At 37.3% G+C, this 57,671-nt stretch carries 64 protein-coding genes and 2 pseudogenes (1 of these 66 running past the window's edge); 52 read left to right on the top strand and 14 right to left on the bottom strand.

The window, feature by feature from the left end; all coding sequences use genetic code 11:
- From H0184_RS13880 to H0184_RS13860, 5 genes are all read left to right on the top strand, one after another.
- Window positions 1-1,329: the 3' portion of a spore germination protein gene (locus tag H0184_RS13880; RefSeq protein WP_221826211.1), read on the top strand. The gene continues 216 nt to the left of window position 1, outside the view; 1,329 of the gene's 1,545 nt are visible here — the last part of the coding sequence; its start codon lies beyond the left edge, outside the window; its stop codon occupies window positions 1,327-1,329.
- A 3-nt stretch (window positions 1,330-1,332) separates the two neighbouring features.
- Entirely contained in the window at window positions 1,333-2,442 is a 1,110-nt protein-coding gene (locus H0184_RS13875) for a GerAB/ArcD/ProY family transporter (protein WP_221826209.1), read from the top strand.
- Window positions 2,417-3,667, top strand: a complete 1,251-nt coding sequence (locus H0184_RS13870) for a Ger(x)C family spore germination protein (protein WP_221826208.1) — start codon at window positions 2,417-2,419, stop codon at window positions 3,665-3,667. The genes H0184_RS13875 and H0184_RS13870 overlap by 26 nt, the downstream gene beginning before the upstream one ends.
- On the top strand, window positions 3,668-3,826 hold the full coding sequence (locus H0184_RS13865) for a hypothetical protein (protein WP_221826206.1): 159 nt from the start codon (window positions 3,668-3,670) through the stop codon (window positions 3,824-3,826).
- An 82-nt stretch (window positions 3,827-3,908) separates the two neighbouring features.
- On the top strand, window positions 3,909-4,085 hold the full coding sequence (locus H0184_RS13860; protein WP_221826204.1) for a DUF2187 family protein: 177 nt from the start codon (window positions 3,909-3,911) through the stop codon (window positions 4,083-4,085).
- A 74-nt stretch (window positions 4,086-4,159) separates the two neighbouring features.
- On the opposite strand, the gene H0184_RS13855 is transcribed toward H0184_RS13860, so the two are convergent.
- On the bottom strand, window positions 4,160-4,348 hold the full coding sequence (locus tag H0184_RS13855; RefSeq protein WP_221826203.1) for a hypothetical protein: 189 nt from the start codon (window positions 4,346-4,348) through the stop codon (window positions 4,160-4,162).
- A 156-nt stretch (window positions 4,349-4,504) separates the two neighbouring features.
- Here H0184_RS13855 and H0184_RS13850 point away from each other — a divergent pair, with 156 nt between their 5' ends.
- From H0184_RS13850 to H0184_RS13840, 3 genes are all read left to right on the top strand, one after another.
- Window positions 4,505-4,660 carry a hypothetical protein gene (locus H0184_RS13850; RefSeq protein ID WP_221826201.1) on the top strand — a complete coding sequence of 52 codons (156 nt, stop codon included), beginning with the start codon at window positions 4,505-4,507 and terminating at the stop codon, window positions 4,658-4,660.
- Window positions 4,661-4,804: 144 nt separating this feature from the next.
- Window positions 4,805-6,355 carry an argininosuccinate lyase gene (gene argH, locus H0184_RS13845; protein ID WP_221826200.1) on the top strand — a complete coding sequence of 517 codons (1,551 nt, stop codon included), beginning with the start codon at window positions 4,805-4,807 and terminating at the stop codon, window positions 6,353-6,355.
- Window positions 6,356-6,554: 199 nt separating this feature from the next.
- Window positions 6,555-7,670, top strand: coding sequence for a cysteine desulfurase family protein (locus tag H0184_RS13840; RefSeq protein WP_221826199.1), 1,116 nt, complete (start codon window positions 6,555-6,557; stop codon window positions 7,668-7,670).
- Window positions 7,671-7,714: 44 nt separating this feature from the next.
- Here the strand turns inward: H0184_RS13840 and H0184_RS13835 are convergent, their stop codons facing one another.
- Window positions 7,715-8,155 carry a hypothetical protein gene (locus H0184_RS13835; protein WP_221826197.1) on the bottom strand — a complete coding sequence of 147 codons (441 nt, stop codon included), beginning with the start codon at window positions 8,153-8,155 and terminating at the stop codon, window positions 7,715-7,717.
- A 169-nt stretch (window positions 8,156-8,324) separates the two neighbouring features.
- On the opposite strand from H0184_RS13835, the gene H0184_RS13830 reads away from it, so the two are divergent.
- The 4 genes from H0184_RS13830 (at window position 8,325) to H0184_RS13815 (ending at window position 11,360) form a co-directional block, all read left to right on the top strand.
- Window positions 8,325-8,693 carry a hypothetical protein gene (locus H0184_RS13830; protein WP_221826195.1) on the top strand — a complete coding sequence of 123 codons (369 nt, stop codon included), beginning with the start codon at window positions 8,325-8,327 and terminating at the stop codon, window positions 8,691-8,693.
- Window positions 8,694-8,816: 123 nt separating this feature from the next.
- Window positions 8,817-9,878, top strand: coding sequence for an LLM class flavin-dependent oxidoreductase (locus H0184_RS13825; RefSeq protein WP_221826194.1), 1,062 nt, complete (start codon window positions 8,817-8,819; stop codon window positions 9,876-9,878).
- 378 nt (window positions 9,879-10,256) lie between these two features.
- Entirely contained in the window at window positions 10,257-10,814 is a 558-nt protein-coding gene (locus H0184_RS13820; protein WP_221826193.1) for a cysteine hydrolase family protein, read from the top strand.
- A 183-nt stretch (window positions 10,815-10,997) separates the two neighbouring features.
- Window positions 10,998-11,360: a group I truncated hemoglobin gene (locus tag H0184_RS13815; RefSeq protein WP_221826192.1), complete on the top strand. Its 363-nt coding sequence runs from the start codon at window positions 10,998-11,000 to the stop codon at window positions 11,358-11,360.
- A gap of 112 nt (window positions 11,361-11,472) precedes the next feature.
- Here H0184_RS13815 and H0184_RS13810 read toward each other — a convergent pair whose 3' ends face one another.
- Together H0184_RS13810 and H0184_RS13805 are read right to left on the bottom strand one after the other, a co-directional pair.
- On the bottom strand, window positions 11,473-11,898 hold the full coding sequence (locus H0184_RS13810; RefSeq protein ID WP_221826191.1) for an SRPBCC family protein: 426 nt from the start codon (window positions 11,896-11,898) through the stop codon (window positions 11,473-11,475).
- Between the two features lie 145 nt (window positions 11,899-12,043).
- Complete coding sequence (locus H0184_RS13805; RefSeq protein WP_221826190.1) at window positions 12,044-12,460, bottom strand: DUF1284 domain-containing protein; 417 nt, start codon at window positions 12,458-12,460, stop codon at window positions 12,044-12,046.
- A gap of 240 nt (window positions 12,461-12,700) precedes the next feature.
- Between H0184_RS13805 and guaD the strand changes: the two genes are divergently transcribed.
- The 4 genes from guaD to H0184_RS13785 all read left to right on the top strand — a co-directional run bounded on the left by guaD (window position 12,701) and on the right by H0184_RS13785 (window position 16,798).
- Window positions 12,701-14,059, top strand: a complete 1,359-nt coding sequence (guaD, locus tag H0184_RS13800) for a guanine deaminase (protein WP_221826189.1) — start codon at window positions 12,701-12,703, stop codon at window positions 14,057-14,059.
- A gap of 347 nt (window positions 14,060-14,406) precedes the next feature.
- Window positions 14,407-15,657, top strand: a complete 1,251-nt coding sequence (locus H0184_RS13795; protein WP_221826187.1) for an ATP-binding protein — start codon at window positions 14,407-14,409, stop codon at window positions 15,655-15,657.
- A 235-nt stretch (window positions 15,658-15,892) separates the two neighbouring features.
- On the top strand, window positions 15,893-16,582 hold the full coding sequence (locus H0184_RS13790) for a DUF421 domain-containing protein (protein ID WP_221826181.1): 690 nt from the start codon (window positions 15,893-15,895) through the stop codon (window positions 16,580-16,582).
- Between the two features lie 57 nt (window positions 16,583-16,639).
- Entirely contained in the window at window positions 16,640-16,798 is a 159-nt protein-coding gene (locus tag H0184_RS13785; protein ID WP_221826180.1) for a hypothetical protein, read from the top strand.
- 466 nt (window positions 16,799-17,264) lie between these two features.
- On the opposite strand, the gene H0184_RS13780 is transcribed toward H0184_RS13785, so the two are convergent.
- Entirely contained in the window at window positions 17,265-18,686 is a 1,422-nt protein-coding gene (locus H0184_RS13780; protein ID WP_221826174.1) for a Na+/H+ antiporter NhaC family protein, read from the bottom strand.
- A 217-nt stretch (window positions 18,687-18,903) separates the two neighbouring features.
- On the opposite strand from H0184_RS13780, the gene H0184_RS13775 reads away from it, so the two are divergent.
- The 3 genes from H0184_RS13775 to H0184_RS13765 all read left to right on the top strand — a co-directional run bounded on the left by H0184_RS13775 (window position 18,904) and on the right by H0184_RS13765 (window position 20,663).
- Complete coding sequence (locus H0184_RS13775; protein WP_221826172.1) at window positions 18,904-19,254, top strand: hypothetical protein; 351 nt, start codon at window positions 18,904-18,906, stop codon at window positions 19,252-19,254.
- Between the two features lie 140 nt (window positions 19,255-19,394).
- Window positions 19,395-19,832 carry a MarR family winged helix-turn-helix transcriptional regulator gene (locus H0184_RS13770; protein WP_221826171.1) on the top strand — a complete coding sequence of 146 codons (438 nt, stop codon included), beginning with the start codon at window positions 19,395-19,397 and terminating at the stop codon, window positions 19,830-19,832.
- 72 nt (window positions 19,833-19,904) lie between these two features.
- Window positions 19,905-20,663, top strand: coding sequence for a TerC family protein (locus H0184_RS13765; RefSeq protein WP_221826169.1), 759 nt, complete (start codon window positions 19,905-19,907; stop codon window positions 20,661-20,663).
- Window positions 20,664-20,751: 88 nt separating this feature from the next.
- Here the strand turns inward: H0184_RS13765 and H0184_RS13760 are convergent, their stop codons facing one another.
- Window positions 20,752-22,149 (bottom strand): vWA domain-containing protein, encoded by a 1,398-nt coding sequence (locus tag H0184_RS13760; protein WP_313771765.1) that lies wholly within the window; start codon window positions 22,147-22,149, stop codon window positions 20,752-20,754.
- 224 nt (window positions 22,150-22,373) lie between these two features.
- Here H0184_RS13760 and rarD point away from each other — a divergent pair, with 224 nt between their 5' ends.
- The 4 genes and pseudogenes from rarD to H0184_RS13740 all read left to right on the top strand — a co-directional run bounded on the left by rarD (window position 22,374) and on the right by H0184_RS13740 (window position 26,540).
- On the top strand, window positions 22,374-23,306 hold the full coding sequence (gene rarD, locus H0184_RS13755; RefSeq protein WP_221826166.1) for an EamA family transporter RarD: 933 nt from the start codon (window positions 22,374-22,376) through the stop codon (window positions 23,304-23,306).
- Window positions 23,307-23,535: 229 nt separating this feature from the next.
- Window positions 23,536-24,516 carry an alpha/beta hydrolase family protein gene (locus H0184_RS13750; RefSeq protein ID WP_221826164.1) on the top strand — a complete coding sequence of 327 codons (981 nt, stop codon included), beginning with the start codon at window positions 23,536-23,538 and terminating at the stop codon, window positions 24,514-24,516.
- Window positions 24,517-24,652: 136 nt separating this feature from the next.
- Entirely contained in the window at window positions 24,653-25,516 is an 864-nt protein-coding gene (locus H0184_RS13745) for an HAD family hydrolase (protein WP_221826162.1), read from the top strand.
- A 32-nt stretch (window positions 25,517-25,548) separates the two neighbouring features.
- A pseudogene (locus H0184_RS13740) lies at window positions 25,549-26,540 on the top strand (LLM class flavin-dependent oxidoreductase).
- 60 nt (window positions 26,541-26,600) lie between these two features.
- Here H0184_RS13740 and H0184_RS13735 read toward each other — a convergent pair.
- From H0184_RS13735 to H0184_RS13725, 3 genes are all read right to left on the bottom strand, one after another.
- Window positions 26,601-26,783 (bottom strand): hypothetical protein, encoded by a 183-nt coding sequence (locus H0184_RS13735; protein ID WP_221826160.1) that lies wholly within the window; start codon window positions 26,781-26,783, stop codon window positions 26,601-26,603.
- 99 nt (window positions 26,784-26,882) lie between these two features.
- Complete coding sequence (locus tag H0184_RS13730; RefSeq protein ID WP_221826158.1) at window positions 26,883-27,206, bottom strand: BC1872 family protein; 324 nt, start codon at window positions 27,204-27,206, stop codon at window positions 26,883-26,885.
- Window positions 27,207-27,462: 256 nt separating this feature from the next.
- On the bottom strand, window positions 27,463-28,191 hold the full coding sequence (locus H0184_RS13725) for a hypothetical protein (protein ID WP_221826153.1): 729 nt from the start codon (window positions 28,189-28,191) through the stop codon (window positions 27,463-27,465).
- A 110-nt stretch (window positions 28,192-28,301) separates the two neighbouring features.
- On the opposite strand from H0184_RS13725, the gene H0184_RS13720 reads away from it, so the two are divergent.
- The 7 genes from H0184_RS13720 (at window position 28,302) to H0184_RS13690 (ending at window position 35,242) form a co-directional block, all read left to right on the top strand.
- On the top strand, window positions 28,302-29,054 hold the full coding sequence (locus tag H0184_RS13720; RefSeq protein ID WP_221826152.1) for a gluconate 2-dehydrogenase subunit 3 family protein: 753 nt from the start codon (window positions 28,302-28,304) through the stop codon (window positions 29,052-29,054).
- 53 nt (window positions 29,055-29,107) lie between these two features.
- Window positions 29,108-30,823: a GMC family oxidoreductase gene (locus H0184_RS13715; protein ID WP_221826151.1), complete on the top strand. Its 1,716-nt coding sequence runs from the start codon at window positions 29,108-29,110 to the stop codon at window positions 30,821-30,823.
- A gap of 22 nt (window positions 30,824-30,845) precedes the next feature.
- Window positions 30,846-31,040, top strand: coding sequence for a twin-arginine translocase TatA/TatE family subunit (gene tatA / locus H0184_RS13710; RefSeq protein WP_221826150.1), 195 nt, complete (start codon window positions 30,846-30,848; stop codon window positions 31,038-31,040).
- Window positions 31,041-31,327: 287 nt separating this feature from the next.
- The gene (locus H0184_RS13705; RefSeq protein ID WP_221826149.1) at window positions 31,328-32,230 is read left to right on the top strand and encodes an alpha/beta hydrolase; all 903 of its coding nucleotides are present in this window, start codon (window positions 31,328-31,330) and stop codon (window positions 32,228-32,230) included.
- A 215-nt stretch (window positions 32,231-32,445) separates the two neighbouring features.
- Window positions 32,446-32,928: a hypothetical protein gene (locus H0184_RS13700; protein WP_221826147.1), complete on the top strand. Its 483-nt coding sequence runs from the start codon at window positions 32,446-32,448 to the stop codon at window positions 32,926-32,928.
- 20 nt (window positions 32,929-32,948) lie between these two features.
- Complete coding sequence (locus H0184_RS13695; protein WP_221826145.1) at window positions 32,949-34,010, top strand: alpha/beta fold hydrolase; 1,062 nt, start codon at window positions 32,949-32,951, stop codon at window positions 34,008-34,010.
- 275 nt (window positions 34,011-34,285) lie between these two features.
- Complete coding sequence (locus H0184_RS13690) at window positions 34,286-35,242, top strand: aldolase catalytic domain-containing protein (RefSeq protein WP_221826143.1); 957 nt, start codon at window positions 34,286-34,288, stop codon at window positions 35,240-35,242.
- A 123-nt stretch (window positions 35,243-35,365) separates the two neighbouring features.
- Here the strand turns inward: H0184_RS13690 and H0184_RS13685 are convergent, their stop codons facing one another.
- Window positions 35,366-36,049, bottom strand: a complete 684-nt coding sequence (locus H0184_RS13685; RefSeq protein ID WP_221826142.1) for a Dph6-related ATP pyrophosphatase — start codon at window positions 36,047-36,049, stop codon at window positions 35,366-35,368.
- A 148-nt stretch (window positions 36,050-36,197) separates the two neighbouring features.
- Here H0184_RS13685 and H0184_RS13680 point away from each other — a divergent pair.
- The 8 genes and pseudogenes from H0184_RS13680 (at window position 36,198) to H0184_RS13645 (ending at window position 41,677) form a co-directional block, all read left to right on the top strand.
- Window positions 36,198-37,462 (top strand): annotated as a pseudogene (locus tag H0184_RS13680) (mechanosensitive ion channel family protein).
- A gap of 32 nt (window positions 37,463-37,494) precedes the next feature.
- Entirely contained in the window at window positions 37,495-37,992 is a 498-nt protein-coding gene (locus H0184_RS13675; RefSeq protein WP_221826140.1) for an arsinothricin resistance N-acetyltransferase ArsN1 family A, read from the top strand.
- Between the two features lie 249 nt (window positions 37,993-38,241).
- Complete coding sequence (locus tag H0184_RS13670; RefSeq protein ID WP_221826138.1) at window positions 38,242-38,595, top strand: ArsR/SmtB family transcription factor; 354 nt, start codon at window positions 38,242-38,244, stop codon at window positions 38,593-38,595.
- 15 nt (window positions 38,596-38,610) lie between these two features.
- Window positions 38,611-39,906, top strand: a complete 1,296-nt coding sequence (locus tag H0184_RS13665; RefSeq protein ID WP_221826136.1) for an arsenic transporter — start codon at window positions 38,611-38,613, stop codon at window positions 39,904-39,906.
- A 33-nt stretch (window positions 39,907-39,939) separates the two neighbouring features.
- Complete coding sequence (gene arsC, locus H0184_RS13660) at window positions 39,940-40,359, top strand: arsenate reductase (thioredoxin) (RefSeq protein WP_221826135.1); 420 nt, start codon at window positions 39,940-39,942, stop codon at window positions 40,357-40,359.
- 197 nt (window positions 40,360-40,556) lie between these two features.
- Window positions 40,557-40,880, top strand: a complete 324-nt coding sequence (locus H0184_RS13655; protein ID WP_313771764.1) for an ArsR/SmtB family transcription factor — start codon at window positions 40,557-40,559, stop codon at window positions 40,878-40,880.
- 76 nt (window positions 40,881-40,956) lie between these two features.
- The gene (locus H0184_RS13650; protein ID WP_221826133.1) at window positions 40,957-41,133 is read left to right on the top strand and encodes a hypothetical protein; all 177 of its coding nucleotides are present in this window, start codon (window positions 40,957-40,959) and stop codon (window positions 41,131-41,133) included.
- A 94-nt stretch (window positions 41,134-41,227) separates the two neighbouring features.
- A complete protein-coding gene (locus H0184_RS13645; RefSeq protein WP_221826130.1) occupies window positions 41,228-41,677 on the top strand; it encodes an ArsI/CadI family heavy metal resistance metalloenzyme in 450 nt (149 codons plus the stop codon).
- Window positions 41,678-41,704: 27 nt separating this feature from the next.
- Here H0184_RS13645 and lspA read toward each other — a convergent pair whose 3' ends face one another.
- Window positions 41,705-42,199 carry a signal peptidase II gene (gene lspA, locus H0184_RS13640; RefSeq protein ID WP_313771763.1) on the bottom strand — a complete coding sequence of 165 codons (495 nt, stop codon included), beginning with the start codon at window positions 42,197-42,199 and terminating at the stop codon, window positions 41,705-41,707.
- Window positions 42,200-42,314: 115 nt separating this feature from the next.
- On the opposite strand from lspA, the gene H0184_RS13635 reads away from it, so the two are divergent.
- From H0184_RS13635 to H0184_RS13600, 8 genes are all read left to right on the top strand, one after another.
- Complete coding sequence (locus H0184_RS13635; RefSeq protein ID WP_221826126.1) at window positions 42,315-42,635, top strand: PadR family transcriptional regulator; 321 nt, start codon at window positions 42,315-42,317, stop codon at window positions 42,633-42,635.
- Window positions 42,628-43,827, top strand: a complete 1,200-nt coding sequence (locus tag H0184_RS13630) for a DUF2812 domain-containing protein (protein ID WP_221826124.1) — start codon at window positions 42,628-42,630, stop codon at window positions 43,825-43,827. Before H0184_RS13635 ends, H0184_RS13630 begins: the two co-directional genes overlap by 8 nt.
- Before the next feature lie 349 nt (window positions 43,828-44,176).
- Window positions 44,177-44,989, top strand: a complete 813-nt coding sequence (locus H0184_RS13625) for an ABC transporter ATP-binding protein (protein ID WP_221826122.1) — start codon at window positions 44,177-44,179, stop codon at window positions 44,987-44,989.
- 39 nt (window positions 44,990-45,028) lie between these two features.
- Window positions 45,029-45,838 carry an ABC transporter permease gene (locus H0184_RS13620; protein WP_221826120.1) on the top strand — a complete coding sequence of 270 codons (810 nt, stop codon included), beginning with the start codon at window positions 45,029-45,031 and terminating at the stop codon, window positions 45,836-45,838.
- Between the two features lie 33 nt (window positions 45,839-45,871).
- The gene (locus tag H0184_RS13615) at window positions 45,872-46,888 is read left to right on the top strand and encodes an ABC transporter substrate-binding protein (RefSeq protein WP_221826118.1); all 1,017 of its coding nucleotides are present in this window, start codon (window positions 45,872-45,874) and stop codon (window positions 46,886-46,888) included.
- A gap of 55 nt (window positions 46,889-46,943) precedes the next feature.
- Window positions 46,944-48,290: an LLM class flavin-dependent oxidoreductase gene (locus H0184_RS13610; protein WP_221826113.1), complete on the top strand. Its 1,347-nt coding sequence runs from the start codon at window positions 46,944-46,946 to the stop codon at window positions 48,288-48,290.
- 15 nt (window positions 48,291-48,305) lie between these two features.
- The gene (gene ssuE, locus H0184_RS13605; RefSeq protein WP_221826111.1) at window positions 48,306-48,830 is read left to right on the top strand and encodes an NADPH-dependent FMN reductase; all 525 of its coding nucleotides are present in this window, start codon (window positions 48,306-48,308) and stop codon (window positions 48,828-48,830) included.
- 220 nt (window positions 48,831-49,050) lie between these two features.
- The gene (locus H0184_RS13600; protein WP_221826109.1) at window positions 49,051-49,848 is read left to right on the top strand and encodes a CPBP family intramembrane glutamic endopeptidase; all 798 of its coding nucleotides are present in this window, start codon (window positions 49,051-49,053) and stop codon (window positions 49,846-49,848) included.
- A gap of 177 nt (window positions 49,849-50,025) precedes the next feature.
- On the opposite strand, the gene H0184_RS13595 is transcribed toward H0184_RS13600, so the two are convergent.
- Window positions 50,026-51,669: a hypothetical protein gene (locus tag H0184_RS13595; protein ID WP_221826107.1), complete on the bottom strand. Its 1,644-nt coding sequence runs from the start codon at window positions 51,667-51,669 to the stop codon at window positions 50,026-50,028.
- A 2-nt stretch (window positions 51,670-51,671) separates the two neighbouring features.
- Window positions 51,672-52,451, bottom strand: a complete 780-nt coding sequence (locus tag H0184_RS13590; RefSeq protein ID WP_221826105.1) for an ABC transporter ATP-binding protein — start codon at window positions 52,449-52,451, stop codon at window positions 51,672-51,674.
- A 209-nt stretch (window positions 52,452-52,660) separates the two neighbouring features.
- Here H0184_RS13590 and H0184_RS13585 point away from each other — a divergent pair, with 209 nt between their 5' ends.
- The 6 genes from H0184_RS13585 to H0184_RS13560 all read left to right on the top strand — a co-directional run bounded on the left by H0184_RS13585 (window position 52,661) and on the right by H0184_RS13560 (window position 56,341).
- Window positions 52,661-53,089 carry a hypothetical protein gene (locus H0184_RS13585; protein ID WP_221826103.1) on the top strand — a complete coding sequence of 143 codons (429 nt, stop codon included), beginning with the start codon at window positions 52,661-52,663 and terminating at the stop codon, window positions 53,087-53,089.
- Window positions 53,090-53,135: 46 nt separating this feature from the next.
- Window positions 53,136-53,522, top strand: a complete 387-nt coding sequence (locus H0184_RS13580) for a hypothetical protein (RefSeq protein WP_221826101.1) — start codon at window positions 53,136-53,138, stop codon at window positions 53,520-53,522.
- Between the two features lie 103 nt (window positions 53,523-53,625).
- Window positions 53,626-54,531: a ribokinase gene (rbsK, locus tag H0184_RS13575; RefSeq protein ID WP_221826098.1), complete on the top strand. Its 906-nt coding sequence runs from the start codon at window positions 53,626-53,628 to the stop codon at window positions 54,529-54,531.
- 15 nt (window positions 54,532-54,546) lie between these two features.
- Entirely contained in the window at window positions 54,547-55,458 is a 912-nt protein-coding gene (locus tag H0184_RS13570) for a nucleoside hydrolase (RefSeq protein ID WP_221826097.1), read from the top strand.
- Window positions 55,459-55,605: 147 nt separating this feature from the next.
- On the top strand, window positions 55,606-55,905 hold the full coding sequence (locus H0184_RS13565; protein ID WP_221826096.1) for a hypothetical protein: 300 nt from the start codon (window positions 55,606-55,608) through the stop codon (window positions 55,903-55,905).
- A 103-nt stretch (window positions 55,906-56,008) separates the two neighbouring features.
- Window positions 56,009-56,341, top strand: a complete 333-nt coding sequence (locus tag H0184_RS13560; protein WP_221826094.1) for a hypothetical protein — start codon at window positions 56,009-56,011, stop codon at window positions 56,339-56,341.
- Window positions 56,342-56,478: 137 nt separating this feature from the next.
- On the opposite strand, the gene H0184_RS13555 is transcribed toward H0184_RS13560, so the two are convergent.
- Window positions 56,479-57,267 (bottom strand): HAD family hydrolase, encoded by a 789-nt coding sequence (locus H0184_RS13555; protein ID WP_221826092.1) that lies wholly within the window; start codon window positions 57,265-57,267, stop codon window positions 56,479-56,481.
- Window positions 57,268-57,671: the final 404 nt, after the last annotated feature.

Genomic DNA, 57,671 nt, shown 5'->3' with positions numbered 1-57,671 from the left:
TTCATCATTTACTTGAGTTCCATGGTTGGGTTACAAATCATTATGGACAGCATAATGGAGCCATTACTTGATAACGAGCATCCGGCTAAGAATATTCCAGATATTGTTTCCTATCCCATTGCCAGCACCAAGAAAAATATTGGTGAGATTACCGAGTTCATTACTGGTGGGAATACTGCTTTATTTGTGGATGGCGATGATCAATGTTATTTATTTGAAACAACCCAGATAAGCGGACGGTCGATTGAAAAATCAGACAATGAGGTAATCGTTAAAGGGGCAAAAGAAGCCTTTAATGAAAGAGTAATCGACAATATTGCCTTAATCCGTAAAAAAATTAAAAATGAAAATCTGCTTGTTGAAACCCAGACTATTTCAAAACGGTCCAGAAACAATGTATTTCTTGTTTATCAAAAGGACCTTGTTAATGAAGAACTGCTAAAAACCATAAAGGATAAGTTAAGTTCACTTGATGTTGATAGTCTTATTGATTTAAGTATTTTAGAGCAGCATTTAGAAGAGCGGCCAAGGTCATTATTTCCAACCTTACTTTATACTGAACGTCCTGACCGTGCGTCTGCTTACATCGAAGAAGGACATATTGTTTTATTGATGGAAAATTCACCAGCTAGTTTAATTCTGCCAGCAACCTTTTGGGCATTGTTTCATTCACCCGAAGATCACTACTTGAGGACACCATATGGTAATTTCATTCGATTCCTACGGTTCTTAGCACTATTTGTTGCTGTTTTCACTTCTTCTATCTATATAGCGATTACAAATTTCCATGTGGGGATGATTCCTCCAGATTTATTAATGGCGATTGCAGGGACAAGGGAAAGGGTACCTTTTCCGTCCATTATTGAAGTTCTCATGATGGAAATTGCCTTTGAACTTATACGGGAAGCTGGTTTACGTGTTCCATCTCCGATTGGTCCAACCATTGGGATTGTTGGGGCGTTAATACTAGGTCAAGCAGCCGTGCAGGCGAACATCATTAGTCCGATTGTGATTATTGTTATTGCTTTAAGCGGATTAAGTTCATTTATTATTAGCGATATAAGTATGAATTTCGCTATTCGAATTACTCGATTTTTATTTATTTTTTCAGCTGGTTTTATGGGGATTTATGGAGTTACAGCTTTATTTATCGGCGGACTTTATTATGTAGTTTCCTTGAAATCGTTTGGTACGCCTTATTTTGCACCGATGACACCACATTCCTTCTCTTCAAAGGATTTACTCATTAGACATGTTCCAATGGTAGAAAGGTTTAGACCAGGATATCTTAAGCCAAAGGATATGGTTAAACAAAGAAAGGAATCATAATTTATGAAACAGCAGCCTGGAAAACTTGGAATACGTGAATTTGTTGCGATCGCTGTTTTAATGGTTGGGGCAAAAGCTACGGAAGATACACCGGCCATCCTATTTAGTAAGGTGCAAAATGCAGCGTGGATGATTCCGATTCTATCGGCAGTATTCTTCTTTATCCCTTTATATTTATTAATAAAGACGATGTCTTTGTATCAAGGTAAAGATTTATTTTCCGTTATTAAAAAATTACTTGGTAAATATATTGGTTTCATTGTTTGTCTTGTTATTTTTGTCATCAGTTCGTTTGCTGTTTCGTTTGACACCAGAACCTATACCAACATCATCCGAGCGTTTTATTTTACGACGACACCCAATCTGATTATCTATACGATGTTAATGTTAACTTGTGCATATGGAGCTAAAAAGGGGCTTCAACACGTCGGTTCTGTTTCCTATCTCATTGTTTTCTATTCGTTGGTCTCTTTGTATATTGCGTTAGGGATCAGTACCCAAAAAAGCAATATCCATGCTATGTTCCCTTTATGGGGTCCAGGATATGCTGAACTAATCAAGCATAGTTCAATGAAGCTCACTATTTTTGCTGAATTTTTTATATTAACGATGCTCATTCCATATGTCAAGTCAAACAAAGTCTTTAGAAAAGGGACTTGGATTGCCTATGTGTATATCTGTATCCAAATTAGTGCAGCAACGCTCCTTTTTATTTGTATGTTTGATGAGTCCCTTGGGGGTATTGCCTATCCATTTCATATAGCCATTCGCTTTATTTCCCTTGGTGAATATATACCGAATGTCGAAATTATATTTTTCATCATTTGGATTATTACCGCATTCATTCGTTTTAGTGCTTTCTTATATATTAATGCACTAATGTTCGGTAGACTTTTTAAAATTAAGGACTTTGAATACTTAATTCCATCCTTAACAACGATTTATCTGATGATAGGAATCATTCCAGAATCACCCATGGATGTCACACTAATGCTTAAACCACTGATACAAAATATGGCTGGTCCTTTGTTTGCCTTCATTTCAATTATTCTGTGGTTAGTTGCGCTGGTAAAAGGAGAGTTTAAACATGCCAAAAACAAAAACAGTATGTAGAATAGTGTTGTTTTTCGTAGTGGTTATGTTCTTAACCGGGTGTTGGGACCGAGGAGAACTGGAAGATAAATCGTATGTAATTGGACTGGGGTTAGACCTTTCGAAGCAGGAAGGGAAAATTAAGGTAACCATGTTACTGGCAAATCCCGAGGTAGGAAGTCTACAGGGCGGCGGTGGTTCAACAGAAAAGGCCCGAGAAATCATTTCATTCGATGCTAATGACTTCATTGCCGCCAAAGCGACTGCAAACTCAGTTATATCACGCAGTATCAGTTATGAATTGTTAAGAATTTTTGTAGTATCCGAAGAATTTGCAAGAGACCCCAATTTTACAACAACATTTTTCGAAGTGTTAAAAGATAAAGAAATACGTTTAAATAGCTATCTAGCCATCTCTAAAGAAAAGGCGGCAGAATACTTCCTGAAAAATAAACCTAGAATGGAAACAAGACCGCACAAATACTTTCAATTTATGGTTGATCACGGGATTGAAAATGGGCTCATCCCTGATTCAACTCTGTTCCGATATTTTCAATCTGCCGAAAGAGAGACAGACCTCTTTTTAGCGATGTACACCACAGCTAAAAGATTAGACAATCCTAGAATTCAAAGGGAAGATGAATACATGGCAGGGGAATTGAATGCAACTGGTGAACTAGATGATACCCAATTTATTGGGTCTGCCGTTTTCAAGAAAGGTATCATGATTAGTAAACTGACGGGTCAAGAAACACGCACAGTTAATATTCTAGATGATACGACGAATATAAAAGATATATTGGTCAATTTACCTGACCCTTTTGCTGATGACGATAAGAAACAAATTGCTGCTAGAATTATGAAAACAAAAGGAAATAAGATAAAAATGAAGTTAAAAGGTGTAAGACCGCAAATATATATTACGATCCCCCTACAGCTGGAGATTATGTCAAATCCCTCAAAGGCTAATTATGCATTAGAGAAAAATCGACAAAAATTAAGAAAACATATCGCGGACCATATTGAAAAAATGAATGAAGACTTACTTAAAAAATCACAAACAAAACTAAAAGGCGTCCCATATCCATTACCTTTATATGCTAAGAAATATTTTTCTACCATACAGGAATATAAAAAATTTAATTGGGCAAAATCGTACCTGCGAGCAGACATCCATGTAAAGGCTGAGATTGAAATTGTTGATTATGGGAAGGAAACAAATAGACCTATAAAGGTGGGGCACTAGTTGCAACTAATAATTATCCTTGCATTACTCGCTATTTCAGCTTATACTTTAGGCTTTGGTGTCAGTTTATGGAAGGAGAAACAGAAAGTGGGCGCATTGGCGGTATTTTTCTTAACTCTAGTCATTGTTGTTCTTCCCTTTTTTTCTGTTCTTAAATAACTGCTTGGCATAGGGTAATACATAGATGTAAATCAAGTATTTAATGCCTTATTATTGGAAAAAATATAGACGAGGTGATAGAATGGCTAATGCAAAAGTTGGCGATAAGATTTCCTTTAAACGAGAGGGAAATTCATTAGAAGGCGTGGTTACCGGAGTAAGGGAGAATTCCGTAATGGTTCAATACGGTGTTTCAAAAGAAAAAGATGAACCCTTAATTACAATTGTAAACCATAAAAATTACAAAATTACAAAATAAGATAGCAGTATACATGTTTCTTGCTATAATAATGAAAAAATCCCTTATCGAAGGGATTTTTTTCATATTATCCGCTAATCGTGATTGCGTTGACCTTTTCCATTGCCAGTTAAATTGTTTGCAGCATTTTTAGCAGCATCAACTGCATTCATAGCAACATTCTCAGTGGTCTCTAGTGCACTATGGAGAGTATGAAAGGCAGCACCCGCTGTTTCTTTGATACCCTCTGCAACACCTTTATTATTTTGCTTTTGATTAGACATAATTTTTCACCTCCTAAACAGAAATAGGTTATGTAGTAAACACAGGACTATACAAGGCGGGTGCTGGAAATACCCATGGAAAAATATTTCTATATAGCTCATCTGTACTTAAGGGAATAGTAAGGATGAAAATAGAATGTTTTTGGAGGTGTTTATATGGAAGAAATGAAGAAAATGGAAAAGCTGCTTCGAGATTATGGTTATCCTGAAAAAGCAATTCCCCGGTTAATGAGAGAAATTAGTTCAATGAATTATGAAAAAGTGAAAAAGCTAATCCTGCCATATAACGATATGACTGCTGGAAGATCCTAAGAAAAAATATAATATTATTATGTAAACTGTTGTAAGCTTCATCCATAATATTTTTTGGATGAAGTGCATTCATAAATTTTTAATTTCCTTTTGGATTAGAATTGAGTACATATAAAGTAAAAGATCATAAGGGAGAAGAGGTTCATGAATGCCTTAAATGAAGATGGAAAAGAGAAAGTTAAGCAGCAAAGAGATCGTATTTTTCAGAAAGAAGGTCTTGTTTTTCCAGGCAGGACCTATCGCGAAGTGGTTTTGGAGCCAGCATACAATGAAGCCAAACATCACTTGCTAAGTTCAATGATGATGATAAATAAGGCGCATTTAATTATGCTGACAGAGCAGGGTTTGGTTTCTGATGATGATGCGAAAAATATTGCAAGGGCAATTATGAACCTAGATTTACAATCAATCACCACCTCCTGCTATTCTGGCCAAGTAGAGGATTTGTTTTTCCAAATAGAGAGTGATTTGCTTAAGAGTGCTGGTGAAATTGCAGGCAATCTCCATATTGGCAGAAGCCGGAATGATATGTGTATTACGATGTTTCGAATGGCGCTTAGAGAAAAACTCCAAACCGCTCTCTCTTCTTTGCTTTATTTAAAAGAGCAATTATTAGGATTTGCTTCTTCCCACACCAACACACTTATGATTGGATACACGCACACGCAGCAGGCACAACCAACCACTTTGGGACATTATCTATTGGCTGTAGTGGATTCATTAAACCGCGATTTCAAACGATTGATGCATGCGTACCAGAATTGTAACCAAAGTCCGATGGGGGCAGCAGCTTTTACGACCTCTGGATTTAATATTAATCGTGAGAGAATGGGTGAATTGCTTGGTTTTAGTAAGATAGTAGAAAATTCGTATGATGCCATAGCCGGAGCAGATTACATCGCTGAGGTCATGACAGCCACGCAAATTAGTGCGCTCTCTATTGGCCGTTTTGTTCAGGATTTATTGCTTTGGAGTACGCAAGAATATGGGGTACTGAAGGTAGCAGATCCATACGTCCAAATAAGTTCGATTATGCCGCAAAAACGCAACCCCGTATCTCTCGAGCATTTACGCTCTTTGTTATCTACATGTGTTGGCAATACCCAAACCGTTTTGACCATGATTCACAACACTCCATTTGGTGATATCGTGGATACCGAGGATGATATGCAGCCTTATGGCTGGAAAAGCTTAGAATTACTAGATAAATTGTGTCGATTACTCGCTTGTGTCATTGGAACAGCAGAAGTAGATGCAGTCATGCTTCGTAAACGAACAGAAGCAAGTTTTGCAACCATTACGGAGCTTGCCGATACATTAGTGAGAACAGATGGAGTTTCATTTCGGACTGCGCACCATATTGTCAGTAAAGTTGTTAAAGATGCTTTAGCCCAAGGTATAGCTGTAAATGAAGTGACCTTGGCGCACATCAATAACGCAGCGGATGGAATCATCGATAAACCTCTACAGCTTGATGAAGAGATGCTTCGTCAAGCGCTTGATCCTGATTATTTTATTAAAATTCGTTGTTTGCCTGGCGGGCCGGAAGAGAATGAAGTAAAAAGAATGATTAGGGAAAGGGAGAAACAACAAGAGCAGCAGCTAAAGTGGCTTCATTCAGCTAAAGATAGTGTTGAAAAGGCATATCAAAATTTAGAAACTATTCTTGAAGATAGGTACAAAAGTGAGGATTAAAGTAAAATAAGCTAGTTTCATTTGAAACTAGCTTATTTAGATTCAGCAACTTTATATGCTGCAAATTAATGGTCAATAACGGGACAACCTTATTAGGTAAGTACCTGTGGTTGGATTTTTTGTAAGTACGTTCAGCTACGTAATTAAGGTAAATTTGTTATTATTAACCTAGAGAAATAGAATAGGAGATGAAGGTTGGATGAGTAAGCTTTACTTTGATTACAATGCCAGTACACCGCTTGCTGCTGAGGTAGTTGATGCCATGCACCCATTGTTAAAGGATTACTATGGAAATCCTTCTGCAGTGCACTGGGCTGGAAAACCTGTAAAAGAGCTATTACATAGTGCTAGAAAACAAGTTTCAGACCTAATAGGCTGTTCTCCAGGTGAGGTTATCTTTACTTCGGGTGGAAGCGAAGCGAACAATTTTGCACTTAAAGGCTATTATTTTAAAAATCATCATAAAGGGAACCACATCATTACGTCGAAAATAGAGCACCCTGCCATATTAAATCCCTGCAGGTTTCTTGAAAAAATGGGAGCAAGGGTTACGTATGTTGGAGTTGATCGATATGGAAGAGTATCACCTGAAGAAATCGAGAAATCAATTACCAAAGATACGATTCTGATATCCATTATGCATTCCAATAATGAAACAGGGACCTTACAGCCGATAGTGGAAATTGGTGAGATAGCACAAAGGTATGGGATTGCTTTTCATACAGACGCTTCACAATCAGTGGGTAAGGTTGCGGTTGATGTGAATGCTTTAAAGGTGGATATGCTAACAATTGCCGGACATAAATTGTATGCTCCTAAAGGCATTGGAGCCTTATTCTTACGAAATAATGTGGAGATTGAACCGCTAATTCATGGTGCTGGACATGAAAATGGACTACGTGCAGGTACGGAAAATACATTATTAGGTGTTGGATTAGGGAAGGCTTGTGAAATCGCTAGTCTACAAATTAGCAGTTCTAAGCAAAAGGAATTAACGAATTATTTTTGGAGGCAATTAAAGTCCGAGTTTGGTGAAAGGGTTGTCTTAAATGGACATCCAGAAGAAAGGTTGCCAAATACCTTGAATGTGAGTTTTGTTAGCAGGATTGGTCAAGACTTACTAGATAAAATACCGGGTCTAGCCGCCTCGACGGGTTCTGCCTGTCACGCTGGAAGCATTGAATTATCACCTGTCCTAAAGGAAATGAATGTACCTGAAGAAATTGGAATGGGTGCGATTCGATTTAGTATAGGCAGGTATACTACGAAGGAGGAAATAGATACTGTTATTGAAGGGTTTAAAGAAATTTATTAACAATGTGGTTTTTCAAAAAATAAAAGGGCAGGAATTCCTGTCCTTTATTTGTTGAGAATATTCCTTTCTAACGTCTTTGCATAATCTTTTTCTAAGGTTCCAAAGTTTTCATTTTCATTTGTACTAATAATGGTAGCTGTATTATCACTTTTATTGAACCATATTTGGTATTCAACTAATCTTTCAGGCATATTCACATCATACTTAAAAAATAAGGTTGCCTTTACATCTTCTTTTCTAGCCATTTTAGGTTCTGCATTTGGTTCCCAATTAATTTGTTTGAATGTTTTTCTTAACATACTTATCGTTTTTTCGTCTGTAATCATGACAGCTTCTTCATAACTTTCATCTGCCATAACCACTTCAACATCTACTCTAGTAAGTTGACTTAAATTAAATTCTTTTGGAACTTTAGTGGTGCAGCCTATTAGAAACATCGCAAAAATAATACTGATGATTACGTAGATTTTTGTTTTTCTCGACAAAAAATCAACTCCTATAATCTAGGTCTTTACTAAATTATACAACATTTCCCAAACATTAAACTCAAATAAACGAACACAATTCAAGATAAGATTTCAACGTTAAGTGAAACTTTTATCAATTATTAGTCGTAAATGAAATAAATAGACAATTTGATAGGAGAGACTTATTTTGATAAAAGAAATCGTTAATCAACAAGATGTCAAATGTATTGGTGGTTTTACAGCTTCATACGCTGATCCCATTATGGCTCATGTAGATCCTGGACAGTTGCATAAAAATGATATTGTAGTAGTGATTAAAAGTGATAATACAATGTGGGCAGCAAAAGCGGATGCCCAACTAAATCAAAATAATATTAATTGGATAAAAATCAAAAGAGATAATATAAAGAAGAAAACAAGTCCAATTATGAAAAAGGCATGTTATTTTGAAATAAAAAAAGGTGAATTATATGGGACGTATGTTATCTCAGAGGATTTAATTACAAATGAACAATTTCATGATGAAAAGTCTTATCTTGATTTTATAGCAGGATGACAAGAAAGCATACTCAGTCCAGTTAGGCTCAATTATTTTGTCTATTGGTTATATCTTGTTAAGATAGAATAATGAAATATACAAAATTTTACTAACTGGTATACATAAATAGGGGGCAATTTTGTGGAAATAGGTTTAAGTACGTTTGTAGAAACAACACCAGATGTTGAAACCGGAAAAGTGATAAGTCATGCACAACGGATACGGGAAGTGGTTGAGGAAATCGTATTAGCTGACCAGGTAGGACTGGATGTCTTTGGAGTAGGTGAGCATCATCGCGAAGATTATGCTGCATCATCTCCTGCTGTCGTGCTGGCTGCCGCGGCATCACAGACAAGCAGAATTCGTTTGACCAGCGCGGTTACGGTTCTTTCTTCTGACGATCCAGTACGGGTATTCCAGGATTTTGCAACGCTCGACGCGATTTCAAATGGGCGTGCAGAGATAATGGCAGGCCGGGGTTCCTTCATTGAATCTTTTCCGTTGTTTGGATACGATTTAAAGGACTATGATCAGTTATTTGAAGAGAAGCTGGATTTGCTTTTAAAAATAACAAAGTCAGAGAAAGTAACTTGGCAAGGTGAACTTCGACCAGCTATCAATAATTTGGGTGTCTATCCTAGACCCGTTCAGGATCCACTGCCAGTGTGGATTGGAAGCGGCGGTAATCAGGAATCTGTCATTCGTGCAGGATTGCTTGGCTTGCCACTTGTGCTAGCCATCATTGGCGGTAGTCCGCAGCATTTTGCACCGCTTGTACAGCTCTATAAGAAAGCAGCGGAACACGCTGGTCATGAGGCGTCAAAGCTTCCGATTGCATCACATTCACATGGATTCGTTGGCGAAACTACTGAAGAAGCGGCGGCGAAGTTTTTCCCTTCTACTCAGCAAGCCATGAACAAATTAGGACGTGAGCGCGGGTGGGGTAGATATGATCAAACCACATTCGATGCTGCATGTAGTTTACACGGTGCCTTGTACGTAGGTAATCCGCAAACAGTTGCCGAAAAAATTATCAACCTGCGAAAGAATGTTGGAGTGACACGCTTTATGCTCCACTGCCCGGTTGGCACCATGCCACATGAAGATGTCATGAAATCAATTGAGTTGCTAGGAAAAGAAGTTGCACCGATTGTTCGTGAAGAAGTGGCTAAGTGGGAAAAGGAAAACGAAGGGAAGTTATAGGCTAAGCGATTCTTTGGGATGGGATTGTGCCCGAAAATCGTTAATGAATGAAAGTTGGGTAACAATACGGCTGGATTGTAACCGAATATTAGATTGTTAGATACTTTGGGTAACAATTCGTGGTGAATTGTTACCCAATTTTTGTTAAGGGCGAGGCATGGGTCACAATTAAAGAAGAATTATGACCCATTTTCTGTAAAAAGTACTTTTTCGGTAACAATCATTAAAGTAGCTGCTTTTCTCGATTAACCGCCACTTATGTTCTAGGTTTTATGTGGACATAGGGATAAGAGGGGAAGTATGATTAAGGGGTACATTAAATAGTTCGAAGATATGAAGGACCTGATTCTTAACCTAATGATGAGAGGGGATTTGTAAGTGAATCAAGCTTTACTCGTGATTGATGCCCAGCAGGAATTGATTGAGGGAAATGAAAATGAGAGCAGTGTTTTTAAAAAAGAGGAACTCTTAAATAATATTAACCTAGTTATTGGAAAAGCAAAAGAAGATGGCGCATTAGTGGTGTTTGTGAGAGATAAAGATGTGGCAGGCGGTGAAGGCGAGGGTTTTCAAGTCCATCAGAAAATCAACGTTCCTTCGACTTCAATGATATTTGATAAAAAAGCGACCAATTCATTTTACGGCACAGCATTGTTAGATTACCTGAAAGACAATAAAATCGAACACCTCGTTATCATGGGATGTCAGACAGAATATTGTATTGATTCAGCAGTGAGAACCGCTACAATCAATGGTTTTGATGTAACATTAGCAGCAGATGGTCATTCTACAAAAGATTCATCTGTTCTAACTGCAGAACAAATCATAGGTCATCATAATAAAACATTACATGGGCATTACAATGTAGACAACTTTGCTGTTGTTCGAAAGAGTGAAGAAGATTTGTTTCAACCTATTCATAATAACTACAGATAAACCTAACCTATAGGTAATGATGGAGCAGTGGTTAAAACCGCTGCTCTTTGTTATATTCTGCGATAAACCTGATTTTTTATTCTTTATAACAAGTATGTTCTGAAAGGTATTAATAAGTCAGAGAATAAAAACATTTTTTCTGTGAAAAATACTTCTAGTAAAATGCTATTAAGGAGTGTACAAATGGAAGAGAACCTTTATGAAAAAGTTGGTGGAGAAGAAGCGATTGCAAAAGTGGTGGACTATTTTTATTCTGAGTTGGTTCTTAAGGATGATACCGTTAATCATTTTTTCAAAGAAACAGATATGGAAAAACAACGTCGTCATCAGTCAAAATTTATTAGTTTTGCGTTAGGCGGACCAAACCAATATTCTGGACAATCTATGGCAAAAGCTCACGAAGGAATGAATCTTCAACCCGTTCATTATAGTGCTATTGAAAAACATCTTCACGATGCACTAGCTCACTTTGGAGTGGACGAAAGAGACATAGATACAGCATTAACGAAAGTAGCATCTCTACGAGACGACATATTGTATAAATAAGCTTAGTCTTTTCATGTTTTTTTATCGGCGGCGTTTGTAGAAGGTAAAGGTAAAGAACCGAGCAATTTTAGGAGTCAATCCTTTCATTTGCCCGGTTCTGTTACAGTATAGCTTAAGCTTCTTTTGAGTTATTAATGTATTTTTTTAAATTATCTAAAATAGCCTGCCAGCCCGCTTCTTGCATCTCAATAGGATTGCTGTTTTCAGCATCAAAAGTTTCAATTACCTTTGTTTCGTCTCCTTGACGAATAAAATTGATTGTAACTTTTCTTCCATCTTCTAAAGTATAACCAATACCCTCATTTAGTCTAACATCATCGTAAACGCCACCAAAATCGAATCCAAAACTGCCATCTTTTGCTTCCATTCTTGAAAGAAATTTTCCGCCAACTTTCAAATCATTTTCAGCATATGGGGTGTGCCACTCTTCCGAAGCTGTGTTCCATTTTGTGATATGAGTTGGCTCTGTCCAATACTCCCAGACCTTTTCAACTGGTGCTTTTACAGTTGTTTCTACAATAATCTTTTTTGTTTCCATTTCATTTACCGCCTCTCATAATACGGATAATTTTTATGCGGTTTGTCTACAAAGAAGTCTGTTAATATTGTAATTGATTTCATGAAATTGCGCTATTCCAAATAGTTGAAAATTACTGAATTTTGTAGGTTGACTGAAGCAGGAATTATTTAACTTCCCTTAAGCCCTTCCCATCAAGAATCTCTTGAATTCCTTCTTCACAAACTCCATATGATCTCCATGAGCAAGACTCACATACACGTTGAATATCGGAGGGAACGATAAACCTTCGGATGCGCAACTCAATGTCCTCCCAAACCACAATTTGTCCAATTGTAAGCCCTAATTTCTCTAAAATAGCAGCATCTCTTTCATAAATATTGTCATCTTGGCAGTGGTATATACCTGAGTTTGGGTACTTCTCACACAACTGATCAGGACCCTTTACAAGTTGAATTTTTATCTTAGGGTTTTCTCTCAAGGTTCGGTGCAGACGTGTCATATTTTCTACATATTCTTCGGAATAGCCCATTCCCCGATAGCCCAAAAGGCAAAAAAGATGATGACCTCTCAACTTAAACATAAAATTCCCCCATTTTGATAGGTTCTATGTATAAAAATGTCAACCGAAACAACAATATAGTTAACACATATTGATTATCATACCATATCAAACCTAATCAGAGTATGTGATTCTGCCCGAAAAACAGGAGAGAGCAAAAATTGGGTAACAATCAATTCATTATCCTGGAAAATAGACTTACCTTTGTAGATAACCTATAATATCAAATGAATAACCACATCAGAACAAAAGGTGAAGTTGATGAAAAATTATGCGAGAGTCTTTAAGGGGAATGCTTTTACGAGCAAGTCGCCAACAGAATTACATATTTTAAAAGACTATCTTTTCTGTATAAATGAAAATGGAATGATTGCGAAAGTCGTTGCGCCAGTAGATCAAGACTATCAAACCATACTAGAAACAAATCAAGATAAGCTTCAATGTTTAAGAGAAGGTCAGTACTTTTTACCGGGTTTTGTTGATTTACATGTTCATGCACCGCAATGGGCACAATCGGGAACGGCATTGGATATTCCGCTCTATGATTGGTTAAATACATACACTTTTCCGCTAGAAGCTAAATTCTCAGACTTGAATTTTGCCCGTAAAGTCTACCAAGATGTCGTCAGCACGCTGCTCGCAAACGGAACGACGACAGCGCTTTATTTTGCGACAGTCCATAAAGATGCGAGTCTTTTGCTGGCACAAATTTGTGTGGAAAAGGGCCAGCGCGGTTTAGTAGGGAAGGTCGTGATGGATAATCTTGATCAAACTTCTGAATTCTATCGTGATCATGATACCCAAACGGCATTAAAAGAAACCGAAGATTTCATTTTAGAAGTCAACGAATTAGCCAAAACTACAAAACAAGGTGTATACCCAGTGGTGACTCCGCGCTTTATTCCAAGCTGTACCGACGAAGCGTTGAAGGGATTGGGAGAATTAGCTGCTAAGTATGATACATATGTACAATCACACTGTAGCGAAAGTGATTGGGAGCATGAGTATGTCCTGAGTCGATTCAAAAAAAACGACACATTCGCTTTACGTGATTTTGGCCTATTACGGGATAAGTCGGTAATGGCGCATTGCAACTTCTTAAATGATGATGACGCAGAATTATTTGCAGAAACAGGCACAGCAGTCAGTCACTGTCCCATTTCCAATGCCTACTTTGCGAATAGCGTCATTCCCGTTGCTCATTTGCATTCAAAAGGCGTAGACATTGGATTAGGCTCTGACATTTCAGGAGGTTTTTCACCAAGTCTTTATGATAATGCCAGGCAAGCCGTTATATCTTCGAGAATGCTAGAGGATGGTGTTAATAGCAGACTTCCAGCTGTGGAACGTGGTGTTCCTCATTCACGTATTACTATAAATGAAGCGTTTTATTTTGCAACTGCCGGTGGGGGTGAAAGCTTAAGCCTCCCAATTGGGCGATTAGCCGAAAATTTTGCCTGGGATGTCCAAATCATTGATACCACAACAGCAACAGCAAAGTTACCCATTTTTGATAATCAGGAAGATTTAGAAGACGTGTTCCAAAAAATCATGTATTTAGTTCGTCCAGAAAATATCTGTGAAGTTTGGGTACAAGGTGAAAAAGTACATTCACGCTAGTATTTAGTAGGTACAGAAAGATAAAAACAAATGGGTTTCTGTCCCCTATCCGTCCCAAAGACTAGGTAGAAAAGGTAAAGGTAATGCCAATCAAATTTCCTGATAATTTGATTGGCATTTTTAGTTTGAATCTAGCGAATTCTATTCTGTTATTTTCTTCTTTTCTAAAATACTTCTTGCAAATGCTCAATATCCATAGTAATTTAATGAAGAATACAAAAAACGACAAATTATGGCAGTATATGTATTTATTAAATACTACTTTCTTACTGGGATTATACATAAACAAGAGTGACCTATTTTTTACGGATTCAGCTATTGAATAGAATTTGAAAGGTACGAGCGATGTGAGTATAATAAAGGATTTTTTATTACAGCTGGCGTTTATGCTAATACCCATATTTATTTACTATACATTTATCACAGAGAGAGTAAAGACAGATAAAAATAAAAAAGTAATCATGACTATTTTGTGGGGAATCTCAATTATAGCTTGCATGTCCTTTCCAGTAGTTTTTGGTCAAAACGCTCGGTTGGAGTTAAGAATTATTCCTCTATTGCTGGGTACGTTATACGGTGGTTTTTTTCCAGGAATCATCCTTTCAGTACTTATTATTCTTTATCGGCTTTATTTTGGATTTGATATTGGCTTTTATAATACAGTTCTTGTTTTACTGTTATCTCTGCCTGTCATATTGCATTTTCATAAGGTATTTACAAATTCGAAAAGAGAAATGAGGGTAAAAATATCGGTAGGTCTTTCTTTTTTCTACTGTCTTATAGGCTTAACTGTATTAGGTATTTTAAGAGGCTTCTCCATAGAATATCTTACAGTGCCAGTTATTCATCTAATCTTTGCAGTAGTAGTAACTTGGTGCTTCACTATGTTAATTGAATCAATCAGAGAAATACACCAGCTGCGATTAGAAATGCAAAACTCGGAAAAATTACGAGTTATAGGCGAGTTAACAAGTGTATTCGCTCATGAAATAAGAAATCCGATGCAGGTAACTCGCGGCTTTCTGCAGCTGCTAAACGAACCTAATCTGCCTGATCAAAAGAGAGAGTATATCCATCTATCTCTTGAAGAATTAGACCGAGCAAATGAAATTATTAATGATTTTTTATCTTTTGGAAAACCCTCAATTTACAACAACGAAAGAATTGATATAGGTTATCAAATACAACGTGTTGTAAATATCATTCAAAGTTACACATTGAATCATAATGTTGAGATTAAAATTGATATTCTTGATACCGGCTGGATTTATGCTAATCCTCAAAAATTGAACCAGTCTTTGATTAATATTTTGAAAAATGCGATTGAATCTATGCCGGTTGGAGGTATTGTTTGGATTATATGTACATCAACGGATGATGGATATATAAAGGTTACCATTAAGGACCAAGGAATTGGTATGACAAAAAAGCAAATTGACCGGCTTGGATCTCCATATTATTCCTTAAAGGAAAGTGGGACAGGGTTAGGAATGATGGTAAGTTTTCAAATTATCCGTTCTTTCAAAGGTAAAATTCAGGTGAATAGTGAAAAGGGTGTTGGGACAGAATTTATTATTCTCTTACCCCAGATGCACTAAAGTAAAGAGAATAGCGGAATTATAACAAACACGAGTGGAATATCCGCTCGTGTTTGCTGTTATTATTGAATAATAAATTTCACCTATTTCAACTAACTGTTTTACTCCACTGAACCTCTAATACCAAAGATTTTCTTATCCAAGAACGACTACATGTTTTTTTTCATTATAAAGGCCGTACTTTATGAACAAACTATACAAACGAACTTTCTGGATTCCATAAGGGAGAACATCGATGTTAGACTCTGTTGAAATCATTTTTCGAACTCTTACTGCTTTTATTTTATTATGGATATTTGTCCAACTGCTCGGTAAGCAGACAATTGCCCAGAGAACCTACCATCTTTATATCGCTTCCATTACGATGGGAACTATTGCTGGAAATCTTGCATTCAATATTAAAATAAAATTCCTGTATATAATCATTGCCTTCATTATGATGGGTGCCGTTGCATTTTTATTGAATCTTGTTTCGTTTCGAAATCAACGTTTCCGAAAATGGATTGCTGGTGAACCTGCTATGTTAATTCAAAAGGGACAAATTCTCGAAGAGTCCATGAAACAAATGGGGTATTCAATCGATACACTTAAGCAGGCTTTGCGTGGGAAAGATATCTTCAACATTGATGAGGTGGAGTGTGCTATTTTAGAGGTGAATGGCTCACTCTCTGTATTAAAAAAAACACAATACCAAAATACCACCAAGCAGGATTTACGGATAGTACCCACCGCGGTAACAGTACCGGTAGAACTGGTTTATGATGGGAATATTTTATACGATAACTTATCTAATTATTCCTATAGTGAAGATTGGTTAATGAAAGAGCTCAAGAAAAGGAACCTGGCTGTTAAGGACATTTCCTATGCTGTCGTAGGGACAAATGGAAATTTATATATTGATTTGTTTCGGGATCAACTAGATTAAATTTGCTAGATTTCTGTAAATAATAAGAAGGGTATACCAAGATTGAGGAGGTCAAGGATGCAGCAGGATCAACAAGCTAAAAAGAATTTAGGGTCTATCATGAATCCACAGTTTGCGGGAACGGACCCACAAAAGGTAAAACAACAAATTCAAAAAGATGTTAGCCAGGGACAAGGTGCTATGACTTCCCGAGAGGCTGGAGCAATGCAAGATTAAAAAACCACTCAGAGTGTTTTTTTTCTCGATTTTGAAAAATTCTTAGACTTTCCCTTAATAGAGAACAAATCTTTGAGTAGCCAACAGAGATTTGTCCTTAAGACCCTCTATGAAGGACAAATCTATAAGGAGCCAACAGAGATTTGTCCTTAAGACCCTCTATGAAGGACAAATCTATAAGGAGCCAACAGAGATTTGTCTTTAAGACCCTCTATGAAGGACAAATCTATAAGGAGCCAACAGAGATTTGTCCTTAAGACTCTCTATGAAGGACAAATCTATAAGGAGCCGACAGAGATTTGTCCTTAAGACCCTCTATGAAGGACAAATCTTAAAGGAGCTAACAGAGATTTGTCTTTAAGACCTTCTATGAAGGACAAAGCTTTGAGGAGCTAACAGAGATTTGTCTTTAAGACCTTCTCTGAGGGACAAATCTTTGAGGAGCCAACTGAGATTTGTCCACAAGTCATATAAAGAAGGCAACAGCAAGATAGAAAACGATTGAAATGACTCCTCCAATGAGAGAAACCTTCAATTTATATTTTGCATACTCAACAATTGGCAGATCCATAATGGAAGCAGTTGTAATGGTGGTATCTCCTAAAGGTGAAGCCAGTGCCCCAAAGGCTCCACTGGCAAACACAGCACCTACAGTTAACGGAATCGACGCACCGGTTGAGACCGCCAAACTAACGCCCAATGGCATAAATAGTCCCCATGTTCCCCAAGAGGATCCAATAAAGTAGCCCACAACAGAACCTAACAGGAAAATCGTAGCCGGGGTTAACCAAGCTGGTAAAAATGCCCCTAAGGTTGAACTAATAAAGCTTGAAAAACCCAGGTCCTCTGCTGAAAGGGTTAAGGACCATATCAAGACAAGCAAACTAATTGCCTCCATCATTTGATTCCCGCCATCATAGAAATGGTACAATAGTTCGCTTAGATGCTGACGTCTAATAATATAAAAAACGAACGATAGAATAAGTGTGATAAAGACAGCGAGGAGCATAACAAAGGTGGCATCAGCAATTGAAAAAGCGTCAAATACCGTTTTTGCTCCTTTACTTTTTCCATCCTGCCACAACAACAAAAGTGATAAGCCTAAAAGTAAAAAAACAGGAACAATCAAGTTCCAAGGCTGTGCTTTTACCATCGATAATTCTTTCTTAATGCCGATTCGGTGAAATTCATGCTCTTCCTCTTCAAGCTGTTCTTGAGCACCTTTTACATGTGTATCCTTTTTACCTCGGTTCCAAAAGGTTTGGATTAATCCGATGAAGAGCGTGGCAATGGCAAAGAAGTTAAATAGAATACTTAGTAAAAATACTTCATAGGGTGACATTCCAAAATCCAAATCTCGGATACTGCCTTCCACTAACGACACCATGAAACCAACAAATGCTGTAGCGACGGGTAAAAGAACGATAACGGATTCAGTTGAAATGTCCATCGTCAGACCGACCTTTTGTTTCGAGACATTCATTTTTTTCGCAAGGGATTTGACGACAGGTCCAATCATCATGATTCGAAACATTGGCATCATAAAGGTAAAAGGGAGGGTAAGCCAAATCAGCCCAAGCAGCCCGCGTTCATTCTTTATCTTCGTCCCAACCCATTCTGAAAAACCTTTAATTCCTCCAGATATGTTCATCATTCCTACCAGACCGCCAAACAAGTATAGAAAACCGATAATTTTAATATTGGTCTCATCCGAGAGGGTGGTGACCATATAGGAAACACTTTGGATAGTTCCATCTAATAAGTCCGAGGTAAAAATTAAAGAACCAACCACTAGTCCGACAACTAGACCAGGTAAGATATTTTTTAACCAGATCGACATAGCAATAACAATGATAAAAGGCAAAAGAGAAAGCCAAGTATGTTCCAAAACATCTTCCTCCTTCTTGATATCGTCATTCTACATATTCTTATATTGTTTCCATAACATAGTATCTACATGTATTTTCATTGATATTGAAATGATAAATACGGCATTAATCAACTTGCACATTAACAAGATAACTGGTTTGGTCGGTATTAATGCCATTAGACTTTGTTAATATATGGTATATTTATTTTAGGGAATAAATGGGAGGGGATTGAGGATGAAGAAGATTGTTTGGTCTGTTATTTCATTAATTCTTATTGTTATGGCTAATTGGGGAATTGCAAAACTATTTAATAACCATTTTCTCGATTGGTCTATCTTAACAGGAACTGCGGCAATAATTATTATAAGGTTTTTTAATTCTTCTGGAGGAATTGCATCGGAATTCGCTAACTCAAAACTTCAAAGTGGTAATCAAGATAATGACCTACAAGTGGAGGTTTTGACGAAAATAGACAAGAATGAACAAAGTTTTAAGGCAACACCTTCCTTATATGTTGCGATTGGCTATACAATTATTGCGGGTATTTCAACATTTATTTACTACAAAGATATAATTTTTCATTAATTCACATCATAGAAATCCAGTTATGAAGGTTGGCTACTTATGTAATCAACCTTCTTGGCATTGGTTGAAAAAAATAACGCTATAATCTATAATATATATAAATCATATATAATATAAAATATAGTCAACAGGAGGCACCTATGGATGTAATTGATTTTAAAAATATCCTTTGGAGATATACAAGGCAAATAAATGAAAGAACAAATAATTTAATTATTACTCTATGTGACCACCATGGGATTACCACATTACAGGGGAGAATTCTTTTAGAAATAGAGCAGCATGGTTCGCATACAATCGGCAGTTTAGCCAGCAGGCTGCATATTGCCGGAACCAATATATCTACAATGTGTAAGAAGCTCGAAGGTAAAGGCCTTATTGTACGTGTAAGAGATGAAGGAGATGAGCGAGTGGTAAAGGTTGCTCTCTCAGAAAAGGGAAAAACTGTGGTAGACGAAGTTAATCAAGAATTAATCGAGAAAATTTCCAATTCCATTCAAGGGGAAACAGAGCAATCGTTGAACGAAATCATCAATGGTCTCAAAAAATTAAATACCTTGCTGGAAAAAATGGAATAAGGATTGTGACTAAATGATAAGGAAGAAATGCATAATGAGTCTAGAGTGTAAAACTAAAAGGAGAAATGCATAATGTGGGAAGGAATTGTATCAACCTATGCAGCAATGCTGGATTGGCATATGTGGGCGGAGGTGTTAACCTCACCAAAAGCTTGGGGGTTAATCCTTTCATTAGCTGTTCTAGAATGTATATTATCCGCGGATAATGCGTTGGTATTGTCTGCATTTGTAAAGCCACTGCCAAAAGAACAGCAAAAGAAAGCATTGGTATATGGACTTTGGGGAGCATATATATTCCGATTTATTTTCATCGGCTTAGGAACATTTTTAATAAAATTATGGTGGATTAAATTAATCGGTGCCCTTTACCTGTTGTGGCTTGCTGTTAAATTCTTTAAAGACAAACTCCTTCACAAGGAAGCAGAAGCGGAAGAACAAGTACAGCCAAAAGGCTGGCTGGTGAAGACCTTTGGTTTCTTCTGGGCAACGGTTATCTCGGTAGAGCTTATGGATTTAGCCTTTTCTGTCGATAGTATTTTGACTGCACTTGCCGTGTCTGAGGAAGTATGGGTCATCTTACTTGGAGGAATGATTGGAATCCTGCTCATGAGGGGTGTGGCAACGTTCTTCATTGCTTTAATGGACAGAGTACCTGAGCTTGAAACAACTGCATATATTTTGATTACTTTTATAGCAATTAAAATGGGACTAACCTTGGTGGATATTCACATTGCAAATGAAATATTTATTGGTTTCTTAGTTTTATCATTTATAGTGACATTCATTATCCATTATATTCGCAAATCGAGAGCAGAAAAGTACTCTCATTAAGAATAGAGTAATAAACGGAAAATGCTGCAGCTAATTTTTGCTGCAGCATTTTTCCATTTTGGTATAAACCGGTAACATCTATTCCTGCCTACCAAATATCTCCACGTTCCTTTTTCAAAGCTTTCATCTTTTCAACCCATTCATCGACTCGCTGCCTAATTTCCTTGCTTTTTGCGTCGGCTTCTTCTCGATTATCCTTGTACATTTCATAATAGACTTCTTTTATTGCTTCACTTCGTTCCATTGCCCAATCTCTTAGTTCATTCTGCTGTTCTTCTGTAATCCATTTGTTTTCGCCCATTATACTTATTGCATCACTTAAGCGCTGTGATTCGCGTCTGCCAATGGTCCATACCTGTAATGGATACTGTTCCCCAATTTTGTACTCATCACCTAACTCCCAGCCATCGGGTGCCATGGTAAAGGCCCAGGCAAGATCGAGTGTAGCGGGGAGCCATTCGTATTGGATGGTATTTTTCAATTCTTCCGGATTGTCAGCTTTAAAGTACTCTCCATTTCCTGCCTCAGCAACAGCTTTCAATTGATCTTCTGTTTTGCTATCAACATCAAAGCCTATGATGTTGACGGTATTGCTGCTGTTTTTTGCAGCCAAATCTCTGCTTGCCTGAATAGGGTCGCCGCCACAGGTTTCAGCTCCGTCACTGACAATATAAATGGTTGTTCCTTCCAGATAATTACTGCTCATTTCTGCAGCTTTTTGTATGGCACCTGCTAGTGGTGTCCAACCTTTACTTTCAAATGAATCAACCGCTTCATGGAAATCTTGTTTTGAATACTTACCCATTGGATAAAGCTCCTCAATACCTGAGCATGATTCAAACATATCTTCATCATTCTCCGAGCCTTTATGTCCATAGACGACGAGGGAAACCTCGCTCGATTGGCCGATTGTTTGGGCAAAGCTTTTAACAGCATCCTTGGCAATGTCCATTTTTACTCTGCCATCTGATTGCAGGAGCATACTCGAACTGGCATCGAGTAAGATGATTGCCTTTTTATTAGCCGCCACTTCTTCGTCAACATCGGACCTGGTCGGATCTGGCAGGTAGGGTTCTTCAAAATTTGGTTGATAGGCCATGCTGCTTTCAATAACCTGCTTATAATGGGGACTGGCAAGCAGGCCAAGCAATCCTTTTTTTATCGTATCCAAATCATCCGATTCTTTTGTCAATTGTTCTAGCTGTGATGGTAATTGGTTTTTAATTTCAGGATCCATTTCAGGAATAGAATTGCCTATTTCTTTACTATCTTCTTCATATGATAAATCTGCCATCATGCTCCCAGGTGGGAGATTTGTCAGTGCTTCTTTGGACACTTCTAAATTTATTTTCTCAATATCTTCTAACCTGCTTTCCTGCGTTTCTTCCTTCACAGCAGGTTCGGTTGTCACATGATCTTTTTCATTACTGCATGCCGTCAGGACAAACGAAAAAAGCAGCAATAATAAAAAGCTATGTTTCTTCACACATATCCTCCTCTTGCTCGTACAATTATGTATTTGTTGGTAAAAAACATTCTTATAAAGTTTAACATGAAGATACATCCTGTTAATGAGTCATTGGTAATGGTAAATTTACAGTAATTGAGAAGTGTTTTAATCCTGGTATAAAAAGAATAGTGTGATATAATTACATGTGCTTTTTAGAGTGTTTACCAACAACGATAAAACAGAAACTAGGTGAATTAGAAATGGAACGTGAACAACATACAAAAGGTATTTACTATACTGCTGGAGCGTATATTTTTTGGGGAGTACTACCTATCTACTGGAAATTTATAGACCAAGTTACCGCACTTGAAATTTTAGCACATCGAGTTATTTGGTCATTTATTTTTGTTTTACTAATAGTGGGCATTTTGAAGAGAAAACTATTAAAAAACTTTTTTCAAGTTCAAATGAAACAGAAAAAAACATGGCTGGGACTTTTTCTTGCTTCGCTATTAATTAGTATTAACTGGTTCGTTTATATATTTGCTGTGAACAGTAACCATATCGTGGAGGCTAGCTTAGGCTACTTTATTAATCCACTTGTTGCCGTTTTGTTAGGGGTTTTTGTTTTAGGTGAAAAAATGAATGCCTGGCAGGCAATCTCATTTGTGGTAGCCGGTATCGGTGTCGTTTATATGACGCTATCACTTGGAACTTTCCCATGGATTGCGCTGATATTAGCCTTATCCTTCGGTTTTTATGGTCTGTCAAAAAAACTTATAAAAGTAGACTCTATTTTAGGCTTGTTATTGGAGACATTATTTATAGTACCTTTTGCTTTATTGTTTTTAGCATATTTAGGTGTAAATGGTCAGCAAAGCTTCGCGACCGGATCCTTAAAAGATGATCTATTTTTAATAGGATCTGGTATCGCTACAGCACTGCCGCTTTTATGGTTTGGAATTGGAGCACAAAAGATTCCACTCTACTTGGTTGGCTTCTTACAATATATAGCTCCGACCATTAGTTTACTCCTTGGAGTACTTATTTACGGAGAGTCCTTTACGAAGGACCATGCCGTTACCTTTACATTTATCTGGATTGCATTAGGAATCTTTAGTATCTCTAATATTCGTCAGATGCTAAAGAAACGAAAAATATCTGCAGTAGCCACAAATGCAAAGAGCGTGTAAATCGATATACTAAATTTCCTAAAGGACTATTGAATTGTTAAACAATTTGATGGTCTTTTTTGTTAGCATTTTTTACAAAGCATCTCATTTCTTCCATACATAATGGCTGATTTCCCGGAATACTTTCATATAAATATCTATTTATAAAAAATGATGAACGAACTAGCTAACCTTGACGTCATATCTACAGTTGAAAATATGAAAATAAATAAAAAGGACGATGAATGTGATGAGGAAAGAAATGGAAGTGATGGTGCAAGGAGAGTATCCGTTAGCAGCGACATTAACGTATCCAGAAGGAGAAAGTCAAAAATACCCTTTGGTGGTTATGGTACACGGAAGCGGCCCTACGGATCGAGATTCGAATGCTAAAGGCATGCCCATGAATATTTTTAAACAATTAAGTGAGGTAGTGGCTGCAGAGGGGTTCGCTAGTATTCGTTATGATAAAAGAGGCGTAGGAGCGAGTAAAGGGGACTTTTACGAAACGGGAGTGCACGATTTAATCAACGATGCACACGCGGTAGTAGAATTTGCTAAAAAGCATCCAAAGATAGACTCTGAGAATGTAATCTTACTAGGACATAGTGAAGGAAGTATTATCGCCCCATTCGTGAATGAAAAAGTCTCAGTAGATGGGATGATTCTTCTGGCAGGCACAGCTGAACCTTTAGCAGAAACCTTGACCTGGCAGCGAGAGGAAATAATCAAGGATGTAAGAACTGTAAAGGGGTTTCAAGGATGGTTAATTCGATTATTAAAAGTAGATGAGAAAATTACAAAAATGAATGACGACCTAACAGTGGCCCTGCTAGCATCGGATGAGCCAGTTATCAAGTACAAAGGGAAAAAAGTAAATGCTAAATGGAATCGAGAGCATATTCAATTTGACGTATCAAAACCGTTACAGAAAGTCACTTGTCCTGTTCTGGCTATTACAGGTACAAAGGATGTAAACGTAAAGGTCAGCGATTTAGAAAAAATCAAATCTCTAGTTCAAGGAGAGTGTGAAACTCACATTATTCAAGATATGACACATTTGCTTCGTAAGACAGATGTGGAACACAGCATTAGTAAAATTTTGAATAATAATAAAAAATCAGTTAAACAACCTATAGATTCTGAATTAAAAGACAAAATTATTTCATGGTTAAGGAATTGGAAAAATAGACAGGTAAAAACCGAAAATGCAGAACAGATGGTTAAATAATATCAACATAAATCGTTTTAGAGTAGGGGCATACGTCCTTACTCTTTTTTTTTGCCTTTGGTTTCTCGAAAATTGTTTGGAGTTTTGGTAAGGTGTATACTTACTAATTGAATTCTTGTCTTAGGGGGATACGAAGATGGAAATAAAACCAAAGGCCATTTTTTTAGACATGGATGGCACAATTCTAAATCACAAAAATCTAGTAAGCATACATACGAAAGAGATCATTGACCAGTTACGTAACCAGGGAAAATTCGTGTTTATCGCTACAGGCAGAGCGATTGATGAAATCGAGGGACTTGTCCCCAAGGGCTTTCAAGTAGATGGTGTCGTAACATCAAATGGCATGGCAGGATATGTAGGTGAAAAGGCTATTTTTAAACATTCCCTTCCGCTTAACCTTGTGGAGGAAATAATAAAAAGAGCAAGGGAAAATGAAGTCTATTACGAACTATTTCCATATGGATTGGACCGTATCACATTAAGACAAGATCGGAAATATGTTGAAAATGAAATAACAGAACCAAAGCCTGAAAGTGTCGGCACCAATGAGTGGCTTTCCCGAAAGGAAGCAATTAATGAGAAGATTATGTGGGTGGATGAAATTGTTGGCAAGGAATTTTCTAAATTCTATTTCTTTGCTAAGTCAAAGGAACATATCAACCATTGGAAAAAAGAACTTGAAAGATTAAAGAAAGAAATAGATTTTACAACCTCGATTTCATCTAATCATAACGTCGAGGTCATGGCTGCGAACGTGAATAAGGCAACAGGGATTCAACAAATGTTGAAACACTTTCATTTATCTGATACAGAAGCAATGGCAATAGGTGATAGTGATAATGATCTGCCAATGCTCCGACTCGTTCATTATTCTGTAGCCATGAAAAATGCTCCTGATTCCATAAAAGAAATCGTCGATGATGTTACAGAATTCACCTGCGATGAAGATGGGGTTGCTTATTATCTTAAGAAGCGATTTTTGTCTGAGCAATACTAATGATAACAATCTTAAATCCTGGAGGGAATTCATTGAAATTAAGCGTTCTCGACCAATCTGTCATCAGTAAAGGGAATCCCCTAGCAGTGCTTTACAAAAAACAGTTAAACTTGCTCAATTAACAGAAGAGCTAGGTTATACACGGTTTTGGGTAGCTGAACACCATAATACAAATGGAATAGCTGGTTCCTCACCGGAAATCTTGATCTCTCATATCGCTTCTAACACTAAAAGAATTCGCGTCGGCTCCGGCGGTGTACTGCTCCCACAGTATAGCCCTTATAAGATTGCCGAGAACTTTAAGGTATTAGAGGTATTGTTTCCAAACAGAATTGATGCCGGAGTTGGGCGTTCTCCCGGCGGTTCTCCGAGTACGCGGATGGCGTTAACCGATGGAATACGCAAAAGCATGAATGAATTCCCTAGGCAGATTCAAGATTTACAAGGATATTTTTTAAACCAACTACCGATAGAGCACCCATTCTATGATGTTAAAGCGTATCCTGCATTAACTAGCTTGCCGGAAATGTGGATACTTGGCATTTCCCACCGAGGCGCAAGGATGGCAGCGGAGCATGGGACCGCATTTACCTATGGACATTTTATTACTCCTGAAAATGGAGTACGGGCGATGGACTATTATTACACACATTTTCAGCCATCAACTTTTCTACAAAAACCTAAAACGAATGTATGTGTATTTGTGGTATGTGCCGAAACCCAAGAAGAAGCTGAAGAATTAGCATTAAGCCAGGATTTATGGCTTCTAGCTGTTGAAAAAGGGATCGATACGAGGATTCCGACTATTGAAGAGGCAAAGAACATTCCATTAACAACCGATGACACAATGAAGATTCAGGAAAATAGAAGACGAATGATTATCGGCACCCCTCAAAGGGTCAAAGCTGAACTCCTGCGCTTAAGAGAACTATACCAGTGTGATGAATTCATGATCATTACGAATATCTATGATTTTCACGACAAAATCCGTTCATATACATTAATAGCAAATGAACTATTATAATACGTACACTAACGTTAGCGGAAAAGATAAGAGCAGGAACCTTACAAAGGTATCCTGCTCTTATCTTTCACCTTCATCATCATGGTCCATTTGATCCCAACGAGGTTTTCCTTCACGCTCAAGCTGGTCATTCAACGCCTGCCATGATTTTTCAATTTCTCTTTCAAGTTCAATTTTAGAATAAATCATATCAAAAATAAAAGTAGCTGCTAAACTGCCTATAATCGCCCAAATATAAATCATAGTAGTATTCTCCTAGGGAATAATATCTACTAGATTTTAACATATTTTTAGGTTTAAAGCGGAAAATTTATTAGAATGGTGGAAATTAACATTAAAAGGCTAGCACAGGGTGCTCCACATTCTAGTGGTGTTAGTGACGGAGTGTTGTTCAATGATGGAGTAGGCTGCATTGGTAATGGCTTCTGCTAATGTTTCACCCTTCGAACGGATGTTATTAAAGCTAACTTCAGAATTTCCAGTTGTTGAGAAAGTAAAACCAAACTGCTCTAAACGTTCAACAATCATCATGGCATGTTCAAGATTATGCTCAGGCTGAAACTCAGAATCGTGTATGAAAATACCCTTTTCATAATCAAACCAGCGATCCCACCTATTTAACTTCCAACCTAGAATTCTCCGTGCAATTGAATCTGTCTTACTCATATTTCAAACCCCTTTTCTTAATGTTATATAACAGACTAATAATTATTAGTTATTATATAACAGTATAGATAATACGACCACAGTTTTTTATAAAAAAAGGACATTTTTTTTCAACAATATTAGATTACCTTTTAAACAAGTGTAAGCAGCAGCCTACATAGGCTGCCGCTTATATTGTGATGAATGAACTCTGGATACACGTAAGGATATAATACTCTCGTTTTTTACCATAAAGAGCTTGATTGTCACGTACTTCTTATTTTTCCCTTGTCATTTTTACGAGCGTAATAATATCTTGTGCTACAGTATCGTATGGAACAGAGTCCGCTTTTAGATCGTTTTTAATTTTTTCAATTAGTACGACTGCTTCTGGATTTGTTACGGTAAGGGTTTGTACATTGCCATTAAAGACCTTGGTCATAAAACTTTTTGCTTTCTCGAGATTATCATCCACATCCTGTGCATTTGTAGCATTTTCCATGCTATCAGCATCTTTTTTGTTTAGGTCTTTTCTAGACATTCCATCGACACCATTGAGGATATGCTCCTGCATAGAATCGTATTGGTTAGACGTTACTTCGGGAGTTGAGCGGGCTAGGATGATTGTGTCATCGATAACAAACACTTTGATACCATTAATTCCTTCGCCCTCTAATCTTGATTCAAGATGAGAAGAAATCCCGCCCTCATTTAAACCTGAGCTTCCGATTAAGCTGTATACATCCGTTCCTTGCCCATGAGAGGTACCCCCATGTTCATCGGTAGTTTGTCTTTTTTCCCCGTTTTCACTAGGAATAATTAAGCCATCATTCATATTTCTTGTTGTCACGCTTTTATCATAGACACTTGTCGTATGTTCACTATGAGTGCCATGATCACCCTCTTCGGCTTTGACGCTTTCATCCATCATATTCTGTTGAGATGAGCATGCACAGAGTAATAAAGCTGTACAAAAAATGGCCGTATTTTTCCAAATTTTTTTCATAATTTACCACCTCTATAAATTCAATTTAAAGTTATCATGCCCAACTTCATTTAATGTATGAATGGATTTTTTTGGGGTAATCTATCCTTAAAATGTAGGAGGTGGACTTTATGGCAGAAAACTCCAAACAACAGGAAAAGAATGAATCACTTTCGCGTCGCAAATTCCTCAAGAATTCTGGTATTGCGGTTGGGGGATTGGCTGTAGGCGGTGCATTAGGCAGTTTACTTCCATTTAAAGACAAAACAAATACGGATAATCTTGAAGTTAAAAATCCACGGGTGGCTGAAAACTATACTCAGGCATTAATGTATTTTACCCGAGAGCAATTTAAAATGGTTGAAGTCGCAACAGAGCGGATTTTTCCGGCTGATGATAATGGACCTGGAGCCAAGGATTTAGGAGTTGCCTATTTTATCGATCACCAATTAAGTGGGGACTGGGGTTTTAATGCAAGGGAATACATGCAGCCTCCCTTCTTCAAAGGAGAAAAAGTCCAAGGGTATCAAGGACGGCTTAGACGACGCGAAATTTTTGATATTGGTTTACGAGAATTGCAAAATCACAGTTTAACGAAGTATAAGAAGAATTTTGTTGATTTAAATGAAGATGAACAAATCGATATACTAACCGATTTTGCAGAGGACAAGGTGAAACTAACGACGATATCTCCAAGTGGCTTTTTTAACATGCTAAGGAGCAGTACTCTAGAAGGTGCCTATAGTGATCCATTGTACAGCGGAAATCGAAACATGGATGGATGGAAAATGAGAAATTATCCAGGCAGTCAAATGGCTTATACAGAAGTCATTGATAAAGAATTTACGGTCATTCCTCCAAAAAGTCTAAAGGACCACCTTTAAAGTTATTAATATTGAGAATATGCACTAAATCGACTATGAATGAGGTGTAATAAGTGGCAAAGAAATTACCAAAAGTTGATGTTGTCATTGTCGGCGTTGGCTGGGCAGGGGGGATAATCGCTGCAGAGTTGACGAAACAAGGATTAAATTGTGTAGGATTGGAAAGAGGAAAAGAGCGAAAAACAGAGGATTATTTTATGATGCACGATGAACTCCGTTATGCCCTTAGGTATGACTTAATGCAAAATCTTTCGAAAGAGACGATTACTTTCAGAGGAAATGAAAAACTTCGAGCTCTGCCCATGCGGCAATATGGATCCTTTATTTTAGGTGAGGGACTAGGAGGGTCGGGTGTCCATTGGAACGGGCAAAACTATCGATTCCTTCCATACGATTTTGAAATTCGCAGTAAAACCATTGAAAGGTACGGTGAAAAAAAGATTCCTAAGGATATGACCATTCAGGATTGGGGCATCACCTATGATGAATTAGAACCCTATTTCGATAAATTTGAAAAAATGGCTGGGATTTCAGGGGAAGAAAACCCTCTTGCTGGAAAAAGATCGAGTCCATATCCAACACCGCCGATGAAAACAACACCAGCACTTGAAAAATTTAGGAAGGCGGCTAATAATTTAAAACTCCATCCTTATAATCGTCCTTCTGCAAATCTTTCAGAACCCTACACCAATCCTGACGGGGTTGCACGTGCAGCATGCCAATACTGTGCTTATTGTGAAAGGTTTGGCTGTGAGTATGGTGCAAAGGCGGATCCTGTAGTAACTGTTATTCCAGTAGCAAAAAAAACTGGAAAATTTGAAATTCGGACGCATTCCAATGTCAGACGTGTCTTAAAATCGGGCAACAAAGCAACCGGAGTCATGTATGTGGATACTACAACAGGGGAAGAGATTGAACAGCCTGCAGATATTGTGGTGTTAACCAGCTATGTGTTTAATAACGTAAGGTTATTATTACAATCCGGCATTGGCCGTCCATATGACCCTGTGGCAGGTACAGGGGTGATTGGGAAAAATTATGCCTATCAAGTCCAAAAAGGGAATGCAACCGGCTTTTTCGATAAAGAAGAATTTAATACCTATGCCGGTGCAGGAGCTCTCGGAATGGTGGTAGATGATTTTAATGGTGACAACTTTGATCATTCCAATCTTAATTTTATTCATGGCGGCTCGATTGCCATTTCTCAAACAGGTTTCAGGCCGATATCAAATAACAAAGTTCCAAAAGGTACTCCGACATGGGGGAAAGAATTTAAATCCAATTCAATCAAATATGCAAATCGTGTTTTATCTGTAGGCGGACAAGGTGCAAGTATGCCATTTAAGCATCATTACTTAGATCTTGATCCGACATATAAGGATGAATTTGGCGATCCTTTAATTCGGATTACTTATGATTTTGAAGAGCAAGACCGCCAATTAGCCAAGTATTTATCGGAACGATGCGTAGATATCATGAAAGAAATGGGTGCAGACCATATTGATACGTTGGACGAACTGGGTCCTTATGATATTACCACCTATCAATCAACCCATAATACAGGCGGTATCATTATGGGTGCAGACCCAGCTACTTCTGCCGTAAATAATTATTTGCAAATGTGGGATGCTGATAATGTGTTTGTTGTTGGCGCGACAGCGTTCGCGCATAATAGCGGCTATAATCCAACCGGAACAGTCGGGGCATTAGCATATCGTGCGGCTGAAGGAATACTATCCTATAAGCAAAAAGGTGGTTTGTTAGCTTAAATAACGTTTTGAGGAGGAACACATGCTATCGAATATCGGTATACCGGGGTTAATTATCATCCTAGTCATTGCTTTAATCATCTTTGGACCAAAAAAGCTTCCGGAAATTGGTTCAGCATTTGGCAAGACATTATCCGAATTCAGACGAACAGCCACTTCAATTATCGATGAGGAAGAGGAAAATCTCGAAACGAGTAAAAAACCGCAGCCAGAATGATTGGGTTTAAATTAAAAGGGTGATGATCGCTTCGACCAGTTTTAATATAATGAAAAACTTCTTAAGGAGACTAAATCGAATCATGATTTGGTCTCCTTTATCTTTAGTTTTTTCTATTTGTCTGCCTCTCAAGAAAAGAAAAATAAATTCGGACTAAAATACAAGATATTATCAAATTTATCGTTCTTATACGGAACTAGTTTTTGGTAAAATTAGCTATAAGAAACAAGCAGATGTTGATTAATACATATCGTAATAGTGATCAAAATTTAAAGGGGAGAATTGTTTTGCCAAGCGTAAGCAGTTACTTTTTTAAGAAAGGTATAAAAGCAGGTGCAAAAAAACTTAAATTGGAAGAAAAGGAGGTTGTTGAAAGCAGGCAGGTGATTGATTCGTTTGCTCGGAAATTCTCCAAGCTTCCGAAGGACTGTAAGGTTGAACAGATTGAAATTGATGGAATGTACGCTGAGTGGATTTCTAACAATCAGACTCTTGAAGGAAAGGTGATTCTATATTTACATGGAGGGGGGTATAGTTATTGCTCAGCCGATACCCATCGAACGTTGGCTGCGAATATCATGATTGAATCAGGTGTAAAAGTCCTCCTGCCGGAATATGGACTTGCTCCAGAGCATCCCTTTCCCGCAGCAATTGAAGATACCATCATGATCTACCAATGGCTTCTAAAGCAAGGTTATGAATCTTCAAATATCATCTTCGCAGGTGATTCAGCAGGCGGGGGATTATCGGTGGCAGCCACTCTTGTGCTTAGAGACCAATATGATCCGCTTCCAGCAGCTCTAGTATGCTTATCCCCCTGGGTTGACTTAACAAGCTCTGGTGAAAGCTATAGGGAAAACAGTGAAAAGGATCCGTATTTGAGGCCGCATCTTGTTCGAAAAACTGCTCAGCAGTATGCGGCTGGTGAATCTCTTGACCATCACCTAATTTCTCCCGTTTTTGCTGACCTAAGTGGGCTTCCGCCAATGTTTATCCAGGCTGGCGGTATAGAAATTTTATTAAGCGATGCGGAATTGCTAACGGATAGAGCACGTCAGTCAGGGGTGGAGGTACGCTTCAAAGTCTGGGAAGGCATGTGGCACGTATGGCAAATAAGTAACAAATTACCTGAAGCCAAAAAAGCTGTGAAAGAAATTGGTGAATTTGTAAGGTTGACTTTTAATCGTTAATTAAAAACAATCCAGGTGATAAAATAAATTCTAAAAAAATATTATAAAACGTTTTCATAATCTTCGATTTCTCCTATTGTAAGTTACTATTTTTCGATGTAAAATACAGGTAATGAGGGTGAATGAGTATTCATTCATTTGAGAGGAGCTGCAAATAAACTACTTAAACTCCATTAGTTTTACAAAACCAATAACTTAAACAGAGGTGGCAAAGCATGTCTGAAAATAATCCTTATGATTCTATTAAACAGGTAAGTGAAATGTGGGAAAAGGGCTTAAATGGTTTATTATTTCAATCGTTGGATAGCAACCCATTAATCCAAATGACGAAAATTGGTATTGAGGCGAATTCTAGATACATAGAGATGTTAAAAAGAAATCGCGAACTGATGGCTAACTATATGAATCTGCCAACAAAAAATGATATAGCAAATGCAGTCAAACAAACGATTCAAGCAGAAGAAAAAATTGATATTTTAGAGGAGCAAATCTGGAATTTACAAGAAGGTTTTACTTTAGCCACTGAAGCTCAAAACAAAATGATTGGAGAGTTAATTGATTTCACCAAGCATCTCCATTCGGAATGGCAGAAAGCAACACAAGAGCTTGCACAATTAACTGAAATGAAGAAAGAGCTTGAGGAAATGAAGGAGCTTCTGCAGAAGGAGAAAAAAGAACCAGTTATGGCAGCAAAATAGAGGTGAAGGGAGAATAAATAATGGCGGTTAAATCACTAGTTAATATCCCTGTTCTAAATCTTGAAAGTGAGAAAAAGCGGTGGGATAATGTTTATAAAGTTTTGAGTGAACCTAAGCCTGATATTGAATCTACACCTAGAAAAGCAGTTTGGAAGAAAAATAAATCTGTTTTGTGGTATCACCCTGCTTCTAAAAAAAAGTATAAAACACCACTGTTCTTGGTCTATTCTCTCTTAAATAAAGCGTATATTCTTGATATCTCCGAAGAAGGCAGTGTCATTGGCAACCTTACAAAACAGGGCTACGATGTCTATTTGCTAGATTGGGGTTCTCCAGGATTGGAAGACAAGGACCTCACATTAGATAACTATATTCTTGACTATCTAGAAGTTGCGGTAAAACGTGCTTTAAGGCATTCAGGTGCAGGAGAAATATCTTTGGTAGGATATTGTATTGGTGGAATGCTTTCAGCTATTCTGACATCACTAACAGATTTGCCAATCAAAAATCTTGTTCTGGCCGCGGTGCCAATTGACTACAGTGATGCCATTGTCCCTGGGAAATGGGTAAAAGCACTCCAAAATGGGACACTTAATTTTGATCGGTTCTCTGATGCATATGAAGTGATTCCATCAGAGTTTTTGTATGCAATCTTTATGGGGCTGCAAGGATTTAACATTGGACCAAGTATTAATCTTGTAACACGTGCTCATAATCAAAAATATGTAGATAAGTGGCGGAGAATGGACAAATGGATGAAAGACGCTGTGACTTTTTCGGGGGCAGCATTTAAGCAAATGATGAATGAATTATACAAAGAAAACAAGCTTGTCAAAGGTGAAATGAAGATTGGCGGACGGAAGGTAGATTTATCCACTATTGCCTGCAGTACATTGGTTATCACATCGACAAGGGATGAATTAGTGTTAGAATCACAAAGTCTTCCTATTATGGATCTTATAACAAGTGAAGACAAAACTTATGAACATGTGGAAGCGGGACATGTTTCCCTGTGCTTAACCGGTCAGTTTGCTTTTGCGATTGATCCATGGCTGTCCACCCGGTCTACTAAAATGGAATAAATATTAAATGCCTTAGTCTGGTTAAAGGGACTAAGGTTTTTACTATTTAATTATCAGATTCCTTAAAAAATTTAAATCATGAATGGAAGTTTTATGTATTTAGGTCTATAATACAATGAAACGGACTCGTCCTAGATGATTTGGAGTTAATAGAGTATGAGTTTAATAGTAAGATTGATAACTAAGCGTGTAAATGTATTAGGTAACTTTAGTACATAAAACATAAAAGTAAGAAAATAATATTATTAAAATAGGATAAATAGGGGGAAACTAACATGGAACGCAGCAAAATAATAGACTGTACTATTCGTGATGGAGGATTAGTCAACAATTGGGATTTCAGTGTCGAATTTGTTCAAGACTTGTATAATGGCCTTAGTGAAGCAGGTGTTGAATACATGGAGGTTGGCTACAAAAATTCGCCTAAGCTTCTTAATGCAACTGAGCCTAACCCATGGAGATTTCTAGATGATAACTTCCTAAAAGAAATTATCCCTGAAAAAAGGTTCACTAAGCTATCTGCTCTTGTAGATATTGGACGTGTAGATCCCAATGATATCCTTCCTCGTGAGCAAAGTGTATTAGATATGATTCGTGTGGCATGTTATGTGCGCGAAGTAGATAAAGGCTTAGAGCTTGTACAAATGTTTCATGATTTGGGCTATGAAACCTCACTGAACATTATGGCTTTATCCAGTGTACCTGAACGTCAGCTAATCGAAGCGTTTGAAATGGTAAAGGAAAGTCCTGTAGATGTTGTTTATATCGTCGATTCCTTTGGAAGCTTAGACCCTGGAGATATTGAGCATCAAGTGAAAAAGTTCCAAGCCATGCTGCCTAACAAACAGCTAGGAATCCATACGCATAATAACATGCAGTTAGCATTTGCCAATACCATAACGGCCATGCGAAATGGAGTTACTTTTCTAGATTCGTCTGTTTATGGGATGGGTCGTGCAGCTGGAAACTGCAACACAGAGCTTCTGGTCAGCTATATACAAAAAGCTAGATATGAGATTAAGCCGGTGCTCGGAATTATTGAAAAGCATATGCTGGAAATGCGTGAAAAATGGGAGTGGGGCTATATTATTCCTTATATGATTTCTGGTGTACTCAATGAACATCCACGTGTGGCCATGGCTTACCGTGATAGCGCGGACCGTGATAAATTTGTGGACTTTTACGACAAGGTAACTTCACCTGAAGTCACACTGGCTCCAGCGACGAAATAGTTCAGCCGCTAATAGCCATAATTTCAAACAAAAAAGAAACGCCAAATTTATCTCTTGTGATAGCTGGCGTTTCTTTTTTTATTTGGAAACGTTAAGAATATTAATAAATATTATTTACGCCGCCTACTCCAATTCCAAAGGCAAAAATACATATTCTCCGTCCTTGATAATCTCACATTTACGTATTGAAATAGGATGTTTGAAAATTGGTCCATCTATTACAGTGGTATGAAACTCTCCGCCTTCTCCGCAGGGATCGATCCCACGAGCTATAAGTTCCTTCACGTAGTCATGGGTCAAGGTTCGACCCAAATCGTCTTCACGCATTCCAAGTGAAAGATTAACTGTTACGATGATGGTTATAAATCCTAGATTGATAAATTCTTCGACAGCTTCAAGATGATTCATTTCCCATAAAGGCATGCCAAGCTTTAATCCAGCATTCTTCGTTACCTTTTCATGCCAACAACCATGTGCCGGCATATCTAAGTCCCCAGTTACTAACACTTCGGCTCCTCGTTTTTTAGCTTTCTCTAAGAGGGTTGTAAATTCTTTTTCATAATCGTTCCAGCTTGCTGCTGCCGTATATACAGGCAATCCTATTGATTTAGCTTGTGCATGTATAAGCTCCGGAGGCATTCCATGTGATCTAGAACGTTTTCCTTTTTCCTCCATCATAACAATTAGTCCAATACCTTCTCCAACCTTCATTGCTTTATAAAGAGCTAAGACACTATCTTTTCCACCGCTAAAAGAGGCTATAAATTTATGCCCGTGTGCACCATTTTTCCAATCCATTAATTCCATTCAAATAACTCTCCCTTTAATCCATGTTTATTACTTTAAATATACATGAATTTATTGAATAATAGGAAAACTATTAGTAGAATGAGTGATTGAGGTATTGTACCTACATATACGAACAAACTAGGAAATCTAAAGGGGGAGGAAAAATATGAAGCTAATCCGTAATCGACTGCTAGATTATGGGGTAGACCCTGTTCTTACTGATTATCTTGCCGTTTTTATTATGATTCTTTTTATAGGGATTCTCTGTATAGCTGCGAATTTTATTACGAAGAAGGTCGTGCTGAGGGTCCTTACTCATATTATTAATAATAACAAATTCAACTGGGATAATATGCTCTTGGAGAGAAAGGTTTTTCACAGGTTATCCCACATCGTTCCGGCCATTATTATTTATTACTTTTCATCTACCTTCCCTGACTATCAACATCTGATAGAAAAAGGGGCGATTACCTATATAATTGTTGTTGGATTAATGGTTATTTATAGCTTTTTAAATGCTTTTAATGATATTTATTTAACCTTTGAAATCTCCAAGATTAAACCCATAAAAGGATATATTCAGGTAGTTCAAATTATTGTATTCGTTCTTGGAGGAATCATCATTATCGCTAATTTGATGGGGGAGAGTCCTTTTATTCTTCTCAGTGGAATTGGTGCGCTGTCAGCTGTTCTTCTGCTCGTATTTAAAGATTCGCTCCTAGGTCTTGTAGCTGGTATCCAATTAGCGGCCAATGATATGGTGCGCGTGGGTGACTGGATTGAAATGCCTAAATATGAAGCAGATGGAGATATTATTGACATCTCTTTAAATACAGTAAAAGTACAGAATTTTGATAAAACGATTACGACGATTCCAAGTTATGCTCTTATATCGGACTCTTTTAAAAACTGGAGAGGGATGCAAGTTTCGGGTGGACGTCGGATTAAACGATCCTTATTTATCGATACGAACAGTATTACGTTTTGCACTGAAGAAATGATAGAGAAATTCAAAACAATCCAATTTCTTTCCGAATACATCACTACTAAGGAACATGAAATTGCTGAATACAATGCCAAGAATGAAATTAATCGGAATAATCCTGTGAATGGCCGTGCTCTAACCAATATCGGAGTTTTTAGAGCGTACATTAACCAATATCTTCGGCATCACCCTGGCATTAGTAAGGAAATGACATTACTCGTAAGACAATTGGCACCAACTGAAAATGGGTTACCACTAGAGATTTATGCATTTACAAATGATATTCGCTGGGATGTATATGAAACCATACAATCCGATATCTTTGACCACTTATTTGCGGCGCACCGGAATTTGGACTTCACTTATTCCAGAATCCATCTGGGAATGACTTTAAAAATATGATGGGGGATATTGAAGGGAATGTAAGGAGAAGAGAATCCTTATAAGAAATACCTAATAATAAGGGGGAGTGGAGGAAATGTTAGATGAGTATTTCATAAGAGAATCAAGTGAAAAAGACATAAAATCCATACAAAATATTTACAATCAAGGAATCGAGGATAAAATCGCCACATTAGAAACAGAAATAAAAGATTATGTCTATATGGAGGATTGGTTTAAAAAGCATAATGGACGCTACAAGGTAATTGTGGCTGAATATAAAGAACAAGTAGTTGGCTGGGCTTCTTTAAATCAATACAATAATCGAAGTGCCTATGATGGAGTTGCTGACCTTTCCGTTTACATATCAAGGGAATTCAGAGGAAATGGAATTGGTAAGATGCTTTTGGTTGAACTTGAAACCATAGCCAGAAAAAATGGATTTCATAAAATGCTGCTATTCACGTTCCCGTTTAATCAGCTTGGCCAGGGATTATATAAAAGAATGGGTTTTCGAGAAGTTGGAGTATTTAAAAATCAAGGAATTCTTGATGGTGAATTTGTCGATGTGATGGCAATGGAGAAACTATTATAGACTCTCATTTTCGATTGATAACAACGTTATCAATCTTTTTTTACATTAACTTTACGTTCGGGTACTTGAAATTTATTTATAAGTAAATTATTATATAAGCGAATAGTTATATGTATAGGGATAAGGGAAGTTAGTATCGTCAGGGGTACCTTGCATAAAAGAGACAACCCTGCAAAAGATAAATAAAATGTTTCATTTAATCTCTTTATAAGGATATTATTATTTACTTATATATTAAGGAGGGTAAATATGTCAAAAACGGGCAAAAAAGCAGTTGAATTAGAGCGTGCTGCCAATATTTTAAAGTTACTAGGGGATAAGACACGGTTAACAATGATAAAGATTCTTGATAACCACGATGCTTGCGTCTGTGAATTTGTAGAGATATTTAAAACTAGTCAGCCAGCTATCAGCCAGCATGTTCGTAAGTTAAAAGATGCTGGGTTGGTGAGGGAAACAAGAAGAGGGCAATGGATCATCTATTCTTTAAATAGAGACAGTGAATATTTTCCATTGATTGAAGATTTATTATTACATCTTCCAAGTCAGGATTTTAGGTTAAAAGAATTAGAAGAGCAGGGTTTACGAATTTCATGTGAATAATTGGGGGTTTCAACATTGGTTTCTACGGTTCTCGCATCATTGATTTTTTTAATTACGCTTATTCTGGTTATTTGGCAGCCTAGAAATTTATCCATTGGCTGGTCCGCCTGTGGGGGGGCAATTCTGGCATTAATTGTAGGAGTAGTTGACTTCCAAGATGTTCTAGAAGTAACCAAAATTGTATGGAATGCGACCTTTTCATTTATTGCTATCATCATTATTTCCTTGATATTAGATGAAATTGGGTTCTTTGAATGGTCAGCGCTCCACATGGCAAGAGCAGCTAAAGGGAACGGAATAAAAATGTTTGTTTATGTGAGCATTCTTGGTGCTCTGGTGGCAGCATTTTTCGCAAATGATGGGGCAGCACTTATCCTTACACCAATCGTCTTAGCCATGGTACGAAATTTAAAATTTGAAGAAAAAATGATATTCCCGTTCATTATTGCTAGTGGTTTTATAGCGGATACTACTTCATTACCACTTGTTGTAAGTAATCTTGTAAATATAGTATCTGCTGACTTTTTTGGAATCGGATTTGCAGAGTTCGCCTCAAGAATGTTTGTTCCAAATTTATTTTCATTAGTGGCGAGTATTTTAGTCTTATATATCTATTTTAGAAGGAACATACCTAAGAAATATGATTTAGGTCATTTAAAGAAACCTGTGGAAGCTATTAGAGATCAAAAGATGTTTCGTTTGTCATGGGTAGTTCTCGCCATTTTATTAGCAGGTTATTTTATAAGTGAATTTCTAAATATTCCAGTATCCATTATTGCTGGAATCGTGGCTATATTCTTCTTGTTTATGGGAAGAAGAAGTCATGCAGTGGAAACAAAAAAGGTCATTAAAGGAGCACCATGGGCGATTGTATTTTTCTCAATTGGAATGTATGTGGTGGTTTATGGCTTACGAAACGTAGGGTTAACCAACGTCTTAGCCGACCTTATCCAGGTAACAGCAGATCAAGGGTTATTTGCAGCAACAATTGGAATGGGTTTTATAGCCGCTATTCTATCTTCCATTATGAATAATATGCCAACTGTGATGATAGATGCTTTAGCCATTGCAGATACCAATACAACTGGTGTAATTAGAGAAGCACTTATCTACGCAAATGTGATTGGCTCTGATTTAGGTCCTAAAATAACCCCTATCGGTTCTCTAGCAACTTTATTATGGTTACATGTGCTATCCCAAAAAGGAGTTAGGATTACTTGGGGAACTTATTTTAAAACAGGTATCTTATTAACCATACCGACTTTGTTCATTACCTTAGTTGGTCTCTATATATGGTTGTTATTCATTTAAATAATATTTCAAACATAAAAAGGAGAATTCATCATGACAAAAAAAAGACTATATTTTTTATGTAAAGGTAACTCATGCCGCAGTCAAATGGCGGAAGGCTGGGCAAAGAAACATCTAGGTGATGAGTGGGAAGTTCGAAGTGCAGGTATTGAAGCTCATGGATTAAACCCGAATGCAGTAGAAGCGATGAAAGAAGCAGGAATGGATATTTCCACTCATACTTCTGATATTATCGACCCTGAGTATTTAAACAAAGCTGATTTAGTTGTGACTTTATGTGGAGACGCTGCTGATAAGTGTCCAATCACAGCACCAAGTGTTAAACGAGTTCATTGGGGGTTTGATGACCCAGCTAAAGCGCAAGGAACAGATGAAGAAAAATGGGCATTTTTCCAACGTGTCCGTGATGAAATCGGAGATCGTATTAAACGTTTTGCTGACACTGGTGAGTAAGAATGAAATAATAGCCAGGAGTTTTTGACTCTTGGCTAAATCTTTATTATTTATATAAGTAATTATTACATATGGTTAACGTAAAGAATTTAGGCTCTTTACTTAAATCAATTTTATTTGATAAAAGTAATTGACTAAAGAAAATATTGGATATATTATTAATACATCAAGATTATTTGATTAAGTAGGTGGAATTGATGAAGGAAGAAATTCAATTACAAGATATTTCCATGGATACATTCTTTGAAAAGTATGAGGTGAAATTTAAAGCAATCGCTGATAAAAAGAGACTGCAGATTATGAATATTTTGACTCAAAGAGGTGCTATGTGTGTATGCGATCTTGCACCAATGGTTGATATGGCTCAATCAAAGCTCTCATATCATTTAAAGATATTATTAGATGCTAATATCATAACAAAAGAAACACGAGGAACCTGGAGTTATTACGAATTGAATCAAGAGGAACTAAATCATTTATTATCGCATGAACTATGCTGTGTCTTCAAACCAACCTGTTGATAAATTTTTTTATTCATTAAATCAAATTTTTTTGATTTAATCATTAGTACAATTAGATTAATAGGAGGAATTATTTATGTTTAATGAGTATTCAGTATTTCAAATGATGAAATTACGGCAGGAAGAAACGGAAAGGACTTCGAAAGATGCATGGAAGTATTTTGTTAGTCCTGTGAAGGAGAGAAAGTCAGAAAAAATACCTCTTCAAAACGCAAATTCTGTTAGCCCCTGCTGCCAATGTTTATGTGCCTAGTGTTTAAATCTTTCGGAATTTCAAGTCTTTAAAATTAACTTCGTATTTAAAGGTCTTGTTGCTAAGAAACTTAAAAATGTATTTGGAGGGAACAATGATGAAAATGCATGTAGGAGTAAATGTTACTGATGTAGACAAATCAATTGAATTTTACAAAAAGGTTTTTAACGCGGAACCAGTAAAAGTAAAAACAGATTATGCAAAGTTTTTGCTTGATGACCCAGCTCTTAATTTTACATTGAATCTTAAAAAACAGGTATCAGGAAATCAAGTTGGCCACTTTGGCTTTCAGCTTGAAAATCAAGAAGAAGTTATCCAGCATAAAAACCGCTTAGAAAAATTAGGTTTTTTTGCACGTGAGGAAATGGACGTTACCTGCTGCTATGCCACTCAAGATAAATTCTGGGTAACAGATCCTGACGGAAATGAGTGGGAGTTCTTCTATACAAAGGGCGATGCAGAGACTATGAAAACTGAATCAACATGCAGTGCAGCTAAGCCAGCAAAAGTAGAAGTCAAAACCTCCTCCTCATGTTGTTCATAAAATCGGGAGAGCATTTGCTCTCCAATCCTAGAGCTTATTTTTAATCCAACTAACGACTACGTAAATAATAAGCAATATGACTCCTATTTCAATAGCATGGTCGGCCAAGTTTAGAACACCACCAGAGCGAATGATAAAATCTGTTACCTGACCAAACAAAAGCCGATCTATGCCATTTCCAATTCCTCCTCCAACAAGGAATCCAAAACTACTATCAATTAGTGCGCCGTTCATTTCTCCGGTTCTGCGAATATATAAAACACCTATCACAAACAATACAGCCCCTAGTCCGAAGAGCCGTGCATGGCCAGGAAATAATCCTCCTGCCATCCCGCTATTTTCAATATGTGTGAGTTCTATTCCCAACCAGGTAAATTCCTCATTGATGTCAAAATAGATTCGAATTAAATATTTAGAAAGCTGGTCCATTAAAATAACGAAGATTGTAATTACATAAAACAGCATAAATGGTCCTTCTTTCTTTTTGGAAATGATCTTAATGGTCAGTATAATTGAAAGCACTTTTCTATTCTACTATGAAGCCTTTATTTACAATCGGTCTTCTAGGAAGTAATATTATGTTATACGATATATCGTATAACATAATATCTGTGGAACGATAGAAGGGATGTAAGAAATGGCATATAACGGGGGACCGATGACTGAAGCAATGTACTATGTTCTGCTGGCATTAATGCATCCAAACCATGGTTACCAGCTTATGCAAGCAATTACAGAAGTTTCGAATGGCAGATTAATAATGGGACCGGGGACACTGTACGGGGTACTCTCCCGGATGCAAAAAGATGGACTGATTTCATTGGCTGAAGATGATGGAAGAAGGAAGACATACCAAATTACACTTGAAGGGGAACGAGCTTTACGCATGGAGTTTAGTCGATTAAAAGCCATGATACAAGACGGCAGCATTTTAGAGACAGGTGATGAGAATGAATAAAATAGTTTACAAACTTCGACCTAGTGATTATTGGAGAATCGGCGAACATGAAAACTGGTTTGCAGACATGGCCGCAAAGGGGTTCCATCTAAAAAAGATGGGAGTACAATTTGCCCGGTTTGTTAAGGATGAACCGAAAAAAATTAGGTACAGAATCGATGTATGTATTAAAAAGAAGATTACGGCAGAACAAATCCAGATGTATGCCGAAAGTGGATGGGATTATGTAACAAGCTATCAATTTTTTCACGTATTTTCATCACCCGAAGAGCGTAATGCGCCAGAGCTTCATACAGACCCTGCTGAACAATCGTATACATTAAAGGACCTGGACAAAAAGTTAGCAAGGAACGCAGGTATCGTTATGGTGTCAATACTCTTAATGTTCGGAATGTTGTTTAGTATTTGGTTCCTTGATGGAACACCTACCTTCGTTTTAGTTCAAGGTCTGGCTATTCAACAAACGATATTAACCATTTTCATCGGATTTACGGCTTATACTACACTACAAGCATCCATCTCCATTCGTGCTTTGCGAAAAGATCTTATTGAAGGAAAACAGATTAATCATCATGCACCTTGGAAGAAGCACCACATAAGAAATTCGATTCTTGCATTCTTTTGTACAGTTGTGGTGGGATTAACGGCAGTGCTTCCCTTCGTACAACTTGTAAAAGCTGATACAAAAACATTGCCGGAAGCAAGTCCTGCCTTACCGATTGTCAGATTAGCGGATATAGAGAAGAATCCTGCTTTGGTTCGAGGAGAATCTACCTATATGGGTGATAATGTTGATTGGGGAAACCGGTATACGTATGAATGGAGTCCGTTAGCACCAGTTCAATATGAAACAGATGAAAACGGGGTGGTACCCGGAAAAATGTGGGAGTATGGGAGTAGCGAATACACACCAAGTATCCATACAAGAGTGTATCAGCTTAGTATACCAGGTATGGCGGATAATCTAATTTCTGATTTAATTAAAAGATATAATTATGAATATAGTGTAGAAGATTTTGTAACAATAAAGCATCCAAAATTTGATCATTTAATTGTTCATGAGGAAGAGGAACTGAAAGAAGTATTGGCATCAGAAGGAAAAAACGTCATTCTTGTTCGTTATCATGGCTATGCAGATCTAGATTCAGTAATAGAAAATATAGAAGAGAAGATTAAGATAATTTCAAAATAAATAATAAATATTTCATAGATAAGTAGTGAAATAGAAATAATTCAAAATAACCATTTTAGACCTCTATTGTAAAAGTTTTCAAAAAGTTGTTGATTTTTCAAAGAAACCATACTATGATGTTAAAAAAGTAATCCAATAAACTTAATCGGAATTAAAGCTGTCAATTTAGTTTTCCGTGCAAGTCAAAACAATAAGTGAATCCTGTCCGACTGGTAAACCAGAGGCTCAGAGGACCAACGCTAAGTCGTTGGCCTTTGAGCCTTTTTTTATTAAATAGGATAAAGGATTGCTCATGATGGGGGTGTGAAAGCATTAATTGGTTTAATAATCATGAAATGGAGTGAAGTAAATGCCAGCAGCTAAAGAAAAAATTAGGTTTGAGCAGGTAACAAAAATTTTTCCGGTTCGAGATTCGGGACAAAAGGGGGCAACAAAAGATTTTACAGCAGTAAAGGAGATTGATTTTACCGTAAAAGAAGGAGAGTTTATCACTTTAGTAGGACCAAGCGGTTGTGGGAAATCAACGTTACTTGACCTACTAGGCGGGCTGACAACACCTTCAAGCGGACACATCTTAATAGATGGTAAAAGAATAACGGGTCCGGGTCTCGACCGTGGTATTGTTTTCCAGCAGTATGCTCTGTTTCCATGGAAGACGGCTCGCGGCAATATAGAATTTGGACTAGAAGCAAAGGGTATACCGAAAGATGAATGGAAGGAGCAAGGTAACTATTACCTATCTTTAGTGGGACTGAGTAATTTTGGAGACCGTTATCCGCATGAACTCTCAGGCGGAATGAAACAACGTGTAGCGATTGCTAGAAGTCTAGCATTTAATCCAGATGTATTACTAATGGATGAACCTTTTGCGGCACTAGATGCACAAACAAGGGAATCTCTGCAAAGTGAACTGCTGCGCATTTGGGAGAAAACCAAAAAGACGATTATCTTTATCACTCACGGGATCGATGAGGCGGTTTATTTGGGAGAGCGAGTAGTCGTTTTAACACCAGGTCCTGGCATGGTCAAGGAGATTATAGATATCCCGCTAAAATCAAGATTAGAAGATGCAGATATTCGTTCTCATCCTGAATTTGGGAAATTACGTCATCAAGTTTGGAATTCCTTGCATGAAGCCGAATACCAAGGAATGAACATTTAAACCAAAAGAGAGGGGTTCTTTCAAATCGAAACGATAAAAATGATTCCAACCGCCATTCAGTCACGTAAACCAAAACTTTTTGTGTTATCAAGACTGGGAAAGATTTTTAAGCAGTCCATTGTATTAGTTACCTTGTTTTTAATTTGGGAAATAGCACCTAGAATTGGCTTAGTTGACCAAGCATTCTTTCCAACTTTCTCTAGTGTATTAATTTCTTGGTGGAACTTAATCATAACAGGTGAGCTTTTCGCACATTTTATTGCGAGTATTACCCGATCCTTTACTGGCTTTGCACTAGCAGTAATCATTACCATCCCATTAGGACTAGTGATTGGCTGGTATCAGCTGGCGAGAGAATTATTAAACCCAGTGTTAGAGTTGTTTCGAAATACAGCAGCACTAGCCTTATTGCCAGTGTTTATGCTGCTGATGGGGATTGGTGAAACATCCAAAATCGCCATCGTACTTTTTGCCTGCACATGGCCAATCCTTTTGAATACCATTGCAGCAGTAGGAAGTGTGGATCCCTTACTAATAAAATCGGCACGTTCCATGAATATTTCATCATTTAAGCTTTTTCTCAAAGTGATATTACCTGCATCTGTGCCAATGATTTTTACTGGAATTCGTATGGCAGGTACGGCGGCAATTTTAGTTTTAATTGCAGCAGAAATGGTAGGGGCAAAAGAGGGTTTAGGCTATTTAATTACGTATTCACAATACAACTTTCAAATCCCCGAAATGTATGCCGGTATATTAACGATTGCTTTGCTGGGCTTACTAATCAATCAAGTGTTAATGTTACTTGAACGTAAATTTTCAAAATGGAAGCAGCAAGTAAATGGCTGAAGTTAGTAATATTAATAGAAAAGGAGAAACGAAATGAAAAAATTAGTCATACCTATTTTAATAGCGGTTGTTTTAAATATTATTTTATCTGGTTGCTCAAGCAATAAATCAGCTGCTAATGGAGAAGAAGATAAGGTTCTACAATACCAAGGTTCTCCGGGTGTTGTAAGTTTCCCCGAACTGGCAGAGGATTTAGGATATTTAGGGGACTTGAAGTTAGAGTATATTGGCGATAGCACAGGCGGGCCAGAAAGTATCCAATTAACAGCGACAAAGCAAATTGATTTTGGTGCAGCATTTAATGGGGCGATTATTAAGTCGTATGCTGAAAATGTAAAGCTAAAATCAGTTGTAGGGTATTATGGAAGTGATGAAAATACGTACATGGGCGGCTATGTGCTGAAGGGTAGTCCCATAAAATCTGCTAAAGATTTAATTGGTAAAAAAATTGGTGTAAATATTTTAGGGGCTCATGCTGAATTTGCAGTTAAAGACTATTTGCGGCAGGGCGGTTTAACGGAAAAAGAAATTGAACAAGTGACTCTCGTAACGATACCGATGTCAAATGGAGAACAGGCGCTGCGAAATAATCAGCTAGATGCGGTTGTACTTGGCGGTACTTCAAGTATTGCAAGAGATAGGGCTTTAGAACGAGGTGGAATAGTAGAATTATTTACGGATATTGAAGTGTTCGGCTCAGAGTTTACAGCAGGTGATTTGTTTTTTTCAGAACAATATATCAAGGAAAACCCGAAGACTGTAAAGCAAGTGGTTGAAGGAGTTGCAAAGGCAATAGATTGGGCACAAACCACACCTAGGGAGGAAGTGATTGCAAGATTTGAAGATATTATCGATAAACGGGGGCGCAAGGAAACAAAAGATAATTTAAAGTATTGGAAGAGTACAGGAATTGCTGAAAAAGGCGGTGTTATAACACCATCTGAATATGACGTCTGGATAAAGTGGCTTGTGAAAAATGGTGAACTAAAAGAAGGCCAAGTGAAGGCAGAGGATTTATATACAAATGAATATAATCCATTTGTTCAATAATTTATTATGACCAAATCCGACTAAACAAATAGGAAAAATAGGAGTGATTTGAATTATGAAAACGAAACAAATGAAATTAGGAGCATTTTTCCATTTACCGGGGCATCACGTAGCAAGCTGGCGTTATCCTACTTCCGGGGCAAACCGTGTTTTAGATTTGGATTTTTTAACGGAATTAGCCCAAACAGCTGAGCGTGCTAAATTTGATATGGTATTTTTTGCGGATGTATTTGGCCAGCAGCTATCTGAAGGCGGACATTCAGCCATGTTGAAGCTAGACCCTATTGTCATTATTTCCGCACTGGCTGCCGTTACGAAAAATATCGGTTTAACGGCTACATTGACAACAACCTATAATGAACCCTTCCATGTAGCACGTAAGTTTGCAGCGATAGATCATCTGTCAAAGGGCAGGGCTGCGTGGAATGTTGTGACATCAGCAAATGGTGGTGAATCACTTCTATTTGGAAAAGAAAAACATTTACCTCATGCTTCCCGATATGAACGTGCAGAGGAATTTGTGGATGTGGTTAAAAAGCTATTGTTTTCGATTGATGAGGAAGCGATTGTAATAGATAGAGAAAAAGGAAAATTATTAGATTTGGAGAAGGTACATTCTGTCAATCATGAGGGAAATTGGTTTAAGGTGAAAGGAACGCTGGATGCTCCATCGACCCCGCAAGGACATCCGGTAATCGTGCAAGCAGGTTCCTCGGAAGCCGGAAAGGAACTGGCAGCGAAAACGGCAGAAGTTATTTTTACCGCTTGGCAAACACTAGAAGAGGCACAGGCTTTTTACCGTGATGTTAAGGGACGTCTATCGAAATATGGGCGTAAGCCGGAGGATTTAAAAATTATGCCTGGTGTTTTCATAACAGTGGCAAAAACAGAGGAAGAGGCTCGTGATAAGCAGCGATTGTTAAATAGCTATATTTCACCTGAAGTAGGTTTAGCTTATCTATCAAATTTCACAAATATTGATTTGACCGGGTATGATGTGGATGGTCCTTTGCCAGAGTTTAGTGGAATTGAGGATAAAACCAATCCTCTCATTCGTTCTAACATCATTCGTGATATTGCTAAACGGGAAAACTTACAGACATTACGAGAAATTTATGAACGTATTGCGGGGGCTCGTGGTCACCGAGAAATCGTTGGAACTCCTACACAGATTGTAAATCAATTAGAAGAGTGGTTTTTAAACGAAGGAGCAGACGGCTTTAACATTATGCCGCCTACTTTCCCTGATGGTTTTAATGATATTGTTGAACTTGTGATTCCAGAATTACAGCGGCGGGGCTTATTCCGAACGGAGTATGAGAGCGATACACTGCGAGGTAACCTAGGGCTTTCAAAGCCTATAAACCCAGCCTTTCATACGTCACATCCAGTAAGGCTATAAAAGGAGAGAAAATAAATGAAAAAAGCCGTAATAATTAATGGAGGCAATACTAGGAACTCGCGATTAACAGCCATACAACAAAGGGTGGAAGGATTTTTTGACAATGCAGTAATCGCATTTGAAACTATTTACGTGCATGAACTCCCGCCAGAGGACTTAATTGCAGCAAACTTTAACAGTGAGAATATTAAACTAGTAAATCAACAAGTGGAAAATGCAGAAATAGTGGTCATTTTAACACCTATTTATAAAGCATCTTATACAGGTATTTTAAAAACCTATTTAGACTTACTGCCTCAAAAAGCATTGGAGGGAAAAATCATTGTACCTTTGGCAGTGGGGGGCTCTGCTTATCATCTATTAGCGATTGAATATGCATTAAAGCCGGTTCTATCCGTACTTGGTGCAACCGAAATTCTAAACACGGTTTATATTATCGATAAACAAATTGAACGCTCAGAAACAGATGGTTTCAAAATCGAGGAGGAAGCGGAAAAACGGTTAACTACAGAATTGCAACACCTACTCACGAGAAAATAAATTGAACTAGGATCTCGTTATGGGAAGTATGCTCAAAAAGGGCTGTCGCAATAGCGACAGTCCTTTTTTGCTATTGTGAGCGAGGCATGTAAAACGAAATTCGGCAGTAAATGTTAAAAAAGGCATTTTAGCTAGAATTATATACAGATGGAATAAGGTTTTTTATTGAGGAATAATCATAAAACAGATAGATAAGGTTTTCTACTAAGGGGGAGATTTTTTGAAAAATTATTTATCCATGATAGGAAATTACTTGCTGTATTTGGCAGTAATGATTGTGGTCATCCTCATCTACAATATTGTTGTTAACCCGATTTTAGGTTGGGGACAATTCGGAACGGGCGAGAACATTGCAGTCCAGATGTTTCTTGTGTTAGCAGCAACCATTGGACTTTCCGCATTTGTGTTTAAAATCAAATACAGAGTACTTAAACAAACACCTGAAAGTTTTTGGAGGATTTTTGGGTTCTCGAAGATTAGCTTGGGCAGTTTGATACACATGATTATCATCGGCTTGGCGTTTACTCTTCTGAATGCTGCTATAATGAAATTATTACTCTCTTACAACATAACTTCTCTTAATGATTTTACCGAAAGCTATTATAACTCTGTTTCGTTTACTACTTTAATTGTTTCCTCAGTAATAACCACGGCCCTTGAATTAATCGTCTTTATTGGCATCATGTTTAATGAAGCAAGAAAAAATGTACCGGTTTTTTGGCCAATTTTAGGGATCTCCATAATTATTGCAGTAATACAGGCGCCAGGCGGAATATGGATGCAGCTATTGGGAGTTGCTTTAGGACTTGTTTATGGATATATTTATGTCCGTACTTCCTCAATTTGGTCCGTTATTATTATCGGTGTTGCCTTTAACGTGAGTCTGTTCAGTATGAAAAAAGTTGGCTGGCTGGCTGCGTTAGAGAATATGTCCGAACTTGGGTTAATAATACTGGCAGTCGTTATGGCTCTCTTTCTCCTAGTTAATACTGTTTGGTATTGGAGAAAACCAAAGTAGGAAATCAGGTAAATAGTGTAGTGGTATTGAGGCGAATTTATATGATTTGATTCATCATAAAAATACGGTTGCCTGCTTTGAGTTAGGCAACCGTATCTATTGATTTTAGATAATGGAAAAATGTCTTTGGAATTGGTTTACAGCCGCGGTATTAATAGAATTTTCCTGGTTTACCACTTATCCTTCAATTTTATCCCACGATATATTAAAAGCCAGCTTCCAAAGTGTCCCCAGACATAGAATAGCAATCACTAAATATATGTAAATTCCAAAGGAGATTAAAGTGGCCGCATAATGAATGCCAGCAAATAATGCAACAAACAGCATCAATCCAATAAAGATCGCAACGTTGCTATTTTGATTGTAATCATCAAAAGATGCTGAAAAAGGAATGAATTTTTTCAGGACCATAAAACAAATCACAGCAAATGTACAGGCGTTTAAAAATACGACGAACAGGTCCGGAAGAATTCTTACACCAAATAGGGCAATAAATATAATACTAATAAACAGGTAAACTGGCAAATACAATTTGTAAATAAATGCCTTTATCGTACCACTAAACATCGGTTTTAGCTGTTTTATAGGTGCAACTCTGTATATCCACGCACCCTTATACTTACCGGAGAACTTCAAAAGCACCAATATGGTTGGGATGATGATTAAGCTGAAGTATACCGTTAAGAACGATTTGCTGGTGGATAGCTGATCCAAATTAGTATTAAATCCATTCATGATAAAGATTAGCGGAATCACGGCTGAAAATCCCAACGATGGATAGACCTTTAATTTAAAATCTCGTTCATTTTTCATCATGGAACCTGCAAAACGGAAGAAGGCTCTCTCCTCATCTGTTCGACAAATAATTCGCAGGAGAAATGGGCCAAACTTACCGCGTCTCTTTTCTTTTGCCTTTCCGTAGTATGAAAGTTTTTGAAGGTTTTGCTCGAAAACGGGATTGAGCTTTATATAAATCCATATGGATAAAAGAGGCATAAGAATCCCTAATAGTGTGAATAAAAGATGAAACAACTGCGCGTTACTATTCATAATTACTTCCATCATTGCGCCATACCACATCGGAAAGATAAATACTTGCCACCACTGGTGTTCAAGTGAAATGCTCAAGTCAATAAACTCAAACGAGCGAACCAGTAGTTGATACCCAACCATAATTCCAAGTGATAATAGTATTTGGACATAGTTAATGATATCTTTTAATTTTTCTCCATCAAAAAAGCGTAATACAAACAAATAAATAAGCGCGGTTAACACTACAATAAGCAGGTCAATTAGAATAATAGAAAGTACTGTAGTAAGGAAAAACAAGAATCCATGTTTGATAAGTGCAACAATCAAAGGAATACCGGCCAGTGCAATGGTAAGGAACGACAAATAAATAAGGACATGCACCATTTTCGCCATGCTAATGGTTCTTTTATCAACCGGCTTAGGAAACAATATGTTCCGATCACGGATGTCTAGTAAAACAGAAGAAAAATCAGAGATCATAGATGTCATGCTAAAAAAGGTAAAAATCCCATAAAAGAGACTCATTTGAAACAGATAATTATCACCCATAAGGACAAAGGGAATCATAAACAGACCGAATAACACGTAGATCCATAATGACTTAATATATTGATTATTTGTTTCCTGATCTTTCTTTTTCGCATTTTGTGAAAAAATGGTTGGCACACGTCGTCCGTCCATTGTTAACTTTACTTGTAAAATGTTTCTCATGATCTTGTAATCTATTCCAAAACGGCAGAATAGATTCTCGAACTTATCCAATAGTTTCAGAGTGCGATAGTCCTGCATTCTCACATCTCCTCTACAATCGAAACAAATCTTGTTCCAATTTCTCTATGTTCACTAAACCCTGTCAACTGGTTGAATATCTGTTCAAGTGAGCCTTTAGTATTTTGCTGTTTTAACTCTTCAAAGGTACCGTCTGCAGCGATTTTTCCATCATGCAGGAGAATAATGCGGCTGCTTATTTTTTCGACCACATCCATAAGGTGTGAAGAGTAGAAAATGGTTTTTCCCTGTGCTGCAAGTTGAGTCATAATTTCTTTGAAAATCATCACACTGTTTGCATCCAGACCATTGATGGGCTCATCAAAAAACAAAAGTTCTGGATTATGTAATAAGCTTGAGATAATTAACAGCTTTTGACGCATTCCTTTTGAATAAGATGCAATACGAGAGTGATAGACTTCTCCTACACCAAATAGTTCCATTAAACTTTTAGCCTTATAGTCTGCAAGATCAGATTCAAGACCATATAATTCGCCAACAAAGGTTAAATATTCTTGACCGGTTAAATTGTCGTATACTTCGGCAATCTCCGGTACATAACCAATTTTACGTTTATATTCTATATTACCATCTGAAATATCATGACCGAAGATTTTAATCTCACCAGAATAGTCATCTTCAATTCCAAGCATGATTTTAACAGTGGTGCTTTTTCCTGCTCCGTTTGGACCAATATAACCAATGACTTCACCTCTTCTCACTTGAAGAGACACACCATTTAAGACACCCTTTGGGCCGTAATTTTTTCTTAAATCCTTTATGGTAAGGATGACTTCTTTCATCTTTTAATCCTCATTTCTGGAATATTTTCCACAATAATCCTTTTTCTATAGTGTAACATATAAAAATTTAATTAATCTATTAACTATGTTTGAGTAATTTGCTGTTTTATTTAAAACTATTTATTATAATTGTTAAGTCCTTTTTGAAAACGTTTTATATAAGGGCAATCCCCTTTATTTAGTAGAAAAATATTATTAGGAGTGAATTAATGAAAGTTTTTTATTCATTGCTTTTACTATTGGGTTTATCTATTATTGCGGGCTGCCAAAGTGACCAAGAAAACATGATGGTGCTTTTAGATGAGAAGGTTAAGGAAATCAACATATCTAAATCAGGAGGTGTTGGTGATATGAATCAAGATATCTTCCTTTCCATTAACGATAGAAAATCTATTAAAGTATTTGAGAAAGCGATAAAAACGGCAGTCAAACAGAAGTCAGATGTGACTACTGCGAAACCAGATTATGATGTAATGGTCGAATATGAGGGGGGATTTCCTACACACGCGATCCATTTATGGTTAGGGAACGAAGACGAAAAGAGTACGCTAATGTATATGGTTGGGGAAGGTGAAACGTACTCAACATCTATTAAACTTACCAATCAAATGAGACACTTAATACATTCGGAACGATAGGACAATGTTAGAGGAATGACTATAATATGATGCTAGGAGAACCGTAATGAACGAATTACAAGTATTTAGTGAGCTGCATAAATATATAAATAGTTTAGGTCCGATGGAATTTACCCTTGCATCCAAGAGCTTAACATTAGGCTATAAACCCATCAGTTTTAATGGAAGAAAGACCAAGTTCGCTACCTTATATGGAGAAAAGCGCTACAATTGTTTAATACTACATGTTGATCCAGGCAATCTAGAGTCTAATAAAGGAAAAATGATTCAGAAAGAAGTTCAGGAACTTTTAAATTTTGATATCAAACAAATGAGAAGTTTTGCACTAAAGAAACATGAGGTATTTATCCCATTTGAAGTAATTAATTCAAAAGAAAGTATTGGAATTTTAAAAGATTTTATTCGACAGCAGTATAATATTTTCAATAAATAATGGGAGACAGTAAGATATTTTACATACGTTTTTATCATAAATAATCTTGATTAGGAAATTTTAGTAGTAGTGAGTTTCGAATAAAGTAAAGGGTAGTGGAGATATGGACGGAAGGAAAATAACCGTAATTGGCAGTATTAATATGGATTTAGTGACAAGTACTACTCAAATACCAAAAGTTGGAGAAACTGTGTTAGGTCAATCCTTTCATTCCATTCCAGGCGGAAAGGGGGCTAATCAAGCTGTGGCCGCTGCCCGTCTTGGTGGTGATGTAACCATGATTGGTGCTGTAGGGGATGATTCCTTTGGCAGAACACTTGTGGATCACTTAACACATCAAGGAATCAATACAAAAAATATAATAGAAGTTAATGATGTATCTTCTGGAATTGCTTCTATTATATTATCTGCAGCTGACAACAGTATTATTGTTGTTCCTGGTGCAAATAACTCTATCACTCCGGAGATTATCGAAAAACATGAAGACATAATCAGAGCCAGCAGTATTCTTTTATTGCAATTAGAGATACCCCTTGAAAGTGTAATTAGAGCCATAGAACTTGCGAAAAAGCATGGGGTTCTAACGATATTAAATCCGGCTCCAATTCAAAAGCTTCCCAAGAATTTACTAGAGATGGTGGATTTTGTTACACCGAATGAACATGAGCAGGAACTGCTGTTTGCTTCCGTAGAGGGGACAGAACAAGATTTAGCAGAGTTAAAGAAAAAGTGTATTGTAACAAAAGGTTCCAAAGGCGTTGTTATTTATAAGAATGGAAAAAAGGTGGAAATTCCAAGTGTCCAAGTGGAGGCTGTGGATACTACAGGTGCAGGTGATTCATTTAATGGCGCATTAGCTTATGCATTATGTGAAGGGCTTGGAATTGTAGAGTCCTGCCGGTTTGCTAATGTGGTTGGGGCCATTTCCGTTACAAAGCTAGGGGCGCAAACTGGAATGCCAACCAAAAAGGAAGTCGAAGAGTTTTTGCAATTACATAAAAGATCTTAAATGGAGTGAGTCTTGATGAAGCCAGTTATATTGGATGTGGATACGGGGATTGATGATGCTTTGGCGATTGCCTATGCTCTAAATTCTCCAGAGTTAGAGGTCATTGGTCTAACAACATGCTTTGGTAATGGCCCTATTGATTATACGACCCGCAATACATTACTGATTTTGGAACAGCTAGAAAGAAGTGTTCCTGTATATATAGGAGCGGATAAACCACTAAGCCGGCCGGCTAAAAAATTCCCTACACATGTTCATGGCGAAGATAGTCTGGGTAACAAAGCAGAAAAAGATCCTGTTATGGAAGCAGAATCTGTAGGTGCTGTAGATTATATCATTAGTGAAGTGAAAAAGCGTCCACACGAGATTACGATTATTGCAGTCGGGCCACTTACCAATCTAGCGCTCGCAGTTCAAAAAGAACCCGAAATAGCCTCGTTGGTAAAAGAGGTAGTCATCATGGGTGGCGCCGTTTTTGTAAGAGGGAATGTCACTCCATATAGTGAAGCAAATGTAATAACTGATCCTGAAGCGGCGGATTGTGTGTTCTCATCAGGATTACCCGTAACGATTGTAGGTCTTGATGTCACGATGCAAACACTATTGCCCAATTCAAAATTAGCTGATTGGCGAGCCTTGGGTACGGATGTGGGCCATTTTTTTGCAGATATGACCAGTTTTTATATGCAGGCATATGAAACGTTTCACCCGGGTATTGGCGGCTGTGCCCTGCATGACCCTCTTGCAGTAGGAGTTGTGATAGACCCTGGTTTCGTTAAAAGAGAAAAATGGAATGTGAAAGTGATCTTAGAGGGAGAAGAGACAGGGAGAACGGTAGCATACGCTGAAGGAGAGACGAAAATTCAAGTCTGTACTCAAGTAGAAGCAGAGACCTTTTTAAACCATTTTCTTAACCGGCTTTTTTAGTAGGTTGGGATCTGGAGTATATTCATTTTAAGACACCCTATTTTATGTGTTTTTTTGTTTGAAAAGAGTAAAAAATTACAGAATTACCCTTTCTACTGTTAAAATGAGAGAATAAACGATTTAACAGTATGCAGAAAGGAGTTATATATGAACTTAATTGATGAGTACTTCGAAACAGCGATGGAAGCCTGGAGTATGATGCAGAAGACTTCAGGTGATGATGGGGCAGAATGGGCAGAGAGATTTGAACGCTACTTTTATGAATTTATTGATGAATTGAAGAAATGGTGGACAACTCTTGATCCAAAGCCAGCAAATCTAGAAGAAGCGGAGGAGTTACCCGAGATAAAAAAGTGGATGAAGCAAATTCCTGATCCTGTACAACTAAACTTTCTTACAGAATTAGAGGATATTTTGGATGGAATAGATACAGAACGCTTTGATTGAAAGATGGAGTTTGTAGGAAATGTTGTGGACTTACGGTAAAACAGATTGAAGTTAGAGGAATGTTGAAATAAAGGAGAAACATTTAATATAAAGGGGATTTAATATGGTTGGTTTGCTAAATCTTTGCAGCCTCGTACTTGGACTAGTAGCTTGGATTCTTCCAGTTGTTAATCTAATGCGGTATAAAAAGCATGACCAAAGAATGAAATGGGCTGTTCTTTCCATCTTAAGCATTAGTGCTTGTACACTTTCATTATGTTTCCAGATCTTCTATACTAAGCATTTGGTAGAGAGAGAGGATTGGTCCGCTCTAATGGACACAGCAGGCACTATGGCGTTTGTTGCAGCAGTTCTTATCATCGTTACCATTATATTAAATGCAATTACTTTAATTGTTTATCGTATCAGAACAGGAAATAAGGATGTCCCTGGGTGATATGGGATAATCATATTTTTCTAACAAGGTCAGCCTAGGCAGAGAATTTACTTCATTTAAACCGAAAGGCAAGAACCAAAAATGACAGGTATGGATTCACACCTGTCATTTTTTATGAATAAAAGTCAAAAAAAACTCTAAATCGCATATGAGTGAAGAAGATAACGTTCTATGAATTCGGCTAAACCATCATTTTCGTGATGTCCTGTAACAAAATTAGCTGCCGCTTTTACCTTCTCACTAGCATTCCCCATTGCTACACCAATGCCGACATGACGAAGCATTTCTATATCATTGGGTCCATCTCCAATGGCTGCGACATCATTTGGACTAATTCTATATTCGTTAAGTAAGCTCTTTATGGCAGCCCATTTGGAAACATTAGGAGCAAGCAGCTCAAAACCGTCATTCCAATCAATGACTTCTGCTTCCTTTTTAAACAAAGCAGAAACATTCGGACTTGGTGCACCTGTTCGAACACTATATTTAAGAACATCTTGATAATTTGCCTGTCTTAAATCACCCACATATCGTGGTGGTACTTCCCCAATTTTTGTCCAATAATCGATTTCTTCATTTATTTCCTTACAATAAAGTCCATTTGCTGTATGGATAATAACATTACAATGACTTTCAGCGGTTAGTTGGTGAAGGCGTTTTTCGTTCAATCTAACTGTTTTCATTTGCATACCTCTTCCTGTCTCTGCATCGTGAATGGCAGCGCCATTCAGACAAATCATCGGAGTATGCAATCCAATTTCTTTATGGTAGGGAGCGGTTACTTCATAGTGTCGGCCAGTGGCTAGAAAAACCTTAACTCCCTGATTAATGAGTCTATTAATAGCTTCCATATTTCGCTGGGAAATGAAATTTGAGGATTTTAGTAACGTACCATCCATATCAATGAAAATTGCACGAATATTCATTTAACCTGCCTCCTCATTCGTTGTAAACCAATCATATCACCTAAATATTAAGGTCTAGTAAACTCAGTGTATAGATTAAGTGAAGTTTATGGGTAAGCAGATCTGCAAGAATAATGGTATCTCTTTTCTTGTTTAATTAAAAGTTCGGGATAGTTCTATATGAATTGGTATATTTTTATACTAAATTACACAAAATAACGGCCGTAAAATACTTTTTAAATATAAGGCTCTGTTAAAACTAAATGTTGATTTCGCTGTGTTTGGAAAATAACCGGAGAATTTCCGTTTAAATTGGGAAATCCCATATTTCCTTAAAAATAGGCGGAGTTTCTCCGCTTATTGTATCTAAATCCTTGTAATTAGTTTTATCTAAAGCAGTTAAGCGGAATATCTCCGCTGATATG

The sequence above is a fragment of the Neobacillus niacini genome (genome assembly GCF_019749295.1).
Taxonomy (GTDB): domain Bacteria; phylum Bacillota; class Bacilli; order Bacillales; family Cytobacillaceae; genus Neobacillus; species Neobacillus niacini_D.
This window is presented reverse-complemented; position numbering and strand designations above follow the sequence as displayed.

Bases quoted from the DNA above. Each gene is read 5' to 3' on its own strand.
- arsC (WP_221826135.1), top strand. From the start codon at position 39,940: ATGACAAAAAAAAGACTATATTTTTTATGTAAAGGTAACTCATGCCGC.
- rarD (WP_221826166.1), top strand. From the start codon at position 22,374: ATGGAACGTGAACAACATACAAAAGGTATTTACTATACTGCTGGAGCG.
- H0184_RS13790 (WP_221826181.1), top strand. From the start codon at position 15,893: ATGTTAGACTCTGTTGAAATCATTTTTCGAACTCTTACTGCTTTTATT.
- H0184_RS13595 (WP_221826107.1), bottom strand. From the start codon at position 51,669: ATGCAGGACTATCGCACTCTGAAACTATTGGATAAGTTCGAGAATCTA.
- argH (WP_221826200.1), top strand. From the start codon at position 4,805: ATGAATGCCTTAAATGAAGATGGAAAAGAGAAAGTTAAGCAGCAAAGA.
- H0184_RS13585 (WP_221826103.1), top strand. From the start codon at position 52,661: ATGAAAGTTTTTTATTCATTGCTTTTACTATTGGGTTTATCTATTATT.
- H0184_RS13770 (WP_221826171.1), top strand. From the start codon at position 19,395: ATGGATGTAATTGATTTTAAAAATATCCTTTGGAGATATACAAGGCAA.
- H0184_RS13695 (WP_221826145.1), top strand. From the start codon at position 32,949: ATGGCGGTTAAATCACTAGTTAATATCCCTGTTCTAAATCTTGAAAGT.
- H0184_RS13745 (WP_221826162.1), top strand. From the start codon at position 24,653: ATGGAAATAAAACCAAAGGCCATTTTTTTAGACATGGATGGCACAATT.
- H0184_RS13775 (WP_221826172.1), top strand. From the start codon at position 18,904: ATGAAGAAGATTGTTTGGTCTGTTATTTCATTAATTCTTATTGTTATG.
- H0184_RS13730 (WP_221826158.1), bottom strand. From the start codon at position 27,206: ATGAGTAAGACAGATTCAATTGCACGGAGAATTCTAGGTTGGAAGTTA.
- ssuE (WP_221826111.1), top strand. From the start codon at position 48,306: ATGAAAAAAGCCGTAATAATTAATGGAGGCAATACTAGGAACTCGCGA.
- H0184_RS13625 (WP_221826122.1), top strand. From the start codon at position 44,177: ATGCCAGCAGCTAAAGAAAAAATTAGGTTTGAGCAGGTAACAAAAATT.
- H0184_RS13670 (WP_221826138.1), top strand. From the start codon at position 38,242: ATGTCAAAAACGGGCAAAAAAGCAGTTGAATTAGAGCGTGCTGCCAAT.
- H0184_RS13620 (WP_221826120.1), top strand. From the start codon at position 45,029: ATGATTCCAACCGCCATTCAGTCACGTAAACCAAAACTTTTTGTGTTA.
- H0184_RS13815 (WP_221826192.1), top strand. From the start codon at position 10,998: ATGGAAGAGAACCTTTATGAAAAAGTTGGTGGAGAAGAAGCGATTGCA.
- H0184_RS13750 (WP_221826164.1), top strand. From the start codon at position 23,536: ATGAGGAAAGAAATGGAAGTGATGGTGCAAGGAGAGTATCCGTTAGCA.
- H0184_RS13840 (WP_221826199.1), top strand. From the start codon at position 6,555: ATGAGTAAGCTTTACTTTGATTACAATGCCAGTACACCGCTTGCTGCT.
- H0184_RS13860 (WP_221826204.1), top strand. From the start codon at position 3,909: ATGGCTAATGCAAAAGTTGGCGATAAGATTTCCTTTAAACGAGAGGGA.
- H0184_RS13810 (WP_221826191.1), bottom strand. From the start codon at position 11,898: ATGGAAACAAAAAAGATTATTGTAGAAACAACTGTAAAAGCACCAGTT.
- H0184_RS13735 (WP_221826160.1), bottom strand. From the start codon at position 26,783: ATGATTTATATTTGGGCGATTATAGGCAGTTTAGCAGCTACTTTTATT.
- H0184_RS13565 (WP_221826096.1), top strand. From the start codon at position 55,606: ATGAACTTAATTGATGAGTACTTCGAAACAGCGATGGAAGCCTGGAGT.
- H0184_RS13630 (WP_221826124.1), top strand. From the start codon at position 42,628: ATGAATAAAATAGTTTACAAACTTCGACCTAGTGATTATTGGAGAATC.
- H0184_RS13590 (WP_221826105.1), bottom strand. From the start codon at position 52,451: ATGAAAGAAGTCATCCTTACCATAAAGGATTTAAGAAAAAATTACGGC.
- guaD (WP_221826189.1), top strand. From the start codon at position 12,701: ATGAAAAATTATGCGAGAGTCTTTAAGGGGAATGCTTTTACGAGCAAG.
- H0184_RS13570 (WP_221826097.1), top strand. From the start codon at position 54,547: ATGAAGCCAGTTATATTGGATGTGGATACGGGGATTGATGATGCTTTG.
- H0184_RS13765 (WP_221826169.1), top strand. From the start codon at position 19,905: ATGTGGGAAGGAATTGTATCAACCTATGCAGCAATGCTGGATTGGCAT.
- H0184_RS13580 (WP_221826101.1), top strand. From the start codon at position 53,136: ATGAACGAATTACAAGTATTTAGTGAGCTGCATAAATATATAAATAGT.
- H0184_RS13805 (WP_221826190.1), bottom strand. From the start codon at position 12,460: ATGTTTAAGTTGAGAGGTCATCATCTTTTTTGCCTTTTGGGCTATCGG.
- H0184_RS13685 (WP_221826142.1), bottom strand. From the start codon at position 36,049: ATGGAATTAATGGATTGGAAAAATGGTGCACACGGGCATAAATTTATA.
- H0184_RS13555 (WP_221826092.1), bottom strand. From the start codon at position 57,267: ATGAATATTCGTGCAATTTTCATTGATATGGATGGTACGTTACTAAAA.
- rbsK (WP_221826098.1), top strand. From the start codon at position 53,626: ATGGACGGAAGGAAAATAACCGTAATTGGCAGTATTAATATGGATTTA.
- H0184_RS13855 (WP_221826203.1), bottom strand. From the start codon at position 4,348: ATGTCTAATCAAAAGCAAAATAATAAAGGTGTTGCAGAGGGTATCAAA.
- H0184_RS13675 (WP_221826140.1), top strand. From the start codon at position 37,495: ATGTTAGATGAGTATTTCATAAGAGAATCAAGTGAAAAAGACATAAAA.
- H0184_RS13875 (WP_221826209.1), top strand. From the start codon at position 1,333: ATGAAACAGCAGCCTGGAAAACTTGGAATACGTGAATTTGTTGCGATC.
- H0184_RS13870 (WP_221826208.1), top strand. From the start codon at position 2,417: ATGCCAAAAACAAAAACAGTATGTAGAATAGTGTTGTTTTTCGTAGTG.
- H0184_RS13725 (WP_221826153.1), bottom strand. From the start codon at position 28,191: ATGAAAAAAATTTGGAAAAATACGGCCATTTTTTGTACAGCTTTATTA.
- H0184_RS13720 (WP_221826152.1), top strand. From the start codon at position 28,302: ATGGCAGAAAACTCCAAACAACAGGAAAAGAATGAATCACTTTCGCGT.
- H0184_RS13650 (WP_221826133.1), top strand. From the start codon at position 40,957: ATGTTTAATGAGTATTCAGTATTTCAAATGATGAAATTACGGCAGGAA.
- H0184_RS13700 (WP_221826147.1), top strand. From the start codon at position 32,446: ATGTCTGAAAATAATCCTTATGATTCTATTAAACAGGTAAGTGAAATG.
- H0184_RS13655 (WP_313771764.1), top strand. From the start codon at position 40,557: ATGAAGGAAGAAATTCAATTACAAGATATTTCCATGGATACATTCTTT.
- H0184_RS13615 (WP_221826118.1), top strand. From the start codon at position 45,872: ATGAAAAAATTAGTCATACCTATTTTAATAGCGGTTGTTTTAAATATT.
- H0184_RS13645 (WP_221826130.1), top strand. From the start codon at position 41,228: ATGATGAAAATGCATGTAGGAGTAAATGTTACTGATGTAGACAAATCA.
- H0184_RS13785 (WP_221826180.1), top strand. From the start codon at position 16,640: ATGCAGCAGGATCAACAAGCTAAAAAGAATTTAGGGTCTATCATGAAT.
- H0184_RS13850 (WP_221826201.1), top strand. From the start codon at position 4,505: ATGGAAGAAATGAAGAAAATGGAAAAGCTGCTTCGAGATTATGGTTAT.
- H0184_RS13560 (WP_221826094.1), top strand. From the start codon at position 56,009: ATGGTTGGTTTGCTAAATCTTTGCAGCCTCGTACTTGGACTAGTAGCT.
- H0184_RS13635 (WP_221826126.1), top strand. From the start codon at position 42,315: ATGGCATATAACGGGGGACCGATGACTGAAGCAATGTACTATGTTCTG.
- H0184_RS13610 (WP_221826113.1), top strand. From the start codon at position 46,944: ATGAAAACGAAACAAATGAAATTAGGAGCATTTTTCCATTTACCGGGG.
- H0184_RS13690 (WP_221826143.1), top strand. From the start codon at position 34,286: ATGGAACGCAGCAAAATAATAGACTGTACTATTCGTGATGGAGGATTA.
- tatA (WP_221826150.1), top strand. From the start codon at position 30,846: ATGCTATCGAATATCGGTATACCGGGGTTAATTATCATCCTAGTCATT.